The organism is Streptomyces sp. NPDC030820, from assembly GCF_055572075.1.
In genome coordinates this window covers 1-54775 of the sequence record NZ_JBVIEB010000019.1, presented here as the reverse complement: position 1 = coordinate 54775, position 54775 = coordinate 1, and the positions used below count along the sequence as shown (strand labels likewise).

Sequence of the window (54775 nt, the reverse complement as noted above, 5' to 3'; positions counted from 1 at the left end):
GTGGCGGCGGTACGACCCCGGCCTCGACGGGCACCCGCTGCCACACCTCCGAGCTGAGCGCCTCGGTCGGCCGCAACGACCCGGGCGCCGGTCAGGAGAACTTCCCGGTCGTCCTCACCAACAGGTCCGGCCGGACCTGCACCGTGCGCGGCTATCCGGGCGCGGCGTTCGTGAGCGGCTCCGGCAGCCAGCTCGGCCCGGATCCCAAGCGTGAGTCGGGCTCCCCGACGACCGTCACCCTGAAGCCCGGGCAGAGCGCCTGGGCCGGGCTGACCTTCTCCAACCCCGGCATCAGCGGCGCCGAGACGGCCACCCCGGCCGCGCTGCTGGTGACGCCGCCGGACGAGCGGGACTCGCTGAAGGTCGCGTGGACGGGTGGAGCGGTGCCCGTCTCCGGGAACTCCTCCACCGTCTTCCTGTCGGTGTTCAGCCCCGGCACGGCTCCCTGACCGGCCCGGACACCCCCGAGAACCCCGCTGCCCCACTCCTCGGGCAGCGGGGTTCATCATGCCCACGCCACAACTGTCACAGGACGGCAACAGGCGCCGAAGGCCGCGATCTTTCCCCCGGCTCCCGTCATCGAACCCGTCGACCAACACCGGCGAGCAGGCCCCGCACGGGCCGTGACAAGGAAATCGGGGACAAGATGAGCGGTATCTCACGCAGGCGGGTGCTGACGGCGGGCGCGGCCGCGGGCGCCCTGGGCACGCTGGCCGCGTGCTCCCACGGCACCGGCCTCCGGGTCGACGGCCCGGCGGACGGCAAGGGCCCCGCCCAGGCCCGTCCGGTGAAGCCGATCGGCGACGGCTCCACGGCCGACACCGGGGCCCAGCCGCACCAGCCGAAGCCCGAGCGGCTGAAGCCGAGCCAGAAGCCCCCGCAGTTCGTGGTGTTCTCCTGGGACGGCGCGGGCGAGCTGAGCAACCAGCTGTTCTCCCGGTTCCGCAAGGTCGCCGCCGACCACGGCGCCAAGATGACGTTCTTCCTCAGTGGCATCTACACGCTGCCCGAGTCCAAGAAGCACCTGTACCGTCCGCCGCAGCACCCGGTCGGCGCCTCCGCCATCGGCTACCTCGCCGACCGGCACATCCACGCCACCCTCCAGCAGGTCCGCGCGGCCTGGCTGGAGGGCCACGAGATCGGCACCCACTTCAACGGGCACTTCTGCGGCGCGACCGGCGTGCGCAACTGGTCCCCCGCCGAGTGGCGCAGCGAGATAGACCAGGCGGTCGACTTCGTGACCAAGTGGAAGACCAACACCGGCTTCACCGACCTGGAGCCGCTCCCCTTCGACTACCGCAAGGAGCTGATCGGCGGCCGTACCCCGTGCCTGGAGGGCCAGTCCAACCTGCTGCCCACGGCGGCCGCGCTGGGCTGGAAGTACGACGCCAGCTCCCCCGGCGGGCTCCAGATCTGGCCGGGCAAGGTGCAGGGCGGGAAGATCTGGGACTTCCCGCTGCAGTCCATACCGTTCCCCGGGCACAACTTCCAGGTGCTGTCGATGGACTACAACATGATGTTCAACCAGTCCGGCGGCAATCCGAACGGCGACCGCGCGCAGTACGACGCCTGGCGCACCCAGGCCCGCGACGCCTATGTCGCCGGTTTCCAGCGGGCGTACACGACCAACCGTGCCCCCTTCTTCATCGGCAACCACTTCGAACGCTGGAACGGCGGCATCTACATGGACGCCGTCGAGGAGGCCATCGGGAAGATGGCCGCGTACGGCGACGACGTGCGCTTCGTGTCGTTCAAGCAGCTCGTGGCCTGGCTGGAGGCGCAGGACCCGGCGGTGCTGCGCAAGCTGCGCACACTGGTGCCGGGGCAGGCCCCGGCGGGCGGCTGGGAGGAGTTCCTGGGCGCGGCGGGCAGCCGCAGTTCGTAACCGCCCGCGGTTGCAGGGCGCGGATCAGCTGCGCCCCGGGGCTGGGCACGATCCCGCCGCCACCGCCGCACCGCCCCTGGGTCAGCGGCGGTGGCGCCCGCCGCCGTAGCCCCCGCCGTCCCCGTATCCCCCGCTGCCCCAGCCGCAGTAGTACGGGTACGCGGAGCAGGGGTCGAGCGTGGCGGACGGTGTGGGTGGCGGACTCGGCTTCGTGGCCGTGGGGGCCGGGGCCGCGGTGCTCCTTCTCGGTGCGGGCGCGGGCGCCGGGGCCGTCGGACGTGGGGTGGCGGCCGGCGACGGGGTGGTGTGACTGTCCCAGTCGACGTTCTGCATCTGCAGCTCGGGCTCGGCGGTGTCGACGGACCACCGCTGGTCGGCGCCGGGGACACGGTTCTTGAGGACGAGAGCGCCGGAGCCGTCGGTGGCGGCCGGGGTGAGGGCCAGGTCCTGGTTCCAGCGCGGTATCAGGGCGCCCTGGAGGGTGAAGTCGTAGCGGATGTTCCGGGCGGCCTTGCCGGTGGCCGAGCAGGGGGCGAGGCGGACCGAGTAACCGAGGTGGGAGTCCAGGCACAGGCCGGGCGCGGAGGAGTTGCGCAGCAGTCCGTCGGTCTCGTAGGTCCACTGCTGGCTCGGGATCGCTGAGCAGGGGGCGAGTTCGGTCTCGGCGTCCTCGACGGCCTTCTTGCCGACGACGCCGACGCACAGTCCTGAGGCGAGGTTGTGCAGCCGGCCGTGCAGGGTGCCGTCGCCGGCCGTGTGTGAACCGGCCCGGGACGCACCGGGATTCGCGGCGTCCTTGCCCGGCGCCGGGGAGGACGCGTCCTTGCCGTCCGGGGCCGCTCCGTCACCCGACCCGAGCACCGACCACAGCACCAGGGGCAGTACGACCAGCCCGCTGACGGTGACGGCGGCGAGGGCGAGATTCCGCCGCCGGGCACGTTGAGCACGGGCGGCACGATGAGCCGACCGGCGGGAGGGGACGGTGTCTCCGGGGGCGCCCGGGTCGCCGGCGGCGGAGCGTCGGCGGGAGCGGGCGGAGGCGCCGGCGCCGAAGTCGGCCGAAGCACCCCGACGCGCGGACTCACCGGAACCGCCCCGACCCACGGACTCGGCGGAACCAGCCCGATACGGCGGCTCGGTGGGCAGGAAGGGCTCGCCGGACGAGGGCACGACGGTCTCGGGCTGCGGGGCCGGTGCGGCCGGCTCCTCGGCCTGGCTCGCGCGGGAGTTCAGGTAGGCGTGGGCGCCCCAGCCGAGGACTGCTTCGGCGAGGGCGAGGCCGAGTCCCGTGTTGAACGCGACGAGTTGGTCGGCGGTGCGGCTGCAGTGGCCGCACCGGCCCAGGTGCTCGCGCAGATCGGGGTCGATGTCGACGCCGCCGCGCCGGAAGGTCACGTCGAGCATGCGCAGATAGCGCCGGCACTCGTTCTCGGGGGCGAGTTCGCGGTGGACCTGGAGACACTCCTCGCGCAGCCGTTCCCGGGCCCGGCGGAGCTCGGCGCGGGTGTCCTCCTCGTCCAGGCCGAGCAGCGCCGCCGGCACGGCGAGCGGTTCGGCCTCGACCTCGGTGTGCCACAGCACGGCACGGGAGGCCTGGGGCACCCGCTGGAACGCACGGGACAGCAGCCGCCGGCCGGGCGGCGGCAGCAGCCGTGCGGCAGCACGCTCACCGGTGGCGCCGGACCGCAGCGCCGGGTGGAGGAGTTCCTGGCGGCCGTCGGTGTCCCACTCGGCCGCGATCCGCCGCACGGCGACCAGCACATGGGGCCGCCAGGCGGCGGTCGGGCCGGACTGCCGCAGCGATTCCCCGAACAGCCGGGTGAAGGCGGCGGTGGTGAGCATGCCGGCGGCACGCGCCCCGTCCGTGCACAACCGCGCGTAGGCGAAAGCCGCTTCCCAGTGCCGGTCGAGGAGTTCACCGACGGGATGGAGCGCGGGCGTCCCTCCCGTCCACTTCTTCAGCTCGGCACTCAGTTGCTCGTCCGACCGGCCTGCCTCATTCACGACTGCATTCCTCCAGACGTGATACGGAAATTAGTCCATACCAAGCAGTATGGGAAGGCGGTGGGGCTGCTCGAACGTCCACCTGAGGAGGCTCTTTTGAAGCGTGGGGGGTGTACGGAGAGCGGCCTGGCGCATACAGCGGGAAATGCGATGAGCCTGCGCACCGACAGCGCACACACTTTTGCACAGCCGCGCAGGTGCGAACAAGGGATCTCTCGATTATCGACAATGACCGTTGACAGTCTCGTTATTGACGCAGATTCAAGGTAATCCCTTTCTTCGCCTATTACCGCCGTTCGCCCGCCCGGTAGGCGCCGGGCGGCACTCCGTAGCGTTCCCGGAAAACCCGGCTGAAATGGAAGGGACTGCTGAATCCGGAGGCCGCCGCCACCCGTTCCACCGTGAGGTCGGTGGCCTCCAGCAGCCGGGCCGCGTGCCGCAGCCGGGCCTCGCGCAGCGCCCGCATCGGGGACCGCCCGGTGCGGAGGGTGAACAGGTGGGCGAAACGGGACGGGGACAGCGCGACGCCCTCGGCGAGCGAGCGGACGGTGTGCGGGGCACCGGGGTCGGCCGCGATCAGCTCCTCGGCGCGGCGCACCCGGGCGTCGGTGTCCGCTGCGAGCAGCGGCGTCCGGGCACCGCCGGCGGCGAGCAGGACGACCTCCTCCAGCGCGCACAGGGCCAGTTCCCGCGCCAGGCTGCCGTGCGCCACGGCCACCGGGTCCGGCTCGCGCGCGGTGCCCTCGGCCGGTCCGCGGGCATCGGCGAGCATCCGGCCGAACGCAGCCTCGATCCGGCCGTGCAGGGCGCCGGGCACGGACGTCACGGCGTACAGGCCGTCGGCAACGGCGTACGGGGCGAGCCAGGTCGTCCAGGACGGACGGGCCTGGCAGTGCGTCCACCAGAACCGCCAGCTCCCGGCACCGGGCGCGACGGCGTAGTGGTGGCCGGTGCCAGGAGCGAGTACCACGAGATCCCCGGCGCCGGCGCGGGCCCGGGCGGCGCCCTGGCGGAGCAGACCGCAGCCGCCGAGGGTAAAGGTGAACAGCCAGCTCTCCGAGCCCCGAGGCCGGTTGACGCCGTAGCCCGGCCGCTGCTCGTAGCGGCCGGTCACCACGAGTCCGGGCGGCGGGGACGGGTCGGCGGCGGCAGCCGTCACGGGCAGGTCCTCAGCACGCACGGGCATCCTCCCGTCGGACGCGTCGGCCTAGCGTGACAGGTGAGTGACCAGCGGACCATTGGACTCACAGGAGCGGGCCCATGACAGCCACGGACAACGGCGCCATCCTGCCTCAGGCGCTGCGGCAGCGGTTCGAGGAGGACGGGTTCACCGTCGTACGGGGGCTGTTCGGGCGGGACGAGACCGAGCGGCTGTGCGCCGCGTTCACCGCGCTGCACGCGGCCGGTCCGGTGCCGGGCCGCTTCGAGCCGCGCCCGGCGGACCCCGACCCGCTGCGCCGGTGCCCCCGGGTGATGCAGCCGCACGAATTCCTAGCGCCGGCACGGCGGTTCCTGGTGGACGCCCGGCTGCGGGTCGTGCTGGAGGTGCTGTTCGGCGAGGAGGTGCTGGCCGCGCAGAGCATGTTCTACTTCAAGCCGCCGGGTGCGCGCGGGCAGGCGCTGCACCAGGACAACTTCTATCTGCGGGTCGAGCCGGGGACGTGTGTGGCGGCCTGGGTGGCCTGCGAGCCGATCGGCCGGGAGAACGGCGGCCTCGAAGTCGTTCCGGGCACCCACCGGATGGACCTGTTCTGCCCCGAACTCGCCGACGAGCAGGTGTCGTTCGCCCGCGAGTACGTCCCGCCGCCGCCCGGTCTCGTCCCGGTTCCTGTCGATCTGGCTCCGGGTGACGTGCTGTTCTTCAACGGCAGCCTGGTGCACGGCTCCGGGCCCAATCGCACGGCCGACCGGTTCCGGCGCTCGTTCATCGGGCATTACGTGGGCCGCTCGACGGAACGGATCGGGGCGTACTACCGGACACTCACGATGTCCGGCGAGCGGGTGCCGTTGCCGGCGAGCGAGGGTGCGGGTCCGTGTGGCACGGAGTTCACACCACACGGACCTCACTGAGCCGCCAGAACCTCAGTGGCCGCTGATCGCACGCGGCGTGTAGGGCTGCTCCAGCTCCTCGATCTCCTTCTCGGTCAGCTCCAGTTCCACGGCGGCCACCGCGTCCTCGATGTGGTGCGGCTTGGCGGCGCCGACGATCGGGGCCGCCACCGTGTCCTGGTGCAGAAGCCAGGCGAGGGCCACCTGGGCGCGGGGCACGCCGCGGTCGTTCGCGATCCGGGTGACGGCCTCGACGATCGAGCGGTCGCTCTCCAGGTACAGGCGGCCGCCGAAGTTGTCGTTCGCGCTGCGCTCGGTGACCGTGCCCCAGTCGCGGGTGAGCCGGCCCCGGGCGAGCGGGCTCCATGGCAGCACGCCGACGCCCTGGTCGGCGCAGAGGGGCAGCATCTCCCGCTCCTCCTCGCGGTAGAGCAGGTTGTAGTGGTTCTGCATGGACACGAACTTCGTCCAGCCGTGCCGTTCCGCCGTGTACTGCAGCTTGGAGAACTCCCAGGCGTACATCGAACTCGCCCCGATGTAACGGACCTTGCCCGACTTGACCACGTCGTGCAGCGCCTCCATCGTCTCCTCGACGGGGGTCGCGTGGTCGTAGCGATGGATCTGGTAGAGGTCGACGTAGTCGGTGCCGAGCCGGCGCAGGCTGTGGTCGATCTCCGTCATGATGTTCTTGCGGGACAGTCCGGCGCCGTTGGGGCCCGGCCGCATCCGGCCGTGCACCTTGGTGGCCAGCACGATCTCGTCGCGGTTCGCGAAGTCGCGCAGGGCCTTGCCGACGATCTCCTCGCTGGTGCCGTCGGAGTAGACGTTCGCGGTGTCGAAGAAGTTGACGCCCGCCTCCAGCGCCTGCCGGATCAACGGGCGGGACGCCTCCTCGTCGAGGGTCCACTCGTGGACGCCGCGGTCGGGCAGGCCGTAGGTCATGCAGCCCAGACAGATCCGCGAGACGTCCAGGCCCGTCGAACCGAGCTTCACGTACTGCATCGTTGCTGCTCCTGCCTTCGGGACGATGGTCACCCACGAGCCTACGGCGTGACCCGGCACCGGCTTGACGACCGAAGCGCGCGGGCGATTTGATCCTGCCACGCGCCGCGCCGCCCGGCGTGGGCAGGATGGAGCGGACTTGCCCCCCAAGGGTGTTCTCCGCGCCGCGGGCTCCCGAAGGACCGCAGGCGCCTTGGCAGCGGCCCTGATCGTCACCCTGCCGGCGCTGGCCGGCTGCGGTTCCGGCGGTCCCGGCGCCTCGGGCGGCTCCGGCGGCAAGGAACGGCGCAGCTCGCCGAAGCCCGCCGCGGTACGGCTGCCGCCGCGCCACGGCGGGTTCGACTACCAGATCGGCGGCGCCTATCCCCCGCCGAAGGGCGTACGGATCGTCAGCCGCGACCGCTCCGACTCCCCCGCGCCCGGCCTGTACAACGTCTGCTACGTCAACGCGTTCCAGGCCCAGCCCGAAGAGCGCTCCTCCTGGCCGGCCGACCTGCTGCTGCGCGATGCGCGCGGCAAGGCCGTCATCGACGAGGACTGGAACGAGGTCCTGCTCGACCTCCGCACCCCGGCCAAGCGGGAGCGGGTGGCAGGTCGGGTGAACCAGTGGATCGACGGCTGCGCGAAGAAGGGCTTCGACGCGGTCGAGCCGGACAACTACGACAGCTACACCCGCTCCCACCGCCTGCTCACCGCGGCCGACGCGACCGCCTTCATGATCCTGCTGTCCCGGCACGCGCACGCCCGGCACCTGGCCGTCGCGCAGAAGAACACCGCCGAGCTGGCCGGTGTGCGGGAGCGGGCCGGGCTGGACTTCGCGGTCACGGAGGAGTGCGGGCAGTACGACGAGTGCGGGGTGTTCGCGAAGGCGTTCGACGACCGGGTGGTGGACATCGAGTACACCGACGCCGGTCTGCGGGCGGCCGTCGCCCACTGGGGTGACCGGCTGAGCATCGTGCGGCGGGACCGGGACGTGTCCACTCCGGGGAGCAAGGGGTACGTGCGCGAGACAGGGTGAGGCCCGTCCGGGGTGCCGCGTTGTCGTCCCCGGTTCGAGCAACCAGGGAGCCGCAGACGGAGGATTCCGTTGCTGCCCCCAGGTGACCCGTCCGGCGTGGGAGCGGAACGATCGTCGTACTGTCGGCTCATCCTCGGCGCAGACGACCGGCATCCGGCCGGTCTCGGCCGCTCCGGAGGAATCGCGGTGCCGACTCGTCCCACCAATTTGAGAATCCTGGCCGGAGCCGCGCTGCTGCCGCTGGCCCTGGTCACCCCCGCCTGCGCACAGTCCCGGTCCGCCGCCGCGCCCGCGCCCGCGCCCGAGGCCCCGGCGACCCTGTGCTCGGCGGCCGGCACGCTGCGCGGCGCGCACGGTGAGCAGGCCGAGGTCAGCCTGTGCGCGGACACCGGCGCCCCGAGGTTCAACATCACGGCCTCCGCCAGCTGCCGGATCGCCGGCGTCCGGGTCCGCTACGCCTGCCGCACCGAGGGCACCTGGAAGGCCACCCGGTCCGGCAAGACCCTCGGCACCGGAATGCTGCCCGGCTCGGGCCTGTACCCGGGTCCGGGCACCTATGACATCAGCGCCACCGTGCGCGTGCGGTCGGCGCCCGCGGGGGTGGATCTGAAGGGCACGGTGCAGACCACCATGTCATTGACCGCGCCCAAGGCGAAGACGACGCACTCCGTCACCGTCGACAAGACCGTGCTGCGCCGCAACGCCACGACCACCGTGACGTACACGATCCACCGGGACGCCGACGAGGGCGACGGCAATGCGCGGCTGGGGATGATCGGCCAGGAGGGCACCGGTCTGCGGATCAGCACGGCCGACAAGCGCTGCGTCAATCCGCTGGTGGGGCGGTATCCGTCGAAGACCCGGCTGGCACACTCCCTGGACTGCACGGTGACCGAGCTGCAGCCCGGCCACCCGGAGACGCTGCAGGTCCGCTTCACGGTCGGGGACAAGTGCTCCACGGTGGTGTCGAAACTCGGCTACTGGGTGCCGAAGGGGCAGGACATGTTCACCGGGAACATGCTGGCGGGGCCGACGCTGACCTGCCGCTAGAGCAGATCCAGCGCCCGTTCCCAGGCGAGGTCAGGCCGGCTGCCGTCCGGCCGGACCTCGCCGGTGTACGGCTCGCCGAAGCGGACACCCATCCCGCGCAGCCGTGCCAGGCTGTCCCGGTAGGCGGGATGGGCGGCCAGTGCGTCGGCGACACAGGGCAGCACGGCGATCGGTATGCCCAGGCCCGCGGCCTCGCACAGGGTGCCGAGCGCGAGGGTGTCGGCGATGCCGGCCGCCCACTTGTTGACGGTGTTGAAGGTGGCGGGTGCCACCACGACGGCGTCCGGCGGCGGGAAGGGCCGGGGGTCGGCCGGCGTGCGCCAGGCCGATCTGACGGGCCGGCCCGTCTGGGCCTCCACGGCCGCGCTGTCGAAGAAGCCGCCCATGGCGACCGGTGTGGCGATGACGCCGACCTCCCAGTCCCGTTCCTGGGCGGCGCTGATCAGCTTGCTGACGCCGGCGGCGATCCCGGCCGCGCAGACGACGACGTAGAGGAAGGGCTTCTCGGCCTGTTCGGTCATCCGGGAACCCTACTGAACGAGCGCGCTGGACAAGGGCGCTACCGAAGCGGGAAGGACCGCCCCCGCTCGGTCTCGGGGCGCGGGCCGTGGATGCGGCGCTCCTTCTCCTCGATCGGTACGTCGTTGATGCTGGCCTCCCGCCGGGTCATCAGGCCGTGCTCGTCGAACTCCCACAGTTCGTTGCCGTAGGAGCGCCACCACTGGCCGTCGGCGTCCCGGCACTCGTACTGGAAGCGGACGGCGATGCGGTTGCCGTCGAAGGCCCACAGGTCCTTGCGCAGCGCGTAGTCGAGCTCGCGCTGCCACTTGGCGGTGAGGAACGCGACGATCCCGGCGCGGCCGGTGACGAAGGTGTCGCGGTTGCGCCAGACCGAGTCCTCGGAGTAGGCGAGCGCCACCTTGTGCGGGTCGCGGGTGTTCCAGGCGTCCTCAGCGGCCTGGACCTTCTGCGCGGCGGTCTCGCGGGTGAACGGCGGCAGCGGCGGACGGTCGGCCATGGTCTCCTCCTGGGCTCGGCAACACGGAGAACGAGCGTTCTCCAGGTGGCTGCTACGGTAGGAGAACGGTCGTTCTCCAGTCAAGGAGGGCGTGAGGTCAAGGGCATCGAGGAGTCATGGTGTCGCCGATGGACAGCGCGGCCGCCCGGGACAGGGCGCTCGACGCCGCCGAGGAACTGTTCTACGCCCGGGGTGTGCAGTCCGTGGGCATGGACGAACTGCGTGGCGCGTCGGGCCTCTCGCTCAAGCGTCTCTATCAGCTGTTCCCCACCAAGGAGCAGCTCGTCGCGGCGTATCTGGCACGGCGGGACGAGCGCTGGCGCGGACGCCTCGCCGAGCACGTGGCACGCCAGCGGGACCCGCGGGAGCGGATCCCGGCCGTGTTCGACTGGCTGGAGGGGTGGTTCGGCGAGGGCGGCTTCCGCGGCTGCGCCTGGATCAACGCCTACGGCGAGCTGGGCGCCACCTCCGCGCTGGTCGCCGAGCAGGTGCGGGCCCACAAGGAGGCGTTCCGGGACTACCTGGCCTCGCTCGTGGCGGACGCCGGACTGCCCGCCGCGCTCACCGGACCCCTCTTCCTGCTTGCCGAGGGAGCGATGGTGACGGCCGGCATCACCGGGACCACCGGGCCGGCGGCCGAGGCCCGCGCGGCGGCGCGGGCCCTGGTGGCGGCGGCCGGCCCGGACGGGCTCGGCCGGCCCTCCTAGGCCCTGTCGTCGAACTCCCTCCCCCAGCCTTCGGCCGGGCGGACGGCGGGACTTTGACGACTGAGCCTAGGACAGCCTGATCGCGCTCACCGGGCAGGCGCGGGCCGCCTCCCGGACCATCGGGTCGCCCGCGCCGTCCTCACGCCCCGGCACCAGGGTGCTGTAGCCGTCGTCGTCCTGGGTGAAGACGCCCGGTGCCGTCAGCGCGCACTGACCGGCGCCGATACAGAGGTCCTTGTCGATCTCGATGTGCATGTGCAGAGCCTCTTACCAGGTCACGGGGAGTTCCAGCATCCCCTGGATCGTGTCGCCGCCCTTGAAGGGGATCTCCGCGGCCGGAACGGCGAGCCGCAGCCCCGGCAGCCGGGCCAGCAGGCTGCGCAGGGCGATCTCCAGCTCCACGCGGGCCAGGTTCTGGCCCAGGCACTGGTGGATCCCGAAGCCGAACGCCACGTGGTGGCGGGTGGGGCGGTGGAAGTCGAGTGCGTCGGGGTCGTCGTAGAGGGTCGGATCCCGGTTGATCACCGAGGTGGAGAAGAGCACGCCCTCGCCGGCCCGGATGGTGGTGCCGGCGATCTCGATGTCCTCCAGCGCCACCCTCTGCAGCCCGTCCGCGATGGACAGCATCCGCATCAGCTCCTCCACGGCGGCGGGCAGCAGCGCCGGGTCCGCGCGCAACTCCGCCAGCCGGTCGGGGTGCCGGAGCAGGGTGAAGGTGCCGAGGGAGATCATGTTGGCGGTCGTCTCATGGCCGGCGACCAGCAGGATGACGGCCAGCGACACGAGTTCGGCGCGGTCCACGGTGCCGTCGCGCAGCTGGTGGTGGACCAGGTCGTCGAGTATGCCGTCGCCGGGCTCCACCTGCTTCGCCTTGGCATCGATGAGCCCGCCGAGGTACTCCTCCAGGCGTGTGCGGGCCTGCACGGAGTCGGCCGCCCGCGGGCCGCGCAGCAGCCTGCGGGACTGCTCCTCGAAGAACTCGTGGTCGGCGTACGGCACTCCCAGCAACCCGCAGATCACCATCGACGGCACGGGCAGTGCGAAGGCGGGGACCAGATCGGCGGGAGGTCCCTGCGCGATCATCCCATCCAGCAGACCGTCCACGGTCTGCTGGATCCACGGCCGCAGCTCGGTCGCGCGTTTGACGGTGAAGGACGGGATCATCATCCGCCGCTGGCGCTGGTGCTCGGGATCGTCCATCCCGAGCAGGGCCACCCGGCGGTCCCGGATGCCCGCGAAGCGCTCTGTGGGGATGGGGAAGCCGGGACGGCGGCGGTCGCTGGACAGGCGGGGGTCGGCGAGCAGGGCGCGGGCGGTGGCGTGGGCGGTGACCGCCCAGACCTCGCGGCCGTCGAACAGGGTGACGCGGGACAGGGCTCGCCCGTCGCGCAGCGGCTCGTATCCGGTGGGCGGGTGGTAGGGGCAGGTGCGGTCCTGCGGGAAGGCGACGGGGTCGGCCGGGTTCGCCGGGCCGGTCGGGTCCGTCAGTTCCGTCATGGAAGACCTCGCAGACGAAGTAGTGCGTCGTGCCGATCTTCATTAGATGCCCTGGGCATCTATGGGTCGACTGCAAGTTCGGCCAGTTCGGCGATGTGGGTGATCTGGCCGAAGAACGGGGGTCACGGGGACGCAAACCGGCCGGAGCCCGTCCACTTTTCACGGTAGCCGACGGCTCTCGCCGGAGGGCGCGAAGGCGCGCGCGACGGCCGGGCGGCTCTCGTCCACGTGACGCCCGTACGACGAGGCCGTCCCGGGCGGTCAGGCGCAGGTCGAACCGGGCGGCACAGGCACGGCCGGCCGATCGGTGCGGCCGTGCCCGTGCCGGATGACGCCCGAGCCCGAGCGCGTCCTCGCCCGTCGGCCAGATCCGCCGGACTCGGGTGTCCGCCGGACGGGCGGTCGGGACGCACGTCACTGCGCCGTGGACGCTGCCCTGCTGCGCAATTGCCCGGAGCTCATCACCCGGTCGGCGCAAGTGGTCCGCGGTACGGATGATTCGCGGGGCCGCCGGTGTTGAATGCCGGTGGCAGAGAGCTGCTGGACCGACGAAGGGGACGGATCCCATGCCTCTTGAGGGCGAGTACGAACCCAGCCCGACGCAGTGGGTGCGTGAGCAGGTCGAGCTGTACGAGAGCTCCGGCGGGACGAAGGGCACGACGCTGCTGGACACCGGGCTGCCGGTCGTCCTGTTGACCAGCCGGGGCGCGAAGAGCGGAAAGATCCGCAAGACGCCGTTGATGCGGGTGGAGCACGAGGGCACGTACGCGGTGGTCGCCTCGCAGGGCGGCGCGCCCAAGCACCCGGTGTGGTACTTCAACATCACCTCCGATCCGCGTGTCGAGCTGCAGGACGGGCCGGTCAGGCGGGACATGAGGGCCCGTGAGGTCACCGGCGAGGAAAAGGCCCGGTGGTGGGAGCGGGCCGTCGCCGCGTACCCGCCGTACGCCGACTACCAGAAGAAGACGGCGCGGGAGATCCCGGTCTTCGTGCTGGAACCCCTCGACAAGGGCTGACGAGAGCTGATTCGCGCCGGGGACCGGTGGGATTCGGAAAACTCTGTGCCGGGGAGGTGTGAACCCGTCGCGGGGCGGGCACTCGTGCGTCAGGCCCCGCCGCGTTCCCCCGTCGCGGCGGGGCTCTCTCGTGCCTCGCCGGCCGGCCGGTCGGTCACGTCGAGGAAGATCTGGCCGGCTTCGGGGAACGTCCGGGCCAGCGACCGCTTGATGCGTACGGCGACCTCCTCCACCCGCTCGCTGTCCAGACCCGGCACCAGGTCGATGCGCGCGGCCACCAGGGTGGAGTCCAGGCCCGTCTTCATCGTGAACAGCGCCTCGACGCTGTCGATCTCCGGCTGGGCCCGCAGCAGCGAGCGGATCCTGCCGCTCAGCTCCGGGTCGGCGGCCTCCCCGATGAGCCGGTCGCGGGCGTCACGCCCGAGCCGGTAGGCGACGTACACCAGCAGGACGCCGATCGCCAGCGAGGCGGACGCCTCCCAGGCGACCTGCCCGGTCACCATGTGCAGGCCCATCCCGGCGAGGGCGAGCGTCACGCCCAGCACCGCCGTGCCGTCCTCGGCGACCACCGTACGCAGCGCCGGGTCGGCCGGAGAGCCGAGGCCCTCGCCCTGCCGGCGCACCTGGTGCAGGGCCCGCAGCAGTGAGACGCCCTCGGCGACGAGGGCCACGCCCAGCACGATCAGGCCCGCCACATAGCCGCTGAACTTCTCCTGTGTGCCCTGACGCAGGGCCTCGAAGCCCTGGAAGAAGGAGAAACAGCCGCCCATGACGAAGATGCCGACCGCGGCGAGGAGGGACCAGAAGAAGCGTTCCTTGCCGTAGCCGAAGGGGTGCTGTGCGTCCGCGGGGCGGCGGCTGCGGCGCAGCGCGGCCAGCAGGAACACCTCGTTGAAGCTGTCGGCGACGGAGTGCGCGGCCTCGGACAGCAGCGCGGGCGAGCCGGCGAGGACACCGCCGACGGCCTTGGCGACGGCGATCACCAGGTTGGCGGCGAGCGCCACCAGGACGGTGACCTTGGTCTGCCGGTCGGTCTTCGAGCCCGTGCCGGGCGCGCGGTCCTCGGCCGTGCGTGCGGCCCGCTCCCCCTCGCAAGATGTCCCGCTCACCTAACGCCGACTGCCCCCGAGCGGGCGGATCACACCGTGCGGGCGGCGGAAAACGGGGAACGCGTTGCCCGAGGGGCCCGGCGAGGAGGAGACATGGAAGGCGACGGCGACGGCAACCGCGCCTACGGACACAAGACGTTCACCCGGTCCAGGAGCCACTTCACGGACCGGATCACCGCCGACGGCCGGGACGGCTGGCCGGTCGAGGCGGGCCGTTACCGGCTGGTGGTCTCGCGCGCCTGTCCGTGGGCGAGCCGGGCGGTGATCGCGCGCCGGCTGCTGGGCCTGGAGGACGCGCTGTCGATGGCGGTCGCCGATCCCGTCCAGGACGACCGCAGCTGGCGGTTCACCCTGGATCCGGACGGCCGGGACCCGGTGCTCGGCATCCGGTTCCTGAGCGAGGCCTACGACCGGCGCGAGACCGGTTACCCGGGCGGGGTCAGCGTGCCCGCGGTCGTGGACGTCCCCAGCGGACGACTGGTCACCAACGACTACCAGCGGCTCACCCTGGACCTGGCCACGGAGTGGACGGCCCTGCACCGGGCCGGCGCGCCCGACCTGTACCCGGCCGGCCGGCGCGAGGAGATCGACCAGGTGATGGCCGCGGTGTACGAGGACGTGAACAACGGCGTGTACCGGGCCGGGTTCGCCACGCATCAGAAGGAGTACGAGGAGGCGTGCGCGGGCGTCTTCCGGCGGCTGGAACTGCTCGCCGAGCGGCTGGCCGGACAGCGGTATCTGGTCGGCGACACCCTCACGGAAGCGGACATCCGGCTGTTCACGACGCTGGTCCGGTTCGACGCCGTCTACCACGGCCACTTCAAGTGCAACCGCTGGAAGCTGATGGAGAGCCCGGTGCTGTGGGCGTACGCCCGGGATCTGTTCCAGACGCCCGGGTTCGGCGACACGGTCGACTTCGACCACATCAAGCGGCACTACTACCAGGTGCACACCGGCATCAATCCGACCGGCATCGTGCCGCTCGGTCCCGATCTCGGCGGCTGGCTGACTCCGCACCACCGCCAGGAGCTGGGCGGACGGCCGTTCGGGGACGGTACGCCCCCGGGCCCGGTACCGCCCGGCGAACGGGTGGCCCCCGGGGGACGGCCCGCATGAGGGCCGTCCGACGAGGAAGAAGTGACACATGGCCAAGACAAAGAAGAAAAAGCTTCCCCTCGTGTACCAGCCGATCGGTTTCATGCTCAGCTGGGCGGGCGGCGCGCTGGCCGGTGTCGCCTTCCGGAAGGCGTGGACGGCGCTCCGGCACGAGGAGGACGCGCCGGACGCGTTGGACGAGGACCGGGGGTGGGGGGAGATCCTGCTGGCGTCGGCGGTGCAGGGGGCGATCTTCGCCGTGGTGCGCAGTGCGGTGAATCGTACGGGCGCGAAGGCGATCGCCCGGTCCACAGGAGTTTGGCCTGTGGCCTCCAAGGAGGGGGGACGGAGCTGAGCACCGCGCCCCCTACGGGGCGCTGAGCCACTGCCCGTCGCGCATCAACTCCCTGCCCTTCAGCTCGTTCTCCTCGCGCCACGCCTGCACACGCTGCGGGACGACCCTGAAGTAGAGATAGCGGGTGGCGAGTTGGCGGGGGTCGAAGCCGGTCTTGCCGGCGAAGACCTCGGCGTCCTCCTCGGGGAGGTCCTCCGGGGTCCACGACTGGACGGTGCCCTCGATCATGACGACGTCCCGCGTCGGGCCGAGGCCGAGGCGGACGCGGCCGGTCGCGACGAGGTTGCGGCCGGTGGGGCTCTCGGCCGGGGTGGCGATCAGCACGGTGGCGCCGTCCCAGACGAAGGACAGCGGCACGAGATAGGGGGCGGCGCCGTCGGGGCCGGCGGTGGCGACCCACACGTCGACGTCGTTCTCCAGCCGGTGGAGGGTGTCCTTCTTGCGCTCTGCGGCGGTGCGGGCGGGCGGTGGGGTCATGACGTACGGCCTCCTCGGGATCCGGATCCCGTCCAGTGTGGCCGTCAGCCCCGGCTCCCCGCACGAATGTGATCGAGGCGTGTCCGCGCGGCCGTCAGCAGCAGTTCGAGGGCGGCCGGGTAGGAGCTGGAGCGCATGGTGGCGACGAGATGGGCGGCGGTGGCCGCGATGTGCGGGTGGGTGTCGGCGGGCAACCGGCCGTAGGTGCTGCGCCACACGTCCGCCTCGGCCTCACGCGCGGCCTTCGGCAGGGCGGTGCCCGCGGAGTCCAGGGCGCCGAAGGCGAGGGCCTGGTCGACGAACGCGTGGTAGATCCGCACCGCCTCCGGGTCCGGGAAACCCGCCCGGCGCAGTACGCCGAGGATGCTCTCCACGGCCTGGATCTCCTGGGCGCGCCCGGTGACGCGGTGGGCGCTGAGCATCGCCGCCCGGGGGTGTGCGAGCGCCCCGGCGTGCATGCGCAGGCCCAGATCGCGCAGGTCGGCCGCCCAGTCGCCGGTCGGCCGCCAGGTCCGCAGGGTACGCCCGATCAGCTCGTCGGCGATGGCCAGCATCAGGTCGTCGGTGTGCCGGAAGTACCGGTAGAGGGAGCTGGGGTCGGCGCCGAGGGCCCGGCCGAGGCGGCGCACGGAGAGCGCGTCGGCGCCGTGCTCCTCGATCAGCCGGAGGGCGGTCTCCACGATCAGCTTTTCGGAGAGCACCACGCCCTGTTTGGTGGGGCGGCGGCGCTGCCGGGCGGCGGCCGGGACGACACGGTCGGTCATGGGGCCTCCCTGGGGTGTGTGCCCGGCACCTTATGACAACACCGTTGACCTGTTAAGTGCCCCGGCAGTTTCATTTCCGGTCACCGGGGCCGTCCGGGGCCCCGCGGTGCGAGCGGAGAACCGGCCATGAGCGACAGACCCTTCGGAGTGGATCCCCCCGCGCGGCCCGAGCTGCGCAGGTCCCTGAGCGTGGTGGACGGTGTCGCCGTCGCCGCCTCCAGTACGGCCGCCACGACCAGCATCGGTATCGGGCTCGGGGTGATCGCGGGGGTGGTCGGCCCGCATCTGCCGGCCATCATGCTGCTGGCGTTCCTGCCCGTCCTCGGTATCGCCGGGGCCTACTCGCGGCTGAACCGGGTGGAGCCCAACGCGGGCAACGGCTATGTGTGGGTGGGCCGTTCGCTCAGTCCCTGGCTCGGTTTCATGGTGGGCTGGGTGAACGTCGTGGCGAGCGTGGCGTTCCTCGCCTATACGACGGCGGTGACCGGTTCGGCGCTGCTGCAGCTCGCCGGTGAGGCCGGGCTGCACCGGATCGGATCCCTCGGTCTGGATCCGGGCTCGACCGCGCAGACGACGGCGGTGGGGATCGTCGTCCTGGTCGCCGTCACCCTGACCGCCGTGACCGGTGTCCGCACGGCGGCCCGGCTGCAGACCGGGCTGCTGGTCTTCGAGTATCTGGTCCTGCTGGGCTTCTGCGGCTACGGCGTCGTCACCGGGCCGCACTCCTTCAGCCTCTCCTGGTTCGACCCGTTCGCGATCCCCTCGGCGACCGTGCTGGCGCAGGGCCTGCTGCTCTCGGTGTTCTGCTACTGGGGGTTCGAGGCGGCCTTCACCGTCAACGAGGAGGTACGGGACCCCGGGGACGCCTCCCGGGCCGGGATCATCACCCTGGTGACGATGCTCGGGCTGTTCCTGCTGGGTTCGGTCGCCTTCCAACGGGTGCTCTCGCAGAGCGAGTTGGCCGGTCATGGCGCGCAGGGGCTCGCTTACTACGGGGACCGGCTGGCCGACCAGCCGCTGGCCGCGCTGCCGCTCGTCGCCCTGATGTTCTCGGCGGTGGCCTCGCTGCAGGCGGGGGTCATCCCGACGGCGCGCGGGATGTTCGCGATGAGCCGGGACCGGACCCTCGGTCCGGTGTGGTCCAAGGTCAGTGTCCGGTACGGGACTCCGGCGGCCGGGACACTGCTGATCGGGGCGCTGGCCGTCGCGGTGGCCGCGGGCGCGCTGGTGATCCCGCGGCTCGCCGACATGATCGACGCGATCGTGAACGCCGTCGGTATCGTCGTCGCCCTGTCCTACGCGCTCACCGCGCTCGCGGCCGCCGTACGCTTCCGCTCTTTGCTGCGGGAGGACAGGCGGCAGGGCGTGCGGGCGGTGCTGCTGCCCGCACTCAGCGCGCTGGCCCTGCTGGGCCTCGGCGGCTATCTCGGCTGGTCCTTCTACAGCTCCGCCGACCATCTCGAACTGCGCGCGGACAACGGCTGGTTCCTGCTGCTGATGCCGGTCGCGATGATCGTGTCCGGGTTCGCGGCGGCCGCCTGGGCCAAGTGGGTGCGCAGATCGCCGTACTTCCGCACCGGGGCGGGCACCGACGCCGACGCGCCCGAGCTGCTCACCACCTCCAACTGACCTGTCAGGAAAGGCATCATGCACGCTGATCTCCTCTTCACCGGCGGCCCCGTCCGCACGCCGGGCGGCCGCACGGCAACCGCTGTGGCCGTCACCGGGGAACGGATCACCGCCGTCGGGCACGACGAGCTGCGGGACCTCGCCGGGCCGCACACCGAAGTGGTCGACCTCGCCGGGCGGCTGCTGCTCCCCGGCTTCCAGGACGCGCATGTCCATCCGGTGCCGGCGGGTCTGGAGCTGGCCCAGTGCGACCTGTCGGGCCGGGCGACGGCCGAGGAGACCGTGGCCGCCGTACGGGCGTACGCCGAGGCCCATCCGGAGCGGGAGTGGATCCTGGGCGGCGGCTGGTCGATGGAGGCGTTCGCGGGCGGTACGCCGACGAAGGAGCTGCTGGACGCGGTGGTACCGGACCGGCCGGTGTATCTGCCCAACCGGGACCATCACGGTGCCTGGGTCAACAGCCGGGCGCTGGAGCTGGCCGGGGTCGACCGGGACACGCCCGACCCGGCCGACGGGCGGATCGAGCGGGACGCCGCCGGGGAGCCGAGCGGCACGCTCCAGGAGGGTGCGATGCAGCTGGTCGGCCGGCTCACCCCGCCCGCCACACCGGCCGACCGGCGCGCGGCGCTGCTGCACGCCCAACGGCATCTGCACGCGCTCGGCATCACCGCCTGGCAGGACGCGCTGGTCGGCGACTTCCTCGGCATGGACGACCCGGCCGAGGCGTATCACGCGGCGGCGCGGGACGGCTCGCTCACCGCGCGGGTGCGGGGGGCGCTGTGGTGGGACCGGGAACGAGGGGCCGAACAGATCCCGGAACTCGTGGAGAAACGGGCCGCGTTGAGTCACGGCCGGTTCCGGGCGGGCTCGGTGAAGCTGATGCTGGACGGGGTCGCCGAGAACGGCACGGCCGCGCTGCTCGACCCCTATCTGGACCGGTGCGGGTGCGCGACCGGCAACCGCGGCAAGAGCTTCATCGACCCGGGGCAACTGCCGAAGTACGTCACCGAGTTGGACGCTCTCGGCTTCCAGTGCCACTTCCATGCGCTGGGCGACCGGGCCGTACGCGATGCGCTGGACGCGATCGAGGCGGCCCGGGCCGCGAACGGGCCGAGCGACACCCGGCCGCATCTCGCACACCTCCAGGTCGTGCACCCGGACGACGTGCCCCGGTTCGCCCGGCTCGGCGCCACCGCGAACATCCAGCCGCTGTGGGCCGCGCACGAGCCCCAGATGGACGAGCTGACGATCCCCTTCCTCGGGCCCGAACGGGCCGCCTGGCAGTACCCGTTCGGCGCGCTGCTGCGCTCGGGGGCGCGGCTCGCGGCGGGCAGCGACTGGCCGGTGAGCAGCCCCGATCCGCTCCAGGGCATCCATGTGGCGGTCAACCGGGTCGAGCCGGGCGGCAGCGGGCCGGTGTTCCTGCCTCAGGAGCGACTCGGCCTCGCGGACGCGCTGACGGCGTACACGGCCGGGTCCGCCTATGTGAACCAGCTGGACGACACCGGCCGGGTGGCCGTCGGCGCGCTCGCCGATCTGGTGGTGCTGGACCGCGATCCGTTCGCCGGGCCGCCGGAGGCGATCGCGGAGACGACCGTGGCGCTCACCTATGTGGGCGGGGAGCGGGTGTACGCGGCCGGGTGACTCCGTCGGGGGTGCGGACGTAGGCGGTCGGGGTGCTTCGACGCCGGGCCGGAAGGTTCAGCGGGTCTGCTGGAATGTCCGGCGGTACGCCTGCGGGGACACCCCGATCGCGGCGTGCAGGTGCTGGCGCAGCGAGGCGCCGGTGGCGAAGCCGACCTCGGCGGCGATCCGGTCCACCGGCAGGTCGCTGGACTCCAGCAGCTGCCGGGCGCGGGCGACCCGCTGCTGGATCAGCCAGCGGCCCGGGCTGAGGCCGACCTCGTCGTTGAAGCGGCGGGCGAAGGTGCGCAGGCTCATCCGGGCGTGGCCGGCGAGGTCGGCCAGGGTGAGCGGCTCGTCCAGGCGCTCCAGGGCCCAGGCGCGGGTCGCGGCCGTGCTCGCCGCGCCACTGACGGGGACCGGCTGCTCGATGTACTGGGCCTGCCCGCCGTCCCGGAACGGCGGGACGACACAGCGGCGGGCGACGGAGTTGGCCAGCTCGCTGCCGTGGTCGGTGCGGACGATGTGCAGGCAGATGTCGACGCCGGAGGCGGCTCCGGCGGAGGTGAGGATGCGGCCGTCGTCGACGAAGAGGACGTCCGGGTCGAGGTCGACCTTCGGGAAGCGGCGGCGGAACAGGTCGGCCACCTGCCAGTGCGTGGTCGCCCGCCGGCCGTCGAGCAGGCCTGCCTCGGCGAGCACGAACGCGGCCGTGCAGATCGAGACGATCCGGGCGTCCGGGCGGATGCGGGCGAGGGCGGCGGCGACCTCGTCCGGCAGTTCGGTGGGGATGTACGCGGGCGGCATCGAGGTGACCACCACGGTGTCCGCCGTCCGGAGGATCTCCGGGCCGTGTGCAACACCGATCGTGAAGTCGGCGTTGGTGCGCACCGGGCGTCCGTCGACCGTGCAGGTCAGCACCTCGTAGTGACCGTCGGCGGCGCCGAGGATACGGCTGGGGATGCCCAGCTCGAAGGGGTAGACGCCATCGAGGGCGAGGACGACCACCCGCTCCGGGCGCCGGGCGAGCAGCTGCATGTCGGGCATGGCACGATCCTATCGAAGCTTGGCAATCATGCCATTTCCCGGGGCGGGCGGCTCCCGGCAGGCTGGGTGACCATGAACGATGCGAACACGATGCGAGCCATCAGCCAGGACGTCCTCGGCGGTCCCGAGGTCCTGAAGGAAGTACAGGTGCAGCGGCCGCAGCCGGGCCCCAACCAGGTGCTGGTCAGGGTCCGGGCGGCCGGGGTCAACCCGACCGACTGGAAGCACCGGGCGACCGGCGGCTTCCTGGGCCGGCCGCCGTTCGTCCTCGGCTGGGACGTCTCCGGCGAGGTCGCCGAGACCGGGATCGGCGTGGCCGCCTTCGCGCCCGGCGACGAGGTCTTCGGCATGCTGCCCTACCCGTACGGCCACGGCTCGCACGCCGAGTATGTGATCGCCCCGGCCCGTGCCCTGACGCACAAACCGGCCTCGATCGACCACACCCAGGCGGGCGCCCTGCCGCTGGTGTCCCTCACCGCCTGGCAGGCGCTGACCGAGCACGCGGACGTACGGGCGGGACAGCGGGTGCTGATCCACGCGGCGGCCGGCGGCGTCGGGCATGTGGCGGTGCAGATCGCCAAGGCGCGCGGTGCGTATGTGATCGGCACGGCCAGCGCGGGCAAGCACGACTTCCTGCGGGAGATCGGCGTGGACGAGCCGGTCGACTACCGGACGACGGATGTCACCGAGGCGGTACGGGACGTCGACGTGGTCCTGGACACGCTCGGCGGGGACACCTCCGTCGAGTCGCTGAAGGTGCTGCGGCCGGGCGGTGTCGTGGTGTCGATCCTGCCGGTGGGGTCGCGGGAGTTCTACGACGAGGCCGAGCGGCTCGGGGTACGGGCGGTGCGCATGCTGGTGGACGCCGACCGGACCGGGATGGAGACGATCGCGGAGCTGGTGGAGTCCGGAAAGCTGAAGGCGACGATCGCCGGGACGTTCCCGCTGGCCGAGGCGGCGAAGGCGCATGAAGTGGGCGACACCGGACGGACGGCGGGGAAGCTGGTCCTTCTGGTCGACTGAGCGGCAACACCGGGCGGACCGACCAGCGTTATCGGGCGACACGCTTCAAACTCGAAGACATATGTCAACCGAACATGCTCAAATTCCTTCCATCGAGGGTAACTTGACGATCGGGAGACCGTCGTACGGGCGCGGGTGGGAGGTGATGCCGTCGTGCGAGACGAGCCTGCACCACTCACCCGTCACCTCCGTGTGTACGAACACCGGGAGCACACGGTGCTGGAGTTGCGGGGCGAGATCGACCTGCTCTCGGCGACGGAGGTCGGCCCTGCTCTGGACCGGGTCACCGGCCGGCCCGGGGCACGGGTCGTCATCGACCTGCGGTCGGTGGAGTTCTTCGACTGCTCGGGGCTGCGGCTGCTGTACCGCGCCCGCGCCCGGGTGCTGGGCGGCGGCGGACAGGTGCACCTGGTGTGCACCCATCCGCTGACCCTGCGCGTCTTCCGGGTCACCGGTCTGTCCCGGCTGCTGCCGCCACACCCGACCGTGGACGCGGCCCTGGCTACGACTGCTCGAACAGGGCGCTGACCGATTCACCGTTGTGGATGCGCCGTACCGCCTCGGCGAGGGCCGGGGCGATCGAGAGCACGCGCAGCTTGTCGGTGTGCTCCTCCTCCGGGGGGAGCGGCACCGTGTTGGTGCAGACGATCTCCAGCACGTCCGGCTGATCGCTCAGCCGCTTCAGCGCGCCCGCCGCGAACAGCCCGTGCGTGCACGCCACCCGGATCGCCCGCGCACCCAACTCCCGCAGCCGGGCCAGGAGTTCCACCACGGTACTGCCCTTGGCGATCTCGTCGTCCAGCACGATGACGTCCCGGCCGGTGACATCCCCGATGACGGAGCTGATGCTCACCCGGTCGTCCGCGAACCGCTGTTTGGCGCCGGCCGCCACCGGAGCCCCGATCAGCCGGGCGAAGGCGGCGGCCTCCTTGGCGTTGCCGAGGTCCGGCGAGACGACCGTGGTGCGGGTCAGGTCGTACTGCCGGAAGTGCGCGGCGAGTTCGCGCAGCGCGTTCAGATGGTCGACCGGCACCGAGAAGAAGCCGTGCACCTGCGGGGAGTGCAGGGTCATGGCGAGCACCCGGCCCGCGCCGGCCGCCACGAGCAGATCGGCGACCAGCCGGCCGCCGATCGAGATGCGCGGCGCGTCCTTCTTGTCGGAGCGGGCGTAGGAGTAGTGCGGCATGACGACGGTGATCCGGGCCGCGGAGGCGCCCCGGGCGGCGTCGCACATCAGCAGCAGCTCCACCAGGTGCTCCTGCACCGGCCGGACCAGCGGCTGGATCAGGAAGACGTCCCGCTCCCGGCAGTTGGCCTGGAGCTGCACGCCCAGACAGTCGTTGGCGAACCGGCTGATCCGGGTGGGGCTGAGCGGCACGCCGAGGTGCGCGCAGACCTCGCGGGCCAGGTCGGGATGGGCACTGCCGCTGAAGACGGCGATGTCTCGCATGATCCGCTCCTCGCCCGATCACTGCAGGACCGGGATCATGCTACCGACCGGGGCCGCAGCGGCAGAGGGTCTGGGCGGTGGCCGTCCGCGCGTCGCCGAAGGGGGTCGTCCCGCCGTAGGCCGAGGCCGGCACCAAGGTGCAGGCGGACCGCACCCAGGTGGTGATCTGCGATCCCGGCAACTTGTCGAGCGTGATGGAATTCCCGGGGTCGAAGGAGCCGTAGAAGAACGCCTCCCAGCTCTCCGTCATGCTGCGGACGGCGCTCGCATAGAACGTGTGGTACTGGCTGTGGTCGATCCCCCAGCCGTGGAGAACGGCGGCGAGCGCGGTGAGGAGCAGCAGCGCCGGGCGCGCGTACGCGGGCTCGTCCGCCGGGGATCGCCAGGGTGCGCGGCGGGCGGCCCCGGTGGGCGCCGTTGCGTCGAGGACGTTCGTGGCCATGCGCAGCAGTCTTCGTCAACCGTGCGCCTCGACCATGCCGTGGCGGCGCCCTTCAAGGAAACTCTCGTCTCGCCGAGGGCGTTCTTCAGTCGATCAGCCGCCGAGCACAGCCGGCAGGGCCAGTGCCCCGAGCGCCGTGGCGCCGACCAGCAGCCAGGCCACGTAGTCACCGACATGGCCGGACTGCAGCCGGCGCAGTGGCCGGGCCCAGTCGGGCGCGGCGGTCCAGTGCGGGCGGGTCACCGCGAGGCCGGCGAGGCCCACGGCCAGCGCGGTGGAGGCCAGGCTCAGCAGGATGCCGTGCGCCGTCCACTGCGCCGAGGCCGGGGCGCCGCCCGATCCGGCCTCGTTGACGGAACGGGCCACCACATCGCCGAATCCGGGGACCGCTCCGACGGCGAGGGCGGCGGCGAGGAGCACGGCGGGGACCGTCGTCATGGTGTCCGGGATCCGGCTCAGCCGTCCGGTCGTCTCGGGCTCCTCCTCGGATCCGCTGGTCTCCAGGTCGGTGCCGGCTTCCTCGGGGCGCGTCCCGAGGCCGAGGAACACCCGTGCGGTGACGCGCAGGACGGCGCCGGCGGTGATCGCCGAGGCGGCCACGTACACCACGGTGAGCGGCCCGCCGACCGCCTCCTCGGTGACCGCCTTGCCGAGCCCCGTACCGAACGGGAACAGGCCCGCGAGGCCGAGGGCGCCCACGGCGAACATCACCGCGGTCGCCGGCAGTTCGCGGGCCCGGCCGTACAGCGTGTGCTCGTCGACGCAGCCGTACCGGTCGAGGAGGACGCCCGCGCAGGCGAACAGCGCGGCCTTCACTCCGGCGTGCCCGAGGATGTAGAGGGCGACCCCGTCGTCGCCCTGCGGGGTGAGGACGCCGAGGCCGACGAGGAACAGGCCCGTGTGGGCGATGGTGGAGTAGGCCAGGAGCCGCTTGATGTGCCGCTGGTACCAGCACATGACGGCACCGGTCGCGGCGGTGAGCACGCCGAGGGTCACCAGGGCCCGGGTCAGGTCGGCGGCGGGGATGCCGCCGGGGCCGGCGAAGACGGTGCCGTACACCCGCCAGACGCCGTAGGCGCCGAGTTCGACCATGACCCCCGACAGCAGCATGCAGACCGGGGTGGGGGCGACGGCGTGCGCGTCCGGCAGCCAGAAGTGGAAGGGCACGGCGGCCGCCTTCACCAGCAGCCCGGTCAGCACGAGCACGAAGGAGGCGAGGACCAGCGCGTCCGCTCCCCCGTGCCCCGCCGCCGCGTCGAGACCGCGCCCGATCTTCACCATGGCCAGCTCGCCGGTGCGGGCGTACAGCAGGGCGATGCCCATCAACATGGCGTAGGCGCCGAGCGAGTTGACGACACCGAAGGTCAGCGCTCCCTGTACGGCCTTCGGGTCGTCGATGCGGTAGCCGGTGAGCGCGTACGCGGTGACGCTCATCAGCTCGAAGAAGACGAACGCGTTGAACAGGTCGCCGGCGATGGCGAACCCGCACATGGCGCCCTGGAAGACCAGCATGAGCGCGGTGAAGGCACCGGGGTGGCCGCGCGGCGGTTCGTCGAAATAGCGCCAGGAGTAGGCGAGCGCGGCCAGCGTCAGCAGGGAGACCAGCGCGGCCATGCCGAGCGAGGGCCCGTCGCCGACCACGGCGATGCCGACGCTCTCGCCGTCGACGGGCAGCCATGCGCCGACCCACTCGACCATCGGCGGCGAGGAGTTCAGCAGCAGCACCAGCGCGAGGGCGGCCGTACCGCCGGAGACCACGAAGCCGGTGACCTCGGCGGCGACCCGGGGCAGATGGCGGCCGACGGCCACCAGCACGGCGGCGCCGAGCAGCGGGATCGCGACGAGCAGCGGGAGCAGATGGTGCATCAGCCGCGCAGCTCCCGCAGTTCGTCGGGGTCGACCGTGCCGTGCCGTTTGGCGATCTGCAGGACGAGGGCGAGCAGCAGCGCGGTGGCGGTGGCGCCGACGACGATGTCGGTGAGGGTGAGCGCCTGTACGACCGGATCCACCACCGGCCGGGAGCCGGGCTTGATGTCGGAGAAGACGGGTGCGGTGGCGCCGTCCCGGTAACCGACCGCCAGCAGCAGCACATAGGTGGAGGACTGGCAGACCGCGAGACAGCCGACGGCGTGGATGAGATTGCGGCTGGTGGCGAGGCCGTAGCAGCCGGTCAGGAAGACGTAGGCGGCGACCAGATAGGGAAGGACGTGCATCACGGTGGTCAACTCCCTTGCTCCTCCTCGATCTCGACGGCCTGCTCGAGGAAGTTCGCGAGCAGCACGATGATCGCGCTCGCCACCTCCATGCCGATGGCCGCGTTCAGCAGGGGGACGGTGCCGCCGGAGGACAGGGTGTTGAAGGTGCCGTACGGCAGCAGTGTGTTGGCCAGGAACGCGGTGCCGGCCAGGACACCGGCGACGCCCAGCACGAGGTAGGAGGAGACGGCGAGCGAGTCGGAGGCCTCGAAGACGGCGAGCGGGCGGATGCGTTCCAGCGCGTGGTAGTCGGCGCCGAGGTACAGCAGGTGCAGGGCGGTCGCGGCGACGACTCCGCCCTGGAAGCCGCCGCCGGGGCTGAGCTGGCCGTGGGCGATGACGTAGAGGCCGGTGACCAGAGCGACGGGCAGCACGATCAGCGCGTAGCGGCGGACCGGCCGGGCCACCTCGGCGGGTTGCGGCTGTGCCCGGTGCTCGTCGCGGGCCTGGCGCAGCAGTACCACGCAGCCGAGGACGGCGGCGAACAGGATGCTCATCTCGCCGAGCGTGTCGTAGGCGCGCTGGTCGAAGTTGACGGAGGCGATCGTGTTGGCGGTGTGCCGGGTGAGGGAGGCGTGTACGGCCCGGGTGCCGTACGGATGGCTCCGGCCGCCGAAGCCGGGCAGGTCGAGGCAGGCGGCGACGAGCAGGGCGGCCAGGCCGGCGCCGCCGAGGGCCAGCAGGGCGAGTCGCAGCCGGTTCACTTCGCACCACCGTCCTCGGAGCGGCCCCGGCGTCTGACCTTGCGGACGCTCAGCATGATCAGCAGCGGGGTGAGCGCGGAGCCGACGGCCAGCTGGGACAGGCCGACGTCCGGGGCCTGGAGCACGGTGAACAAGGCGGCCAGCACGGACCCGAGCACGGACAGCACCAGCGCCTGGCGTGCGGGGTCGCGCTGGACGACGGCGGCGGTGGCGGAGACGGCCATCAGCAGCAGCGCGACGACGATCAGGGCATCACCCATGCCGCACCTCCGCTCGGGCCGGCCGACGGTTCGTCAGTCGCCGCGCACCCCGTCGACCGGCGCGCAGCCCCCCCGGAGCGCCACCCACTCCGGCGACCGCCCCGCACAGCAGCCACCACGCGCTCCTTCGCGCGCTCCCTCAACCGCCCTGCACCCACCGCAGGCGCAGGGCATCCCCGTGGACGGGGTGCGTGTGGCGCGGTCGCCCGGGCGCCGGGCGGGCTTGTGTCAGCCACCGCGCACCCCCCGGAACCCACCCGACAGCGCGCGTGAGGCGATCACGTTGCCGGTGATCAGGAGGGCGCCGATGACCAGGAGCTTCACCATGGCGCGGCCCGGGCCGGTGGCGGCGCAGACGGCGGCCACGACCACCGCGCTCAGTGCGGCGGCGGTCCAGGTCAGCCCCCAGGCGCTCGGCCGCTCCCCTTCCAGGTCGTCGGAGAGCAGGCGGGCGAAGACGAGCGTGCCGACCGGGCCGAGCAGGGCGAGCAGCAGGGCGAGGTCGACGTAGGCCGGGCGGCCGTAGCCCTGGGAGAGCAGCAGCAGGGCCGGGCACAGGGCCGAGGTGGTCATGTTCTGCGCGATGACCCGGCGGGCCGGCGGGCCGGTGGTGACGCCCCACAGCGCGGCCGCCCCTCCCCCGCCCAGTTCGACGGTCGCCGCGAGGACCCAGCCGTTCACCGCCAGGTCACCGCCCGCCGGCCGGCCCGTGCCAGCAGTGCCCCGACGGCCGCCGAGCTGCCGCCGACGACCCACTCCAGGGGGTAGACGGGTGTGATGAGCACCAGCCACAGCAGTATCAGCGCCCCCCACCAGGCGAGGAGTTCACCGAGGGCGAGGAGGACCGTGCGGGGGGCCGTACGCCGGGTCATCGACCCACCTCCTCGGTCCGCTCTGCACACGTGCGCGGTGAAGTGTCCGGTGTGCCGCTCAGGGCATCCAAGCACCGCCGGGCCCGTACGGGGATGGCGGCACGCGGGTCCGCAGCCGGAGTGCCCCGGGAGCGTGAACGCAAACGTCGCCCGTCACCCGGCACGCCGGGGCCCGTTGCCGCGTAACCGCCCTACCGCGCGGGAGAGTTCACTGCCGGAGACGCCATGCCGCATGACGGATCGTCAACCGCAGGTCTGGACCAGGGTATTGACGCCTTCTTTTCTCACTCCTTAAATCAAGAGGCAACTCCATCCCCCACACCGAACGGAGAGCCATGGCCCCCCGATCCATGCTCCGCAGATGTCTCCTCGCTGCGCTGTCCGCCGCGCTGGTCGGTTCCGCCGCCGTCGGTCCGGCGCGGGCCCAGGCCGCCGCGCCGGCGGCGGCGACCGTCACCGCCTTCTCCGACAACTTCGACGGGCCCGCGGGCTCCGCGGTCGACTCCTCGAAGTGGAATCTGGAGACCGGCGACAACGTCAACAACCATGAGCGGGAGTACTACACGTCCGGCACGCACAACGCTGCTCTGGACGGGCAGGGCCACCTGGTGATCACGGCCCGCAAGGAGAACCCGGCCGGCTACCAGTGCTGGTACGGCACGTGCCAGTACACCTCGGCCCGGCTGAACACGGCCGGGAAGTTCAACGCCCGGTACGGGCACGTCGAGGCGCGGATGAAGATCCCCCGCGGGCAGGGCATGTGGCCGGCGTTCTGGATGCTCGGCACGCCCGTGAACTGGCCGGACTCGGGCGAGATCGACGTGATGGAGAACGTCGGCTTCGAACCCTCCACCGTGCACGGCACCATCCACGGTCCCGGCTACTCAGGCTCCGGCGGTATCGGCGCGGCATATAGTCTGCCGACAGGACAGGCCTTCGCGGACGCCTTTCACACCTTCGCCGTCGACTGGTCGCCCGGCTCGATCACCTGGTCCGTGGACGGGAACGTCTACGAGCGGCGCACGCCCGCCGACCTGGGCGGAAAGACCTGGGTGTTCGACAACAAGCCGTTCTTCCTGATCCTGAACCTGGCCGTCGGCGGCTACTGGCCCGGTGACCCGGACTCGACCACCCAGTTCCCGCAGCAGCTGGTGGTGGACTCGGTGTCGGTGACGACGAGCGACAGCGCGGCCGGGGTGCCGATCCGCGGTCTGGCGGGCAAGTGCGTGGACGTGGCCGGCGCGAACTCGGCGAACGGCACACCGGTGCAGCTCTACGACTGCAACGGCACGGCCGCGCAACAGTGGACGGTCGGCTCGGACGGCACGATCCGGGCGCTCGGCAAGTGCCTGGACGTGACGGGCAACGGCACCGCGGACGGCTCGACCGTCCAGCTGTGGGACTGCACCGGCGGCCCGAACCAGAAGTGGACCGTCACGGCGGCGCACGACATCGTCAACCCTCAGGCGAACAAATGCCTCGACGTGACCGGGAACAACTCGGCCAACGGCACACGCCTGCAGATCTGGACGTGCACGGGCGGAGCCAACCAGAAGTGGACGGTCGGCTGAGCCGTCGCCTCAGTGCAGCGTCCAGGTGTACTTTCCGCCGCCCACCCATCGGACCGTGTCCGGGTCGTCCAGGTCGTGGATGGGGATGCCGTAGGAGGCGGCGGTCTCCAGCACGTCGGTGACGGTCCTGGCCTCACCGACCACCTGACCGTCGATCTCGATGATCCTGAAGGGCGGCTCGCCCGGCCTGCCCGGGCACACCCCGTGCACCAGAACCCGCGGATGGGCGATGTGGGGAACACCTTGTTCGGTCATGCAATTCAGCGTAGAACGCGAGGCGGCCCGACGGCTCATCCACTGACGCCGTCCAGAAGATCGAGAACAGCCGCCTCGACCGCCCCCTGGGTGGCCGGGCGCCCGAAGTCCCCGTGTTCCCCCAGCCGGGTGAGCACGGGGGCGACGGTCACGCCGCGTTCGAACAGCTCGAAGACGGCCGGGTCGATGTAGGAGGACCGGCACACCGCCGGGGTGTTGCCCAGGTAGTGGCTGACCTCGCGGACGGCAAGGGTGATCTGCCGGCGCCGGGCGGTCCGGGTCGCCCGGCCGCTCTCGGCGGTCACGGCGACCGCCACGGCGGCGAGCACGGTGGCGTGCCAGGTGCGGAAGTCCTTGGCGGTGACATCGGTGCCGGACAGCCGGCGCAGCGCCTCGTTGAGGTCGTCGCTGTGCAGGTCGTGCCAGAAACCGCGCTCGTAGTAGGCGAGGAAGTGGTCGCCGCCGCGAGGGCGCCGCAGCAGCGCCCGCGCGACGGTGCGGACCTGCTCGTCGACGAGGGCGCGGACCGTCTCCACGCCGCCCTTGGCCGGATAGCTGAAGGTGATCTCGCCCCGGCCGCAGCTGACGTGCTCACGGAGCATGGTCGTCAGGCCGTACGTCTCGCTGAAACGGGTGTGCCGGTCGCTGCCGATGCGGAAGAAGCCGAGGTCCAGCAGGCGGACCGCGCAGGCGGTGACCCGGGGCGGGCTCAGCCCGCGCCCCCTGAGGTCGACGGCGACCTTGCCGCGCAGCTCGGGCAGGGCCCGCGCGACCTGCCGTACGTGCTCGTGCTTGGCCTTCTCCTGTTCGGCCCGGAACTGCTCGTGGTACAGGTACTGGCGTCGCCCGGCGTCGTCCGTGCCGACGGCCTGGAGGTGGCCGCCCGGCCAGGGGGACAGATCCACACGTCATGCCAGGCGGGCGGGATGGACAGGGCCCGGATCCGGGCGAGCTCCTCGGGATCGGTGAGGGGCCGGCCGGCGGTGTCTGCGTAGCGGAAGCCCCGGCCGCAGCGGACACGCCGGTAGCCGGGCCCGTCGCGGGAACTGGTCCGCAGGCGCATGGTCTCAGGGTCGGCGCCAGTCGTCGCCGGTCAGGTGGGAACCGGCCTGCGGGCCCATCCGGAGCATGCCGCCGTCGACGCTCCAGGAGGCGCCGGTCACGTACGAGGCGTCCGGGCTCGCCAGGAAGGCGATGACGGCGGCGACCTCCCGGGCGTCGCCGGGCCGCCCGAGCGGCACGCCGGGCCGCCGCTCGGTGTGCACGTCGGTGTCCTCCTGGCCGGTCATCGGCGTGGCGATCTCGCCCGGCGCGACCGCGTTCACGGTGATGCCGTACTCGGCGAGCTCCAGCGCCATGACCTGCGTGAGCAGCCCGAGCCCGCCCTTGGCCGCGCAGTACGGTGCCGCGCCGACCCGGGGCTGGTGTTCGTGGACGGACGTGACGTTGACGATCCGGCCGCCGTCGCCCTGCCGGATCATGTGCCGGGCCGCGTGCTGCCCGCACAGGAACGGGCCGACGAGGTCGACGTCCAGGACCCGGCGTACGTCCGCGAGGGTCAGGTCGAGGAAGGGGGTCATGATGCCCGTACCGGCGTTGTTGACCAGGACGTCAAGACGGCCCAGTTCGGCGCACAGCTCGTCGACGGTGTCGGCGGCCTGGGGCAGCCGGGTGAGGTCCAGCCGGGCGACGGCGGCGCGGCGGCCCTTGCCGCGGACCTCCTGCGCCGTGCCTTCGGCGCCCTTCTCGTCGGTGTGCCACGTGATGCCGACATCCAGGCCCGCCTCGGCCAGGCGTACGGCGGTGGCTCGGCCGATTCCGGAGTCCGCGCCGGTGACGATCGCTGCGCGGGGCATGGGCGGCCTCCTCAGCTTGCGTGGGCATCGCAGTACCCGTGGGTGGTGTGGGCAAACGGGTTCCGGCTGCGTAGTGGGACGCCGTGGCGGTCTGCCGGGTGCGTTGTGGTTGCTCGCGCGGTTCCCCGCGCCCCTGAGCGGCATCCGTCGCACCCTGGGTTGCATGGAACCCGTGGCCGCCCTCGACCGGATCGCGTTTCTGCTGGAGCGGGCCTTGGCTCCCACCTATCGGGTGAAGGCCTTTCGGACTGCCTCCCGGACGCTGGCCGCGCTGCCCGCGGACGAGGTTTCCGAGCGGGCGGCGGCCGGGACCCTGGAGGCGCTCAAGGGGGTCGGACCCAAGACCGCGCAGGTGGTGCGGGAGGCGTTGGCCGGGGAGGTGCCCGGTTATCTGCGGAAGCTGGAGGAGGAGGCCGGGGTGTCGGTCGGGGCGGAGGGTGCCGGGGCGGAGTTGCGGGCGCTGGTCCGCGGGGACTGTCACACGCATTCGGACTGGTCCGACGGAGGGAGCCCGATCGAGGAGATGGGGCGGGCGGCGGCCGGGCTCGGGCACGAGTGGACCGCTCTCACCGACCACTCCCCCCGGCTGACGGTGGCCCGCGGGCTGTCGCCGGAGCGGTTGCGTGAGCAGCTGGCGGTGGTGGCGGAGCTGAACGCGCGCTGGGCGCCGTTCCGGCTGCTCACCGGCATCGAGTGCGACATCCTCGAGGACGGCTCGCTGGACCAGGAGCCGGAGCTGCTGGAGCGGCTGGACGTGGTCGTGGTGTCGGTGCACTCCAAGCTGCGGATGGACGCCCGGTCGATGACCCGCCGGATGGTGGCCGCCGTGCGCAGTCCGCATGCCGATGTGCTCGGGCACTGCACGGGGCGGCTGGTGACGGGACGGGGGCGGCCGGAGTCGGAGTTCGACGCGGACGCGGTGTTCGCCGCCTGTGCCGAGTCCGGTACGGCCGTGGAGATCAACAGCCGGCCCGAGCGGCTCGACCCGCCCCGCCGGCTGCTGCGCAGGGCCGTGGACGCGGGGGTGCTGTTCTCCGTCGACACCGATGCGCACGCGCCCGGCCAGCTCGACTGGCAGATCCTCGGGTGCGCCCGGGCCGAGGAGTGCGGGGTGCCCGCCGAGCGGGTGGTGACCACCTGGTCCGCCGACGAGCTGCTGGCCTGGACCCGGGAGGGCCGGGTCCCGGCACGCGCGGCGGGTTCCTGACACCCGACCTGTTCGAACGGCTGGACGGGCGCCCGCCGGCCCGAGCATCATGGGAGTGGTGCAGGTCACATGGGTGGCTGGAACGCCAGAGGGTGGTTGCCCGTTAAATCAGCCGTGGGTACGGATGGGACAGTGTCCCCGGGCCTCACCTTCTGCCCACAGGGACGATCGTTCGGCTGAAGCCCTGTGGAGCCTTTCGCCGAGAGGCGACCGCCATCCGTGCCCACCACCGGACCGCCCCGGTCGTGAATCCCCCGTCACGGCCGGGGCTCTTGCCTGCCGGCGTCCTCACCCGGCGAACACGGCGACGGGGCCGGTGGCCGGCCCGTGGTCGACGTAGTGCAGTCGGGTGCCGTCGACCGGGCTGTCGTAGTACGGCATGCGGTGCCTCCTCGGGCGGTGCGGACCAGGTGCGACGCTGCTCGGTCGCGCTGACGTCCCCGATGCTCCCGGGCACCCGGGCACGGGTCGATTACCTGCCAGGTCATGGCCGGGTGTGCGCGCGCCCGGGCCCGGGTACCCGGCCGATCCCCCGGAGCGTGGGCGGAGAGGAGCCGAAGGTGAGCAGCGCAGCGGGCATCAGGGTCGTCGTCACCGGCGCCACCGGCAATGTCGGCACGAGTGTGGTGCGGTTGCTCTCGGCGGACCCGGGGATCAAGTCGGTGCGCGGACTGGCCCGGCGTACGCCCGCGTGGTCGCCGCCGAAGACCGAGTGGTCCGCGGTCGACATCGGCTCCGAACAGGCGAACCTCGCCGAGCGGTTCGAGGGCGCCGACGCGGTGGTCCATCTGGCCTGGGCGTTCCAGCCGACCCACGATCCGGCGGTCACCTGGCGGACCAATGTGCTCGGCGGCATCCGGGTGTTCGAGGCGGTCGCCGCGGCGCGGGTGCCGGTGCTGGTGCACGCCTCGTCGGTGGGCGCGTACTCGCCCGGCCCGAAGGACCGCGCGGTGGACGAGTCCTGGCCGACACACGGCTGGCCGGACGCCGCCTACTGCCGGGAGAAGGCCTATCTGGAGCGCACGCTGGACGTGTTCGAGCGGGACCATCCCGAGGTGCGGGTGGTGCGGATGCGGCCGGCGTTCCTGTTCAAGTGGCAGTCGGCGAGCGAGCAGCGGCGGATCTTCGGCGGCCGGTTCCTGCCCGGTCCGCTGGCCCGGCCGGAGCTGCTGCCGTTCCTGCCGGACATCCCGGGGCTCAGGGTGCAGGCCCTGCACACGGACGACGCCGCCGAGGCCTACCGGCTCGCCGTGCACCCGGACGGCGCGCGCGGAGCCTTCAATCTCGCCGCGGACCCGCCGCTCGACGCCGGCGTGCTCGGCGAGCTGCTGGGCAGCCGCCCGGTACGGCTGCCGCGTACGGCGGCCCGGTCGGCGATCGCCGCGGCCTGGGGACTGCATCTGCTGCCGGCCTCACCGCACCTGTTCGACGCAGTGCTCCGGCTGCCGCTGATGGACTGCGGCCGGGCCCGCACCGAGCTGGGCTGGCAGCCGCGGCGCACGGCGACCGAGGTGCTGCGGGAGTTCCTCGACGGCCTGCAGAAGGGCGCGGGGATGGACACCGAGCCGATGCGCGGGCGCAAGGTGGGCTGACCCGCCGCGCGCCCGGCCGAGGGGAGAACGCCATGGCCGCACAACGAGAGCCGGAGCCGGACCGCGACACGGGCCCGGTCCCCAGGGACATGCCCGACCAGCAGGCGGGCGCCGGCGAGGACCCGTGGGAGGTCCCACCGGCCAAGCCGCGCGAGCACGAGGTGACTGCGGCGGACGACGCGCCGGACGCGGACGAACCGCCGGCCTGAACAGTCCGCGGCGCTGTCGTTCGCGCCCCTCACGGGGCGCTGTAGCGCTTCCCGAGCACCGCCGCCGCGGGCGACGGTCGGTCAGCGCGGGGCCCGCTGTCGCAGCGCGGCTCGCCATGCCGGCAGGCGGTCCTCGGCGACCGGTTCGGGGCGGCGGCCGCCGCCGGCGAAGAACTCGGCCAGTGGCAGGATCGCCGCGCCGACGGTGACCGCGTCCGGGCCGAGCCGGCCGAGGTCGATGGTGACCTTGTCGGCCGGATGACGCAGCGCGTACGTCGTCGCGTGCCGCCGTACGGCCGGCAGGAAGCGGGCGCCCAGCTGGAGTCCGGCCCAGCCGCCGATGAGGATCCGCTCGGGCTGGAAGAGGTTGATCAGGTCGGACAGGCCGGCCCCGAGGTACTCGGCGGTCTCCTCCAGTACGGCCAGCGCGACCGCGTCGGGCTCCGCGCCCTCGGCCGGATACGCGGCGGCGAGCATCGCGGTGAGCGCGGTCTCCTCGTCGGTGTCCTCCGGCGGCCGTCCGCCCTCCTCGCGCCAGCGAGCCAGCAGCGACTCGGCGCCCGCGTAGGCCTCCAGGCAGCCGGGCGCACCACAGCGGCAGCGGCGTCCGCGCACCCGCACGGTCAGGTGACCCCACTCCACCGCCCGCCCGTGCTCCACCTCGGGTGTGACCAGGCAGGCGCCGACGCCGGAGCCGAAGAGGACGACCACGGCGTTGCGGGCGCCCCGTCCCGCGCCGAACCACATCTCCGCCTGGCCCAGCGTCTTGGCGCCGTTGTCTATGAAGTACGGAATATCGTCCGGGAGTCGGGAGGCCGAGCGGAGCAACCGCTCCAGCGGGACGGCGTCCCAGCCGATGGTCTGCCCGTGGACGACGGCGCCCTGCTCCGGGGGGTGCTCGACGATGCCGGGGACACCGACTCCGACGCCGAGCAGCCGCTCGGGTACGGCCTGTTCGGCGCCCAGGACCTCGGCGATGCCGTCGCGGATGTGGCCGGCGATCACCTCCACGTCGTAGCCCCGCGGGGCCAGCCGGTGTTCGGTGCGAGCGAGTTCGGTCAGGGCCAGGTCGAACAGCTCGACGCGGACCCGGGTCTCGCCGACGTCGACGCCGATCATCTGTCCGCTGTCCGGGGCGACACGCAGCAGGGTGCGGGGCCGGCCGCCGTCGGAGTCGACGCTGCCGGCCTCCTCGACCAGACCGTCCGCGATCAGATCGGCCACCACGTTGCTGACCGAGCCGGAGCTCAGGCCGGTGGCCGGGCCCAGCTCGAAACGGCTGAGGGGGCCGTCGAAGTACAGCTTCTGCAGCACCGCCGTACGGTTGCCCCGCCTCAGGTCGCGCACCGTGCGCCCGTTACGCCCCGCCATGCCGCTCCCTTCAAAAACCCTGCCCGACCTGCAACATACCCCTTCGGACAGGCGGAAGGCGAGATTCTCCCAACCCTTAGTTCACGATCTGAGCTAAGCGGATCCCTGCGGTGCTGGACCAAGAATGCACCGTTCTCCCCTGCGTGCAGGAAGTCGGCTTCGGGTGCGTCGCAGCGGAAGTACACCAGCGGGGGCGGGAGTTCGGTACCTGCCGCGCGGGCCGCTGCGAAGTCGGCGACGGCGCCGCGGAAGGGGGCGAGTCCGGTGCCGGGCCGCCGACCCGTCGGAAGCGCTGCCCGAGCGGGCGGCACCGGGAGAGGACGTACCGCGGCCGCCGTTTCCACCGGGGTGCCGCGGTGGCTCGCGTCGAGCACCACCGCCTCCATGTCCCGGGCGAGCAGCACCCCGGCGCGCACATGGCTCTCGACGTAGTCGTTGTGGCGGTCCGGCTCGGCCGCGCTGTCCGGGTAGCAGAAGGTGGCCCGGTCCAGTACCGCTGCGGCGAGCCGTCGTACACGCCACCGAAGATCCGGCTCTCCCAGCGGTGACGCGCTCCAGCGCCCGTCGGGCGCGCGGCGGCAGCCGCTGCCGGAAATCCATTGGCTCGCCCTCCCCTTGGCTACTTAGGCTAGCCACGAACCTAGACCTATTAGGTTCACGGACCACCAGGTTCACAGCGACGAATCCGGAAGGACTCCCCCATGAGATCGCTCACCGAGCAGGACATCCGCAACTCATTTGTCAACTGCTCCAAGGGGGAGGCCAAGCGGTTGACGGTGCCACGGGATCTCGGTGAACGCCCATGGGACGACCTGGACTTCCTCGGCTGGCGCGATCCGGGCGCGCCCGACCGCAGCTATCTGGTCACCGAACGGGACGACCGGCTCGTCGGCGTCGCCCTGCGCTTCCAGGCCTCGCAGCGCGGGTTTCTGCACCGCAGCATGTGCTCGGTGTGTCTGACCACACATCCCGGCGGCGGGGTGACGCTGATGGCGGCGCGCAAGGCGGGGGCGGCGGGCCGCGAGGGCAACTCGGTCGGCCTGTACATGTGCACCGACCTGGCGTGCTCGCTGTATGTGCGGGGCAAGAAGGTGCCGGAGTCCGGCGGCCGGTTCGAGGAGACCCTGACGATGGAGGAGCAGATCGCCCGTACGACGGGCAATCTGTCCGCGTTCATCGACAAGCTGTACGTCTGACGAGGCCGAAAGGCTGTGTGCCCGGCCCGGTGACGCCGCTGGTGCTCGCTCAGGGCGTCGCAGGTGCCCACTCCGGGTCGCGGCCGAGGAAGCCGAGCAGGGCAGGGCCGCCGCCTCGTCCTGGGTGCCGGCGGACGCGAGGGCGGCGGCGAAGACGCCGTATCCGTGCGGCCGCGGGACCGGCTCGTCGACGGGCGGCCGCGGGACCGCTGCCGGCGCCGGTGCGAGTGGCCGGATCTGACCGGTGGCGACGGCGATGCCCCAGGCGTGCACGGCGGCGTGCACGGCGGCGTCCAGCGCGCCGCACCGGCAGGGGCAGCAGGCTCGGCGACGGCGTCCAGGACCTTGTCCAGCTCGGCCACCGGATCGCCGTGCGGGGCGTCGGCCGGCACCGCGGCGACCACCTCGCGCAGATGGGTGTGCCCCTGCCGGAGCACCTCGACGCCCTCGGGCTTCCCGGTGCGCCAGTTCTCCCCCATGCCGACCCCTTCCGTTGCCTCTCGACGGCCTCTCGACGGCCTCTCGACGGCCTCGTCGTGGCGACGAACCCTTGCGGACAGGATCGGTCCGCAATCGCGGGACGTTCGACCTACCCGAGGAACGGGAACAGGCCAAGGGATGCACGACGTACGGAAGTGGACCACGGGACTGCGGCGCCTGGTGGAGCGACGCCGGGAGCCGGTGGTCGTCCAGACGCTGCGGTCGGCGACGGCTGCGACGATCGCCTACGTCATCGCCCTCCGGCTGAGCCCCGAGCCGGCCCCGCTGACCGCGCCGCTGACCGCGCTGCTGGTCGTCCAGGTGACCTTCTACGCCACCCTCACCAACGGCATCCGCCGGGTGAACTCGGTGGTGGCCGGGGTACTGGTCGCGATCGCCTTCAGCGTGCTGGTGGGGCTGACCTGGTGGAGCCTCGCCCTGCTGATCGTGGCCTCGCTGGCCGTCGGGCACCTGGTGCGGGTCGACGAGTACGTGGCCGAGGTGGCGATCAGCGCCATGCTGGTCCTCGGGGTCACCACCGTCGGGTTCACCGCCTGGGCGCGCATCGTGGAGACGCTGATCGGCGCGGTCGTCGGCACGGCCTGCAATCTTCTGCTCCCGCCCCCGGTGTGGGTGGACGAGGCGGGCCGCTCGATCGAGGACCAGGCGCGCCGGGTACGGCAGCTGATGCTGCGGATGGGTGAGGAGGCGGCCGGCCGGATCTCCTGGGAGCGGGCGGCCGAGCGGCTGCACGAGGCGCGGCTGCTGGACCAGCACATCACCCGGGTGGACGCCTCGCTCCGGCAGGCGGAGGACAGCCTGCGGCTCAATCCGCGGGTCAAGGAGGGGCTGCTGCACCGGGTGGTGCTGCGCACCGGTCTGGACACGCTGGAGATCTGCACGGTGGTCCTGCGGGTGCTGGCGCGTACCTTCACGGACCTGGCCAAGGCCCGGGGGGCCGAGGAGCTGTTCCCGGCCCGGGTCGGGGCGACCGTGGAACAGCTGCTGTCGGAGATCGCCGACGCGGTGGTCAGTTTCGCGGTGCTGGTCACCACGCATCTGAGCGAGAACGCCGAGTCGGCGGAGGCCCGGCTGTCCGCCGAGCTGCACACGGCGGCCGGCACCCGGGACCGGCTGGCCGAGCTGCTCCAGGAGGAGATCGGCAAGGACCCGGCGAACTGGCAGTTGTACGGGGCCGTGCTGACCGAGACGACCCGGATCATCGACGAGCTGAACACCGAGCACCGCACCCGGCGCCTGTTCGAGGAGCTGGACCGGGTCTCCAGCAGGCAGCGGACGAAGCTGCCCCGGATGACCCGGCTGCGCGAACGGCTCGGGGTGCAGGAGGAGCTGTGGCGGAACCGTGCGGGGTTCGGTGAGCGTTTTTGGTGAGGAGGGTGCCGGTCAGGGCTCCTCGGCGCGCAAGGTGCCGGGGCGGCCGGCACACATGCGAGGACTGCCGGGCGACCGGCACGGATGCGAGGGGGCGACGGGATGGCCGGTTCCGGGGTGCGGATCGACGGGAACACACTGCGGTTGCCGGGTGAGGTGGCGGTGCGGTTCATCCGCACGCTGCGGCTGCCGGAGACGGGCACGCATCCGCTGCCGCCCGGCCTGGGCGAGTTCCCGATCCGGCGCGTCTCGGACTACCCGGACACGGTCCCGGCCGAGTGGCGGGCGCGCGGTGGCGTGATGTTGCCGGTGTATCTGCGCGAGGCGATGTGGCTGAGCTTTTCCGGCACGAGGGAGCCGGCGGCGCTCCAGGTCGGGGTCGGCAAGGTGTGCGCGGTGTCCGGCCGGCCCTGGAGCGACCGGCTCGCCCGGGATCCGCAGAACTACGTGGTGCTGCCCCGCCAGCCCTGGCTGGACGGCATCAACTCCGGCAAGGGCACCGTCCGCCAGTTCGTCGCCGTGCCGCTGGGTCTGGGGGCGACGGTGGAGGGGCAGGTCACCGGCGAGGAGGTGTGGGGCGGGGTGCAGCTCCAGTCGTTCCCGCTGCGCGAGCCGCTCCTGACCGAGTGGCGGCGCCGCGAGCGGGAGCGGGAGGAGGCGCGGCGCAGGGCCCTGGCGGCCGGGCCGACAGCTGGATACGGCGCGGCGATGCCGATGATGGCGTCCGCGCCCGGAGCGATGCCGCCCTACGCGGCCCCGGGTGGGGCGCCCCGGAGCGCCGCCATGGGTCTCGGCGTCGGCGGCTCGATGCGCCAGGAGGTCTACCGGGACGACCGTCCGCTGACCGACTGGTCCGAGGAGCCCGCCGGGCGTGTGTTCGTGCACCTGGTCACGCCGCCGGAGTGGCGGCGCATCACCGGCGAGGCGCCCCCGCCGTCGCCGGTCGACCGGGCGGCGTACACCCGGGCGGGCCTGCCCTGGTACGACTACTACGACGCCGATGCCGAGGATCTGGCCCCGACGGACGCCCTGGGGGCGGTCAAGCCGGTCGGTGAGTGGCTCGGGGACGACCTGGACCCGTGGCAGGCGCCGTCCGCCGGCCAGGTGAACCCGCTGAAGGACGCGCCGGGCAAGCCGGTGGAGGACGGGGAGTGGTAAATCGCGTTGCATAAAGTGCAACACCCGTTGCCGTACTTGCCCTTTACCGTCGGCGGAGGCCAAGGTGGCGGTCACGACCGGGCGACCGACGTACCTGAGGTGCCGCATGGACACGGACGACGGGCCGGCGAACGGCCGCTGGAGCCGGCGCCGGTTCGTCGGTGCGGTGGCGGGGACGGCGGCCGTGGTGGCGGTGCCGTCCCCGGCGGCCCCGCCGGCCGGCACCCCGGTCGCGGCGGACGGGCCCAGGGCCGCCGCACCACACCGCAAGTCCTCCGGTCCGCGTCCGCTGTACCTGGGCACCTACACCTCGGTCGACGGCGGCGGCACCGGCATCGGACTGGCCTCCTACGACCCGGCGACGGGCCGGATCACCGGCTCCGGCACGCTCACCGGCGTTCCCGACCCGTCGTACCTCGCCATGCATCCGGACGGCCGCACGCTGTACGCGGTGGACGAGCGCCAGGACGGCGGTGTGACGGCCGTACGCCTCGCCGACGGGCGGGTCCTCGGCACCCGCGGCGCGGGCGGCGCGGGCCCGTGTCATCTGTCGGTGCATCCCTGCGGACGCTGGTTGCTGAGTGCCGACTACGGTTCGGGCAGTGTCGCCGTGCATCCCATCGACGCCTCGGGCGCCCTCGGCGAGCGCACCGCCGTCGTCACGCACACCGCCCCGTCACCCGGCCCGGGTCAACAGGGGCCGCACGCACACCAGTTCCTCACCAGCCCGGACGGCGGCCATGTCCTCGCGGTGGACCTCGGCACCGACACGGTCTACAGCTACCGCCTGGACCAGGCGGAGGGCACGCTGACGGAGGTGGCGCGGGCGCACACCCGGCCCGGGGCGGGACCACGCCATCTGACCTTCCAGCCGGGCGGCCGGTACGCCTATCTGGCCAACGAGGTGGACGACACGGTCACCGTCTGTGGCTACGACCCGGCCTCCGGCCGGCTGACCATCGGCGAGCCGCAGTCCACGGGCTCGGACGGCGGTACCAACTACCCGGCGCAGTTCGTCGTGACGGCGAACGGCAGGTACGCGTTCCTGGCCAACCGGGGCCACAACAGCCTCGCGCGGTACGCGATCGAGGCCGACGGCGCCCGGCTGCGGCTGCTCGGCACGGTGCCGGTGGGTGGGGACTTCCCGCGGCAGATCGCTCTCTCGCCGGACGGCGGGCTGCTGTTCGCGGCGAACCAGCGCTCGGGAACGGTCACCGTCTTCCACGTCGACGCCGACAGCGGTGAACTCCGGTCGGCCGGGGAGCCGTTCGCCTCACCCGTCGCCGTCTGCGCGCTGCCGCTGTAGCGCGCGGGGACAGGTTGCGGTGGCGGCCTGAGCCAGCAGGGCGTGCATGCGTTCGGTGAGCTGGGCGATGTCGTCGGCGGGCGTGTGGAAGGGCAGCCGTACGTCTCCGTGGGCGCGGGTGCGCTCGATGCGCAGGGTCAGTCCGTGCCGGTCCACGGCGAGGGGCAGCACCCGGGTCGCGGCGTGCAGGGCCTCCGGCCGCACCAGGCGGGTCAGCCGCTCGACGGCGTCCGGGTGGGCGTCGGCGAGGTGGGTCAGGAGCCGGGCCTCGGCCTCGGCGAGCGGGTCGGGCCGGGCGGCGGCGTACTCGTCCAGGTCGACCACCACGGCCCCGGAGGACCGCCGCAGTACCACCCGCGTGGGCCGGAACAGCAGGGTGCCGCGGTCCGGGGCGAGCCAGCCGGCGAGGTGGAGCCGGGCCCGGATCCGGCCCCGCATCGGTACGGGGGCCACGTCGGCGAACTCCATTACGGCGGAGGGTTCCTGGCGCGGTGCGCAGATGACCGCGGTCAGCAGGGCGCTGTCCTCGGGCACCGCCAGCCGCACGGCGCCGTCGTCGGTCACGGTGTGCGCGCCGACGTACTCCTCGCGGGCGCCGTCCGCGGTCACCGCGCACGACCAGGCGACGGCCGGCACCGACCGTGCCCGCTCCGCCGCGCCGGGTGCGGCCGTCCAGTCCTGCGTGTCACCCATCCTCGACCTCCTTAGGTAAGCCTTGCCTAACCTATCGGAGATCGGGATGCACGCCAACCACACCGCACCGGCGGAAAGGATCAGGCGGGGGGCGGGCGGTGGTGGACGCCGGTCAGGCGATGACGCCCAACAGCGCCCGCGCACACAGGTCGCGTACCTGCTCGCGGGTCAACTCGCCGTCGCGCAGCCACTCCAGGCACACGGCGGTGGTGAAGGCGAGCCAGCCGCGCACGGCCAGGCGGACCTGCGGGGCGCTCTCGAAGACGGGCCCGAACTCGGGGTCGGCGGCGAGCGCGGCGAGGATCTGCTGCTCCTGGGCGGCCAGCGCCCGCTGGTAGACCCGGCGTACGGCCTGGTCGCCGGCCGCGTCGGCGCGATGGAAGGCACGGAAGCCGTGGGCGTGGGCCTGGACGTAACCGAGGTAGGTGTCGAGCCCGGCGGTGAGCTGCTCGCGCACCGGCACACCGGGCACGGCCGCCGTCATGCGCAGCATCCGCTCGCTCTCCCGCTCGACGACCGCCGCGAAGAAGTCCCGCTTGGTCGGGAAGTAGTGGTACAGCAGCCCGCGGGAGACCCCGGCGATCTCGGCGACCTGCTCGATCCACACGTCGTCGTAGGGGCTCTCCGAGAACAGCTTCGCGCCGACCGACAGCAACTGCTCACGGCGTTCCTCGGTGCTGAGTCTGCGCCGGGCGCGCTCCCCCTGGTTCGCGGGCATGACGTCACTCTACTTGACGCGGGTTCAACAAGCGGATCAGACTGAAACCGGTTATTGAACCCACGTACAACACGCGCGTCGCAGCTGGATCAAGGGAGATCGGCGTCATGGCGGAGACGAGGGACACAGGGCTGCCGAAGGGTTTCCGGAGCGCCGAACTGGGCTGGCCCGAGCTGCACCGCATCCCGCATCCGCCGCGCCGGGTGCCGCTGCTCGGCGATGTGCTCGGCGTCGACCGGCGCAAGCCGGTGCAGGACTCCATGCGCTTCGCGCGCGACCTGGGGCCGATCTTCCGGCGACGGGCCTTCGGCAAGGAGTTCGTGTTCGTGTGGGGGGCCCGCCCGGCCGCGGACCTGGCCGACGAGTCCCGGTTCGCCAAACACGTCGGTCTCGGCGTGGCCAATCTGCGCCCGATCGCCGGGGACGGCCTGTTCACCGCCTACAACCACGAGCCCAACTGGCAGCTCGCGCACGACGTCCTGGCGCCCGGCTTCAGCCGGGAGGCCATGGCGGCCTACCACGGGATGATGCTGTCGGTCGCGGGGCGCCTGACCGAGCACTGGGACCGGGAGGCTGCGGCCGGACGCACGGTGGACGTGCCCGGGGACATGACCAAGCTGACCCTGGAGACGATCGCACGGACCGGCTTCGGGCACGACTTCGGCTCCTTCGAGCGGGACCGCCCGCATCCCTTCGTCACCGCGATGGTCGGCACGCTCACCTACGCCCAGCGCCTGAACAGCGTGCCCGGGCCGCTGGCGCCGCTGCTGCTGCGCACCGCCGCCCGGCGCAACGCGGCCGACATGGCGTATCTGAACAGTACGGTCGACGACCTGGTCGCGGAGCGGCGCCGGTCGGGCCGCGGGGACGGCGACCTGCTGGACCGGATGCTGGAGACAGCGCATCCGGAGACCGGCGAACGGCTGTCGGCGGAGAACGTCCGCAAGCAGGTGATCACCTTCCTGGTCGCGGGCCACGAGACCACCTCCGGCGCGCTCTCCTTCGCCCTGTACTACCTCGCCCGGCACCCAGAGATCGCCGCCCGGGCCCGCGCCGAGGTGGACCGCGTCTGGGGGGACACCGCACAGCCCGGCTACGACCAGGTGGCCAAGCTGCGCTATGTCCGCCGGGTGCTGGACGAGTCCCTGCGTCTGTGGCCGACCGCCCCGGCCTTCGCCCGGGAGGCCCGGCAGGACACCGTGCTCGCCGACGACCATCCGATGCTGCGGGGCGCGTGGGCACTGGTGCTGACGCCGATGCTGCATCGCGACCCGGAGGTCTGGGGCGAGGACGCCGAGCGCTTCGACCCGGACCGTTTCGACGCGAAGTCCGTCCGGGGCCGGCCCCCGCACACCTTCAAGCCGTTCGGCACCGGGGCACGGGCCTGCATCGGCCGCCAGTTCGCCCTGCACGAGGCGACGCTGGTCCTCGGCCTCCTGCTGCGCCGCTACGACCTGCGGCCCGACCCCGCCTACCGGCTGACCGTGACCGAACGCCTGACGGTGATGCCGGAGGGGTTGCGGCTGGGCCTGGAGCGCCGACGGGTTCGCGTGCCCGCACCGGAACCCGTCACGGAGACAGGACCGGAGTCCGTGCCGCAGGCGTGCCCGGTGCACGAGGTGAGCGCGCCGGGGAGCGCCGCGGGGCCGAGCGCCACCCATGCGACGCACACGCTCACCCAGGACACACCGGTCACCGGCCCGACGGACAGCTGTCCGATGCACCAGTCGACACACTGACCCCGGAAGGCACCCCGCGCTCTTCGCTCGCCTCGGGTGCCGCACGCCAGCAACGGGGGGACAGGTCACCGACCATTCGCCTCCGACTCGGCCCCCCGCCCGGTTCACCACCGCGGTTCACCGGCCCGGGCACTCCGAGCCCATCCACCCGACAACGCCCAACTCGACCCCGCCCACGGCACCGCCGAAATCACTAGCCCGACCTGCGGCTGTCCCGGGCACTAGCCGGCACACCGACCCCGCAGAACACACCGGGCCCCATCAGACAACGCCCAATTCGCCCCCGCCCACGGCACCGCGAGGTCACCAGCCCGACCTGCCGCTGTCCCGCGCGCCAGCAGACACACGGACCCCAGACCGCACACGGGGTCCATCCACCCGACACCGCCCAACTCGGCCCCCGCCCCGCGCGACGCCGCAGTCCCCAGTCCGGACCCGCACCGGGTCTTGCCCGGTCGGCGTCCCGGATCAGCCGGCCGCTGTCCAGTGCGCGGGACGCGTCACCGCAACCGGCAGTCTGGTGCCGGTGCTGCCGCGGGCCGCGTTGAGTTGGGGCTGGGTGAGGAAGAACGCGCCGGTGAGGTCCGCGTCGGTCAGGTCGGCGTCGCGCAGATCGGCGCCGATCATGTCCGCGTCGCGCAGATCGGCGCCGGTGAGGTCGGCGGCGATGAGATAGGCGCCGCGCAGGCTCGCCCCGCGCAGGTCGGCGCCCCGGAGCCGGGCCCCGATGAGATCCGCGCCCCGCCGGTCCTTCCCCTTGCCCTTGCCCTTCTTGCCACCCTTCCCGCCGACGGCACCGGCGCGGGCCAGCTCGCTGGTCCGCAGCAGCAGCACATTGACCTGCTGCCGGTGCGCGGCCACGTCCAGCGCGGCCAGTTCCCCGGGGGTCTGCCGGGTGAGCCGTTCGGTCTCCGCCAACGCCCGCCGCAGCTCCGGGTGGACCGGACGGGCGGCGGGAAGGCCGAGCGCCTCGGTCAGGTACCACAGCAGCTCGTGCAACTGCCGCACGACCGGGAACACGTCGAACATCTGCCGTGCGTGCTCCTTGGACCCCGTCCGCCAGTCCTGGCCGCCGAAGGTGACCTGGGAGACCTTCTGTCCGGCGCCGAAGCAGTCGTAGACCGTGCAGCCGGTGAAACCCTTCTTCCGCAGGCCGGCGTGGATGCCGCAGCGGTGGTCGCCCTGGAGGTTCGGGCACGGCTTGCCGGCGGGCTTGTTCAGCGCGAAGTCGGCGGACGCGGCGAAGGGCAGCGCGACACAGCACAGCCCGAAGCACTGTGCGCAGTCGCCCCGCAGGTCGGAGGGGTCGGCTATCTGTTCCGGCATGCCCTCCAGCCTACTGACCTGCACAGCCGTCCTCCGCGGTGCCGGACGGGTTCAGCGGCCGAACACCTCGAAGGCCACCGCCGGTGTGCCGTCGAAGCGCTCGGCGACGGTGGTGGTCTGCGTGGACAGGAATTCACGGACGTACGTCTCGGGGTCCTGGTCGGTCAACGCCTCGATGTAGGTGCGGTGTTCGAGCAGCGAGCGCACCGCCCGTTCCAGGCCGGGCCTTGCGTCCACCGCGTGGGTGGGCCGGCTGGAGCCTGCGATGGCGACCCAGCGGACGCCGTTCCACGGTTCGAGTCCCTGCTCGGTGAGTTCCGGGAAGATCCAGCGGTTCCCGGCGTCGGCGGCCGCGTCCAGGGTGGCGCGGCCCACGGCCACGTGGTCGGGGGTGTTCCAGGCGACCTCGCCCCAGGTGTCCCGGTGGTTGAGGGTGATGACCAGTTCGTGGCGGTGGCGGCGGATCGCGGCGGCGATGTCGCGGCGCAGCGCGAGCCCGTACTCGATCACCCCGTCCGGGTGGTCGAGGAACTCGACCGAGGTGACACCCACGACAGCCGCACCGGCCCGCTGCTCGCGCTCGCGCAGCGGGCCGCACGCGGCGGGGTCGAGGGTGTCGATGCCCGCCTCGCCGCGCGTCGCGAGGACATAGGCGACCTCACGGCCGGCGTCGGTCCAGGCGGCGACCGCCGCCGAGCACCCGTACTAATCGTCTGCCCACGTCTGCCATCTGGCGGGTGCGGGGCCCGTTGCGGTTCCTCCGCAGTCCCCGCGCGCCTTCGGGGGGCGCTTCACACCGTGTCTCTCGCCATCGCCAGCAGTCGGTCCAGGACGCGCGGCGCTCCCGTGCGCAGCCCGTCGTGCTCGAACTCGTCCGTGACCCAGGTGCGCAGGCCGCGGATGGCGCGGGCGGTCTGCAGGGAGTGGGCGGTGTCGACGTACATGTCGTCGTGGTAGACGGCCGCCACGACCGGGACCTCGTTGGCGGCGAGGCGGGCCGGGTCGTAGAGGGGCTGCCAGTCGGTGCGGGCGGCGAGCAGATCGGCCGTCTCGCGCAGCGGGCGCAGGGCCGGGTCCGCCTCGAACATCCAGGGGTGGACCGTCTCGCCGGTGAACAGGACCGGGGTGTCGCCGGCGAGCGACTTGGCCGCGTCGAACTGCGGGAATTCGGCGCGGATCCGTTCGGCGGCCCAGGCGGTGGGGCGGGCGTCCTGGCCGTAGATCGTCTCGTGGACGAGCGCGTAGAGGGGGTGGCAGGCGTACGACAGCAGGGACTGGGCCTGTTCCTGGAAGGCGTCGGACAGTTCCAGGCCGAACGGTGTGCGGACGAAGGCGTCCTCCAGGAGGTGGTGCAGCCGGTGGCTGCCGTCGCTCGTGCCGAGCATCAGGCCGAGGGACTGGAAGGCCTCGACCGTGAAGCGGTAGCCGTTCGGGAGGGTCACGTCGTGGGTGAGGAGGTGGTCGGCGATGCGGCGGGCCCGCTCGACGTCCTGGGGGTAGCGGGCGTAGTGCGCGCTGACCTTGCGTTCGATGCGCGGGTAGGCCGCGCGGTAGACGTCGTCGGCGTGGGCGTGCAGGGAGGGCAGGCCCCCGGTGATGACGGCGGTGTCCAGGCCCTCGGGGGCGAGGGAGAGGTACGACACCGTGCAGAAGCCGCCGAAGCTCTGGCCGAGCACGGTCCACGGGGCGCCGCCGGTGACCTCGGCGCGGATGGCCTCGCAGTCCCGGACGATGGCGTCGGCGCGGAAACGGGTGAGGTAGTCGGCCTGTTCGGCGGGTCCGCCGCGCAGCGGGAGCGTCTGCCGGGTGGCCGGGGTGGAGCTGCCGGTGCCGCGCTGGTCGAGCAGCAGGACGCGGTAGTCCTTCAGGGCCCGGTCGAGCCAGGCCTGACGTCCGACGAAACGATTCGCCCCGAAGCCGGGGCCACCCTGGAGATACAGCAGCCACGGCAGCTCCTGCCCGGCCTTGTCGCTCGCGACCGCCTCACGGGCGTACAGCTCGATCGTCTCGCCGTCCGGGGCGGCGTGGTCGAGGGGCACGGTGAAGCGGCGGTCGGTGAGGATCACGCCGGGCTGGCGGTAGCTGAGGCTCAACGGGTCTCCCGGGGCGGACGGTACGGACGGGTCCCAGTTCAGCACATGACCGGGCCCGCACGGAGCCCGGGGATCATGGATTCCTACTGAACTTCCGGTCAGCGCCCGGCTCAGCGTGCCGCGAGGCTGGAACGGCGCACCACCAGCTCCGGCTGGAGCACCACCCGGCGGTGCTCATGGGTGCGCGTGCCCTCGCCCTGTTCGGTCTCCTCCAGCAGCAGCTCGGCGGCGAGGGCGCCCATGGTGACGGCGGGCTGCCGTACGGAGGTCAGCGGTACGGCGGCGGCCGCCGCGAACTCGATGTCGTCGTAGCCGACGATGGCCAGGTCGTCGGGGACGGTGACGCCTGCGGCGTACAGGGCCTGCAGGACGCCGAGGGCGAGCAGGTCGTTGGCGCAGAAGACGGCGGTGGGGCGGTCGGCGAGGCCCAGCAGGCGGGCACCGGCGTCGCGGCCGGCGGCCACGTCGAGGCGTTCGGTGGGCAGCTCGCGCAGCGCCTCGGGGCCGAGCCCGGCCTCCGCGAGAGCGTTCAGGGCGCCGGTACGGCGGTCGCGGACCTGGTTGAGGCCGGGGGGTCCGCTGACGTAGGCGATGGAGCGGTGGCCCGCGTCCACCAGGTGGCGGACGGCGAGCGCGCCGCCGGCCACGTCGTCCACGGACACCGAACACTCGGTGGCGCCCTCGGCGACCCGGTCGACCAGCACGAACGGGATGCCGTGCCGCCGGAAGGTCTCGATGTTCCGGCCGGTGGCGTCGGCCGGGGTGAGCAGCACGCCCCGCACCCGCTGCTCGGCGAAGAGCGCCAGATAATCGGCCTCCTCGGCGGCGTTCTGGGCGCTGTTGCACACCATCACGCCGAGCCCGGCCTCGCGGGCCGCCCGCTCGGCGCCCCGCGCCACGTCCACGAAGAACGGGTTGCCCATGTCGAGCACGAGCAGGCCCATGATCCGGCTGCGGCCCGCGCGCAGCTGCCGCGCGGACTCGCTGCGGACATAGCCGAGCCGGTCGATCGCGGACAGCACCCGCGCCCGGGTCTCACTGGCGACGGTGTCCGGGCGGTTGATGACGTTCGACACCGTGCCGACCGACACTCCGGCGACGCGGGCGACGTCCTTGATACCCACCGACTGGGTCATCGGGCGAGGACCTCCAGGGAGACTGACTAGGGGCGGCGGGACGACCTTCACATTACCGTCATGCCGGCAGCGCGAAGTCGGCCACGTACAGGGGCGAGGGCGTCGTACCGGTGGACTTCTCCTGGTACATGAAGGACAGGACGTTGTCCGACCGGATCCGCGTCTCGTCGATCACCACCTCGCCGAAGGCGTTCAGGTCACCGCCGTCGTACAGCAGTGTCCAGTCGGTGTACCCGGAGGCCTGGGACGCGGCGGCGATCCGGCCGAACGGAAGGACCGCGTAGGCGTTGTCGTAGCGGTCCAGGACGAGCTTGGTGCGCTGGCTGGAGTTCAGCGGAACCGGGATCTCCGTCTTCTGCCAGGCACCGGAAGCGTTCTTGCGGAGGTGGAAGGCACGCCCGTGGGCGACGCGGTCGGCGACGTAGTCCGTGGTGCACTGCCCGAAGCGGCCGGGCACGTAACTGATGACGGCGTGCGGCCGGCCGGCCGAGTCGACGGCCTGGCTCTCCTGGTTCATCAGGGAGTGGTCGGGGGCGAGAGGGTCCACCACCAGCCCCGGGCCGGTGACGGCGACCTGGTCCGGGCCGCCGGTGGTGCCCACGACCACGTCGGCGTCGTTGCGCCAGGTCCGCCCGCGGTCGGTGGAGACGACATAGCCGGTGTCGTGGTTGGTCAGGCCGCCGCCGCTGCACATCACGGAGGCGTTCTGCTCCCGCCAGGTGAAGAAGGAGTGCAGCCGGCCGTGGACGTCGTAGTCGAGGCCGTGCAGGTACATGCTGCGGGCGGTGCTGGTGCCGTGCGCACTGGAGTAGGTGCCCGTCGAACTGCTCCAGTCCCCCAGCGCCGTCCACATCGAACCGTCGTACTCGGCGAGGGCGTTGCGGCCGTCGCCGGAGATCCCGGCACGGTAGCCGAGCTGGAGCCTGCCCTCGGGGGTGGAGACGAACTGCGGATAGGTGAACCGCGGGGTGAGCGCGAGTCCGTCGAGCGTGGTGCGTACGGGCCCGAGGGCGGCCGGGGTCCAGGGCGGTTCGCCGTCGAGGAGCCCGGCGGCGGACTTCACGTAGAAGAAGCCGTCGCTGTGCGCGTCCATGACGATGTGCAGCCGGCCGTCGGTCCGCGAGACGCCCATCGAGATCACGTTGTGGGAGTCGTCGCTCTTGAGCCGGTGGTCCAGGGTCGCCCTCGTCCAGTCCCCCGCGCCCGGGGTGCGGCGGGCGACGGTCGCGCTGCGGTCGGCGGAGTACCAGGCCGCGTACTGCCGGCCCCGGTGGGTGAACAGGCCGTTCTTCTGGAAGGAGTTGTTGTTGACGAGGCCGTCGTACGACACGAAGTACAGGGCCCGGGCATCGAGGAGGGTACGGCCGAGCCGGGTGATCCCGGGGGCCGCGAGCCCGCTTCCGGCAGCGGTCATGACAGGTGGAACACCTCCGTGAGCGGCTTCATGGCCTCGTCGGGCCGGACGCCGTCCGACGACTCGAAGAACGGCGCCATCTCGGCCTGCCAGCGCGCGTTGACCTCGGTCGCCTCCATGCCGGCCCGGGCGGCGGCGAAGTCCTCGGTCTCCAGATAGCCGACGAGCAGGCCGTCCTCGCGCAGGAACAGCGAGTAGTTGTGCCAGCCGGTCGTCTTCAGGGCGTCGAGCAACTCCGGCCACACGGCCGCGTGCCGCTCACGGTACTCGCCGAGACGGTCCGCCCTGACCTTCAGCAGGAAACACACGCGCTGCATCAACTACCCCTGATTCACTAGAAGTTGAACTGGTCGATGTTCTTGGCGTCGAACACGGTCGGCTTGCCCAGCGTGATCACGCCGTCCTTGCCGATGGTGTACGTCGTACCGCCGGCCTTGAAGGTCTCCCCCTCCTTGCCGGTGATCTGTCCCGAGGCCAGCGCGACGGCGGTGCGGGCGGCCAGGTCGCCGAGCTTGGCCGGGTCCCACAGCTCGAAGGCGTCCACGGTGCCGTTCTTGACGTACTTGCGCATGTCGTTCGGGGTGCCGAGGCCGGTCAGCTTGACCTTGCCCTTGTACTTCGAGCCCGACAGGTACTGGGCGGCGGCCTTGATGCCGACGGTGGTCGGGGAGATGATCCCCTTCAGGTCCGGGTACTGCTGGAGCAGGCCCTGGGTCTGCTGGAAGGACTGCTGGGCGTCGTCGTTGCCGTACGCGATCTTGACCAGCTTGATGTTCTTGTACTTCGGGTCCTTCAGCTCGTCCTTCATGTACCCGATCCAGGTGTTCTGGTTCGTGGCGGTCTGGGCGGCGGACAGGACGGCGATCTCGCCCTTGTACCCGATCTGCTGCGCGAGCAGCTGCACCTCGGTACGGCCGAGGTCCTCGGCGGACGCCTGCGAGACGAAGGCGTTGCGGCAGCCGGGGGTGGTGTCGGAGTCGTAGGTGACGACCTTGATGCCGTTGCTCATGGCCTGCTTGAGGGCGGTGCACAGGGCACCCGGGTCCTGGGCGGAGACCGCCATCGCGTTCACCTGCTGCTGGGTGAGCGTGTTGACGTAACTGACCTGCCCGGAGGTGTCCGTGGCGCTGGAGGGGCCCACCTCCTTGTACTTCGAGCCGAGTTCGGCGAGCGCCTTCTCGCCGCCCTTGTCGGCGGTGGTGAAGTAGGGGTTGTTGACCTGCTTGGGCAGGAAGCCGACGGTCAGGCCCTTCTTGCTGGCGGCGTTCGGGTCGGCCTTGCCGCCGGAGGCGGCGGAGGCGTTGTCGGCCTTGACGTCCTTCTTGGTGGTGCCGCCGCAGGCGGTGAGCGCCAGGGCGAGGGACGTACCGACGGCGAGGGCGGCGCAGGTGCGGCGGAGCGAGGGCTTGCGCATAGCGAGCGGTCCTTTAAAGGAGGAGTGGTGTGGCGCCCCGACAGGGGCGTGGGGCTGTGTTTGACGTGCGGCTACCGGCGCGACGGGGTTCCCCCGGGTTCGAGCGAAGCCGAGAACTTGGGGGAGCGACCAGCCACGACGGGGCCCGCAGCCGACGCACGGCCTAACCGGCGGAACCGGCCTCCCGGGCCATCGAGATCTGCCGGGCGACCCGAGGGCCCAACACGGAGACGACGAGCAGCACACCGGTGACGACGATCTGCGACTGCGCGGAGACGTTCAGCAGACTCATCACGTTCTGCAGCGCACCGAGCAGGAACACACCGGCGATGGCGCCGCCCAGCGTCCCCTTGCCCCCGTCGAAGTCGATGCCGCCGAGCAGCACGGCGGCCACGACGGAGAGTTCGAGGCCGGTGGCGTTGTCGTACCGCGCGCTGGCGTAGTGCAGCGCCCAGAACACACCCGTGAGCGCCGACATGAACCCGGTGGCCACGAAGAGCAGCAGCTTCGTCCGCTTCACCCGGATCCCGGCGAACCGCGCGGCCTCCTCACTCGCGCCGATCGCGAACAGCGACCGGCCGAACGGGGTGACGTGCAGGACGACCACGGCGATGGCGAGCAGCACCAGGAAGGGCAGGAACGCCTGGGGCAGGAAGGAGTTCCCGACCCGGCCGGCCGCGAAGTCCAGGTACTGGGAAGGGAAGTCGGTCGCCGCGTCGGAGCCGAGCACGATCTGGGCGATGCCCCGGTAGGCGGCGAGGGTGCCGATGGTGACGGCGAGGGAGGGCAGCCCGAGACGGGTCACGAGGAGCCCGTTGACCAGCCCGCACACCACGCCCAGCAGCAGGCACAGCGGAATGATCGTCTCGATGGCCATGCCCCCGTTCCACAGCCTGCCCATCACCGCGCCGGACAGGCCGGCCGTCGAAGCGACGGACAGATCGATCTCCCCGGAGACGACGAGGAGGGTCATCGGCAGGGCGATCAGGGCGATCGGCAGGGTGTTGCCGATCAGGAAGGACAGGTTCAGGGCGTTGCCGAAGCCGTCGACCGTGCCGAACGAGACCAGCAGGAGGACCACCAGGAGCGCGCCGACGACCGTGTCCCAGCGAACGGCGCGGGTCAGCGAATCAGGCACCGGTGTTCTCCTTCGCCATGGGGGTGTTCCTCCGGTCCGACTTCTTCTTCAGGGCGGCGGCCACGCGCAGCGCGACGATCCGGTCGACGGCGATGGCGAGCAGCAGCAGGACGCCGTTGATGGCGAGCACCCAGACGGAGCTGACGCCGAGAGCGGGCAGCACGCTGTTGATCGAGGTGAGCAGCAGGGCGCCGAGAGCGGCTCCGTACACGCTTCCCGAGCCGCCGGTGAAGACGACGCCACCGACCACGACGGCGCTGACGACGGTGAGTTCGTAGCCGGTTCCGGTGCCGGAGTCGACGTTTCCGAATCGGGCCAGATACATCGCGCCCGCGAGTCCGGTGAGGCCACCGCAGAAGGTGTAGGCGGCCAGGATCCGCTTGCGGACCGGGATACCGGCCAGGCGCGCGGCCTCGGGGTTGGAGCCGAGGGCGTACAACTCCCGCCCGCTGCCGAAGTGTTTGAGGTAGTACGCCGTCGCCACCAGCACCACCAGCGCGATCAAGGCCAGCCACGGCAGGGCCGAGACGCCCCCGGAGCCGAAGTCCACGAAGCCGCCCGGGAGGTCGGCCGCGGTGATCTGGCGGGAGCCGACCCAGATGGAGTCGACGCCGCGGATGACGTACAGCGTGCCCAGGGTGACGACGAGGGCGGGCACCTGGCCGAGGCTGACCAGCATGCCGTTGAGCAGGCCGAAACCGACTCCCAGCAGGACGGCGAGGAGGATCGCGACGACGGCGTTGCCGCCGCCGTGCAGACAGGTGCCGGCGGCGAAGGCGCTGATGCCGAGGGTCGAGCCGACCGACAGATCGACGTTCCTCGTGATCACCACCAGGGACTGGCCGGTGGCGACCAGCACCAGAATGGTCGCGTTGAGCAGCAGGTCCTTGATGCCCTGCTCGGACAGGAACTCGCTGTTGCCCGCCTGGGTGACGGCGATCATCACCAGGAAGACGGCGAGGATGGCGAGTTCGCGCATCTTGAAGACGCGGTCGACCAGCCGGGTGCCGGCGGAGTGGGGCACCTCGACGGCGGGGGACTGATCCTGGGCGGTCACCGTCATGCGGCCCTACCTTCTTGAGTGCGTCCCGCGAGTTCGCGACTCTGGGACTGCGCGGGTGGGGCAGGGATGGTTTTCATGCTGGCTGCCCTTGATGGCT

The 54775-nt window shown here is 72.2% G+C and carries 55 protein-coding genes and 2 pseudogenes (1 of these 57 cut by a window edge); 23 read left to right on the top strand and 34 right to left on the bottom strand.

What is annotated here, in order from left to right; translation table 11 throughout:
- Positions 1-449, top strand: the 3' portion of a protein-coding gene (locus tag ACZ418_RS37355) for a DUF4232 domain-containing protein (protein ID WP_468371859.1). It extends 244 nt beyond the left edge of the window; 449 of the gene's 693 nt are visible here — the last part of the coding sequence; the start codon falls outside the window, past its left edge; its stop codon occupies positions 447-449.
- Positions 450-646: 197 nt separating this feature from the next.
- Positions 647-1885, top strand: coding sequence for a polysaccharide deacetylase family protein (locus ACZ418_RS37350; RefSeq protein ID WP_468371857.1), 1239 nt, complete (start codon positions 647-649; stop codon positions 1883-1885).
- 81 nt (positions 1886-1966) lie between these two features.
- Here ACZ418_RS37350 and ACZ418_RS37345 read toward each other — a convergent pair whose 3' ends face one another.
- Both ACZ418_RS37345 and ACZ418_RS37340 read right to left on the bottom strand, forming a co-directional pair.
- Positions 1967-3889, bottom strand: a complete 1923-nt coding sequence (locus tag ACZ418_RS37345; protein WP_468371855.1) for an RICIN domain-containing protein — start codon at positions 3887-3889, stop codon at positions 1967-1969.
- Between the two features lie 286 nt (positions 3890-4175).
- On the bottom strand, positions 4176-5075 hold the full coding sequence (locus ACZ418_RS37340) for a helix-turn-helix domain-containing protein (protein ID WP_468371853.1): 900 nt from the start codon (positions 5073-5075) through the stop codon (positions 4176-4178).
- Positions 5076-5149: 74 nt separating this feature from the next.
- Between ACZ418_RS37340 and ACZ418_RS37335 the strand changes: the two genes are divergently transcribed.
- Entirely contained in the window at positions 5150-5959 is an 810-nt protein-coding gene (locus ACZ418_RS37335; protein ID WP_468371850.1) for a phytanoyl-CoA dioxygenase family protein, read from the top strand.
- Positions 5960-5971: 12 nt separating this feature from the next.
- On the opposite strand, the gene ACZ418_RS37330 is transcribed toward ACZ418_RS37335, so the two are convergent.
- Complete coding sequence (locus ACZ418_RS37330; RefSeq protein WP_468371848.1) at positions 5972-6940, bottom strand: aldo/keto reductase; 969 nt, start codon at positions 6938-6940, stop codon at positions 5972-5974.
- Positions 6941-7133: 193 nt separating this feature from the next.
- On the opposite strand from ACZ418_RS37330, the gene ACZ418_RS37325 reads away from it, so the two are divergent.
- Together ACZ418_RS37325 and ACZ418_RS37320 are read left to right on the top strand one after the other, a co-directional pair.
- Positions 7134-7958 carry an endo alpha-1,4 polygalactosaminidase gene (locus ACZ418_RS37325; protein ID WP_468371845.1) on the top strand — a complete coding sequence of 275 codons (825 nt, stop codon included), beginning with the start codon at positions 7134-7136 and terminating at the stop codon, positions 7956-7958.
- 186 nt (positions 7959-8144) lie between these two features.
- Positions 8145-9008, top strand: a complete 864-nt coding sequence (locus ACZ418_RS37320; RefSeq protein ID WP_468371842.1) for a hypothetical protein — start codon at positions 8145-8147, stop codon at positions 9006-9008.
- Here ACZ418_RS37320 and ACZ418_RS37315 read toward each other — a convergent pair.
- Both ACZ418_RS37315 and ACZ418_RS37310 read right to left on the bottom strand, forming a co-directional pair.
- Positions 9005-9529, bottom strand: a complete 525-nt coding sequence (locus tag ACZ418_RS37315; protein WP_468371839.1) for a flavoprotein — start codon at positions 9527-9529, stop codon at positions 9005-9007. The genes ACZ418_RS37320 and ACZ418_RS37315 overlap by 4 nt on opposite strands.
- Before the next feature lie 38 nt (positions 9530-9567).
- Positions 9568-10026: a nuclear transport factor 2 family protein gene (locus ACZ418_RS37310; protein WP_468371837.1), complete on the bottom strand. Its 459-nt coding sequence runs from the start codon at positions 10024-10026 to the stop codon at positions 9568-9570.
- Between the two features lie 128 nt (positions 10027-10154).
- Here ACZ418_RS37310 and ACZ418_RS37305 point away from each other — a divergent pair, with 128 nt between their 5' ends.
- Entirely contained in the window at positions 10155-10733 is a 579-nt protein-coding gene (locus tag ACZ418_RS37305) for a TetR/AcrR family transcriptional regulator (protein ID WP_468372026.1), read from the top strand.
- Positions 10734-10799: 66 nt separating this feature from the next.
- On the opposite strand, the gene ACZ418_RS37300 is transcribed toward ACZ418_RS37305, so the two are convergent.
- Both ACZ418_RS37300 and ACZ418_RS37295 read right to left on the bottom strand, forming a co-directional pair.
- On the bottom strand, positions 10800-10988 hold the full coding sequence (locus ACZ418_RS37300; RefSeq protein WP_468371834.1) for a ferredoxin: 189 nt from the start codon (positions 10986-10988) through the stop codon (positions 10800-10802).
- Positions 10989-11000: 12 nt separating this feature from the next.
- Complete coding sequence (locus ACZ418_RS37295; protein ID WP_468371832.1) at positions 11001-12230, bottom strand: cytochrome P450; 1230 nt, start codon at positions 12228-12230, stop codon at positions 11001-11003.
- A gap of 566 nt (positions 12231-12796) precedes the next feature.
- Here ACZ418_RS37295 and ACZ418_RS37290 point away from each other — a divergent pair.
- Positions 12797-13246, top strand: a complete 450-nt coding sequence (locus ACZ418_RS37290) for a nitroreductase family deazaflavin-dependent oxidoreductase (protein WP_468371831.1) — start codon at positions 12797-12799, stop codon at positions 13244-13246.
- A gap of 89 nt (positions 13247-13335) precedes the next feature.
- Here ACZ418_RS37290 and ACZ418_RS37285 read toward each other — a convergent pair whose 3' ends face one another.
- The gene (locus ACZ418_RS37285) at positions 13336-14355 is read right to left on the bottom strand and encodes a cation diffusion facilitator family transporter (protein ID WP_468371829.1); all 1020 of its coding nucleotides are present in this window, start codon (positions 14353-14355) and stop codon (positions 13336-13338) included.
- A 93-nt stretch (positions 14356-14448) separates the two neighbouring features.
- On the opposite strand from ACZ418_RS37285, the gene ACZ418_RS37280 reads away from it, so the two are divergent.
- Together ACZ418_RS37280 and ACZ418_RS37275 are read left to right on the top strand one after the other, a co-directional pair.
- Entirely contained in the window at positions 14449-15471 is a 1023-nt protein-coding gene (locus ACZ418_RS37280; RefSeq protein ID WP_468371825.1) for a glutathione S-transferase family protein, read from the top strand.
- 28 nt (positions 15472-15499) lie between these two features.
- Positions 15500-15805 (top strand): DUF4235 domain-containing protein, encoded by a 306-nt coding sequence (locus ACZ418_RS37275; RefSeq protein ID WP_468371823.1) that lies wholly within the window; start codon positions 15500-15502, stop codon positions 15803-15805.
- A gap of 12 nt (positions 15806-15817) precedes the next feature.
- On the opposite strand, the gene ACZ418_RS37270 is transcribed toward ACZ418_RS37275, so the two are convergent.
- Entirely contained in the window at positions 15818-16282 is a 465-nt protein-coding gene (locus tag ACZ418_RS37270) for a pyridoxamine 5'-phosphate oxidase family protein (protein WP_468371820.1), read from the bottom strand.
- 44 nt (positions 16283-16326) lie between these two features.
- On the bottom strand, positions 16327-17046 hold the full coding sequence (locus ACZ418_RS37265; RefSeq protein ID WP_468371818.1) for a TetR/AcrR family transcriptional regulator: 720 nt from the start codon (positions 17044-17046) through the stop codon (positions 16327-16329).
- Between the two features lie 126 nt (positions 17047-17172).
- Between ACZ418_RS37265 and ACZ418_RS37260 the strand changes: the two genes are divergently transcribed.
- On the top strand, positions 17173-18675 hold the full coding sequence (locus ACZ418_RS37260; RefSeq protein WP_468371816.1) for an APC family permease: 1503 nt from the start codon (positions 17173-17175) through the stop codon (positions 18673-18675).
- A gap of 18 nt (positions 18676-18693) precedes the next feature.
- Positions 18694-20319: an amidohydrolase gene (locus ACZ418_RS37255; protein ID WP_468371813.1), complete on the top strand. Its 1626-nt coding sequence runs from the start codon at positions 18694-18696 to the stop codon at positions 20317-20319.
- Between the two features lie 57 nt (positions 20320-20376).
- On the opposite strand, the gene ACZ418_RS37250 is transcribed toward ACZ418_RS37255, so the two are convergent.
- Positions 20377-21345: a GlxA family transcriptional regulator gene (locus ACZ418_RS37250; protein ID WP_468371810.1), complete on the bottom strand. Its 969-nt coding sequence runs from the start codon at positions 21343-21345 to the stop codon at positions 20377-20379.
- A gap of 72 nt (positions 21346-21417) precedes the next feature.
- On the opposite strand from ACZ418_RS37250, the gene ACZ418_RS37245 reads away from it, so the two are divergent.
- Together ACZ418_RS37245 and ACZ418_RS37240 are read left to right on the top strand one after the other, a co-directional pair.
- On the top strand, positions 21418-22368 hold the full coding sequence (locus ACZ418_RS37245; RefSeq protein WP_468371808.1) for an NADP-dependent oxidoreductase: 951 nt from the start codon (positions 21418-21420) through the stop codon (positions 22366-22368).
- Positions 22369-22521: 153 nt separating this feature from the next.
- Entirely contained in the window at positions 22522-22896 is a 375-nt protein-coding gene (locus ACZ418_RS37240; RefSeq protein ID WP_468371805.1) for an anti-sigma factor antagonist, read from the top strand.
- Here ACZ418_RS37240 and ACZ418_RS37235 read toward each other — a convergent pair.
- From ACZ418_RS37235 to ACZ418_RS37200, 8 genes are all read right to left on the bottom strand, one after another.
- Entirely contained in the window at positions 22871-23818 is a 948-nt protein-coding gene (locus ACZ418_RS37235) for a ribose-phosphate diphosphokinase (protein WP_468371802.1), read from the bottom strand. The genes ACZ418_RS37240 and ACZ418_RS37235 overlap by 26 nt on opposite strands.
- A 40-nt stretch (positions 23819-23858) precedes the next feature.
- On the bottom strand, positions 23859-24260 hold the full coding sequence (locus ACZ418_RS37230) for a hypothetical protein (protein ID WP_468371800.1): 402 nt from the start codon (positions 24258-24260) through the stop codon (positions 23859-23861).
- Between the two features lie 93 nt (positions 24261-24353).
- Positions 24354-26126, bottom strand: coding sequence for a complex I subunit 5 family protein (locus tag ACZ418_RS37225; protein WP_468371797.1), 1773 nt, complete (start codon positions 26124-26126; stop codon positions 24354-24356).
- Positions 26126-26473 (bottom strand): sodium:proton antiporter, encoded by a 348-nt coding sequence (locus tag ACZ418_RS37220; RefSeq protein ID WP_365325138.1) that lies wholly within the window; start codon positions 26471-26473, stop codon positions 26126-26128. The genes ACZ418_RS37225 and ACZ418_RS37220 overlap by 1 nt, the downstream gene beginning before the upstream one ends.
- Positions 26474-26481: 8 nt before the next feature.
- Positions 26482-27219 carry an MnhB domain-containing protein gene (locus ACZ418_RS37215; protein ID WP_468371795.1) on the bottom strand — a complete coding sequence of 246 codons (738 nt, stop codon included), beginning with the start codon at positions 27217-27219 and terminating at the stop codon, positions 26482-26484.
- Positions 27216-27479, bottom strand: coding sequence for a Na(+)/H(+) antiporter subunit B (locus ACZ418_RS37210; protein WP_468371792.1), 264 nt, complete (start codon positions 27477-27479; stop codon positions 27216-27218). The genes ACZ418_RS37215 and ACZ418_RS37210 overlap by 4 nt, the downstream gene beginning before the upstream one ends.
- Positions 27480-27707: 228 nt before the next feature.
- Positions 27708-28160 carry an MrpF/PhaF family protein gene (locus ACZ418_RS37205; RefSeq protein WP_468371790.1) on the bottom strand — a complete coding sequence of 151 codons (453 nt, stop codon included), beginning with the start codon at positions 28158-28160 and terminating at the stop codon, positions 27708-27710.
- Positions 28157-28351, bottom strand: a complete 195-nt coding sequence (locus tag ACZ418_RS37200; protein WP_450986741.1) for a hypothetical protein — start codon at positions 28349-28351, stop codon at positions 28157-28159. The genes ACZ418_RS37205 and ACZ418_RS37200 overlap by 4 nt, the downstream gene beginning before the upstream one ends.
- A 335-nt stretch (positions 28352-28686) precedes the next feature.
- Here ACZ418_RS37200 and ACZ418_RS37195 point away from each other — a divergent pair, with 335 nt between their 5' ends.
- Complete coding sequence (locus ACZ418_RS37195) at positions 28687-29922, top strand: ricin-type beta-trefoil lectin domain protein (RefSeq protein ID WP_468371787.1); 1236 nt, start codon at positions 28687-28689, stop codon at positions 29920-29922.
- A gap of 9 nt (positions 29923-29931) precedes the next feature.
- Here the strand turns inward: ACZ418_RS37195 and ACZ418_RS37190 are convergent, their stop codons facing one another.
- From ACZ418_RS37190 to ACZ418_RS37180, 3 genes and pseudogenes are all read right to left on the bottom strand, one after another.
- Entirely contained in the window at positions 29932-30177 is a 246-nt protein-coding gene (locus tag ACZ418_RS37190) for a hypothetical protein (protein WP_468371784.1), read from the bottom strand.
- A 35-nt stretch (positions 30178-30212) separates the two neighbouring features.
- A pseudogene (locus ACZ418_RS37185) lies at positions 30213-31240 on the bottom strand (DNA topoisomerase IB).
- A 4-nt stretch (positions 31241-31244) separates the two neighbouring features.
- The gene (locus ACZ418_RS37180; RefSeq protein WP_468371781.1) at positions 31245-32033 is read right to left on the bottom strand and encodes an SDR family oxidoreductase; all 789 of its coding nucleotides are present in this window, start codon (positions 32031-32033) and stop codon (positions 31245-31247) included.
- Between the two features lie 163 nt (positions 32034-32196).
- On the opposite strand from ACZ418_RS37180, the gene ACZ418_RS37175 reads away from it, so the two are divergent.
- The 3 genes from ACZ418_RS37175 (at position 32197) to ACZ418_RS37165 (ending at position 35041) form a co-directional block, all read left to right on the top strand.
- The gene (locus ACZ418_RS37175; protein ID WP_468371779.1) at positions 32197-33240 is read left to right on the top strand and encodes a PHP domain-containing protein; all 1044 of its coding nucleotides are present in this window, start codon (positions 32197-32199) and stop codon (positions 33238-33240) included.
- Positions 33241-33800: 560 nt separating this feature from the next.
- Positions 33801-34832 (top strand): SDR family oxidoreductase, encoded by a 1032-nt coding sequence (locus ACZ418_RS37170; protein ID WP_468371776.1) that lies wholly within the window; start codon positions 33801-33803, stop codon positions 34830-34832.
- Between the two features lie 32 nt (positions 34833-34864).
- Positions 34865-35041 (top strand): hypothetical protein, encoded by a 177-nt coding sequence (locus ACZ418_RS37165; protein WP_468371773.1) that lies wholly within the window; start codon positions 34865-34867, stop codon positions 35039-35041.
- Between the two features lie 81 nt (positions 35042-35122).
- Here the strand turns inward: ACZ418_RS37165 and ACZ418_RS37160 are convergent, their stop codons facing one another.
- Entirely contained in the window at positions 35123-36412 is a 1290-nt protein-coding gene (locus tag ACZ418_RS37160) for an ROK family protein (protein WP_468371770.1), read from the bottom strand.
- A 356-nt stretch (positions 36413-36768) separates the two neighbouring features.
- On the opposite strand from ACZ418_RS37160, the gene ACZ418_RS37155 reads away from it, so the two are divergent.
- The 5 genes from ACZ418_RS37155 (at position 36769) to ACZ418_RS37135 (ending at position 41944) form a co-directional block, all read left to right on the top strand.
- Positions 36769-36960: a hypothetical protein gene (locus ACZ418_RS37155; protein WP_468371767.1), complete on the top strand. Its 192-nt coding sequence runs from the start codon at positions 36769-36771 to the stop codon at positions 36958-36960.
- 153 nt (positions 36961-37113) lie between these two features.
- The gene (locus tag ACZ418_RS37150) at positions 37114-37608 is read left to right on the top strand and encodes an FBP domain-containing protein (RefSeq protein ID WP_468371764.1); all 495 of its coding nucleotides are present in this window, start codon (positions 37114-37116) and stop codon (positions 37606-37608) included.
- Positions 37609-38226: 618 nt separating this feature from the next.
- Positions 38227-39480: an FUSC family protein gene (locus tag ACZ418_RS37145; RefSeq protein WP_468371761.1), complete on the top strand. Its 1254-nt coding sequence runs from the start codon at positions 38227-38229 to the stop codon at positions 39478-39480.
- Positions 39481-39582: 102 nt separating this feature from the next.
- A complete protein-coding gene (locus tag ACZ418_RS37140; protein WP_468371759.1) occupies positions 39583-40638 on the top strand; it encodes a hypothetical protein in 1056 nt (351 codons plus the stop codon).
- Positions 40639-40744: 106 nt separating this feature from the next.
- Positions 40745-41944 (top strand): lactonase family protein, encoded by a 1200-nt coding sequence (locus ACZ418_RS37135; RefSeq protein ID WP_468371757.1) that lies wholly within the window; start codon positions 40745-40747, stop codon positions 41942-41944.
- Here ACZ418_RS37135 and ACZ418_RS37130 read toward each other — a convergent pair.
- Entirely contained in the window at positions 41912-42637 is a 726-nt protein-coding gene (locus ACZ418_RS37130; RefSeq protein ID WP_468371754.1) for a DUF2470 domain-containing protein, read from the bottom strand. The two genes, ACZ418_RS37135 and ACZ418_RS37130, sit on opposite strands and share 33 nt — an antisense overlap.
- A gap of 112 nt (positions 42638-42749) precedes the next feature.
- A complete protein-coding gene (locus ACZ418_RS37125) occupies positions 42750-43355 on the bottom strand; it encodes a TetR/AcrR family transcriptional regulator (RefSeq protein ID WP_468371751.1) in 606 nt (201 codons plus the stop codon).
- Positions 43356-43462: 107 nt separating this feature from the next.
- On the opposite strand from ACZ418_RS37125, the gene ACZ418_RS37120 reads away from it, so the two are divergent.
- Positions 43463-45094 carry a cytochrome P450 gene (locus ACZ418_RS37120; protein ID WP_468371748.1) on the top strand — a complete coding sequence of 544 codons (1632 nt, stop codon included), beginning with the start codon at positions 43463-43465 and terminating at the stop codon, positions 45092-45094.
- Positions 45095-45562: 468 nt separating this feature from the next.
- Here ACZ418_RS37120 and ACZ418_RS37115 read toward each other — a convergent pair whose 3' ends face one another.
- The 9 genes and pseudogenes from ACZ418_RS37115 to ACZ418_RS37075 form a co-directional block, all read right to left on the bottom strand.
- Positions 45563-46420 carry a pentapeptide repeat-containing protein gene (locus ACZ418_RS37115; RefSeq protein WP_468371745.1) on the bottom strand — a complete coding sequence of 286 codons (858 nt, stop codon included), beginning with the start codon at positions 46418-46420 and terminating at the stop codon, positions 45563-45565.
- A 51-nt stretch (positions 46421-46471) separates the two neighbouring features.
- Positions 46472-47125 (bottom strand): annotated as a pseudogene (locus ACZ418_RS37110) (PIG-L deacetylase family protein); the annotation flags it as partial.
- Between the two features lie 86 nt (positions 47126-47211).
- Positions 47212-48513, bottom strand: coding sequence for an alpha/beta fold hydrolase (locus tag ACZ418_RS37105; protein ID WP_468371742.1), 1302 nt, complete (start codon positions 48511-48513; stop codon positions 47212-47214).
- 110 nt (positions 48514-48623) lie between these two features.
- Entirely contained in the window at positions 48624-49649 is a 1026-nt protein-coding gene (locus ACZ418_RS37100) for a LacI family DNA-binding transcriptional regulator (protein WP_468371740.1), read from the bottom strand.
- Between the two features lie 58 nt (positions 49650-49707).
- Positions 49708-51063: a BNR repeat-containing protein gene (locus tag ACZ418_RS37095; protein WP_468371737.1), complete on the bottom strand. Its 1356-nt coding sequence runs from the start codon at positions 51061-51063 to the stop codon at positions 49708-49710.
- Complete coding sequence (locus ACZ418_RS37090; RefSeq protein WP_468371735.1) at positions 51060-51380, bottom strand: L-rhamnose mutarotase; 321 nt, start codon at positions 51378-51380, stop codon at positions 51060-51062. The genes ACZ418_RS37095 and ACZ418_RS37090 overlap by 4 nt, the downstream gene beginning before the upstream one ends.
- A gap of 17 nt (positions 51381-51397) precedes the next feature.
- Positions 51398-52477, bottom strand: coding sequence for a rhamnose ABC transporter substrate-binding protein (gene rhaS, locus ACZ418_RS37085; protein ID WP_468371732.1), 1080 nt, complete (start codon positions 52475-52477; stop codon positions 51398-51400).
- A 163-nt stretch (positions 52478-52640) separates the two neighbouring features.
- The gene (locus ACZ418_RS37080) at positions 52641-53615 is read right to left on the bottom strand and encodes an ABC transporter permease (protein ID WP_468371729.1); all 975 of its coding nucleotides are present in this window, start codon (positions 53613-53615) and stop codon (positions 52641-52643) included.
- Positions 53608-54678, bottom strand: a complete 1071-nt coding sequence (locus tag ACZ418_RS37075) for an ABC transporter permease (RefSeq protein WP_468371726.1) — start codon at positions 54676-54678, stop codon at positions 53608-53610. The genes ACZ418_RS37080 and ACZ418_RS37075 overlap by 8 nt, the downstream gene beginning before the upstream one ends.
- Positions 54679-54775: the final 97 nt, after the last annotated feature.

What these genes read in the sequence shown, in the direction of transcription:
- ACZ418_RS37200 (WP_450986741.1), bottom strand. Translation starts at nt 28,351, where the DNA reads ATGACCCGGCGTACGGCCCCCCGCACGGTCCTCCTCGCCCTCGGTGAA.
- ACZ418_RS37340 (WP_468371853.1), bottom strand. Translation starts at nt 5,075, where the DNA reads ATGCCCGTGCGTGCTGAGGACCTGCCCGTGACGGCTGCCGCCGCCGAC.
- ACZ418_RS37335 (WP_468371850.1), top strand. Translation starts at nt 5,150, where the DNA reads ATGACAGCCACGGACAACGGCGCCATCCTGCCTCAGGCGCTGCGGCAG.
- ACZ418_RS37250 (WP_468371810.1), bottom strand. Translation starts at nt 21,345, where the DNA reads ATGCCCGACATGCAGCTGCTCGCCCGGCGCCCGGAGCGGGTGGTCGTC.
- ACZ418_RS37255 (WP_468371813.1), top strand. Translation starts at nt 18,694, where the DNA reads ATGCACGCTGATCTCCTCTTCACCGGCGGCCCCGTCCGCACGCCGGGC.
- ACZ418_RS37150 (WP_468371764.1), top strand. Translation starts at nt 37,114, where the DNA reads ATGAGATCGCTCACCGAGCAGGACATCCGCAACTCATTTGTCAACTGC.
- ACZ418_RS37115 (WP_468371745.1), bottom strand. Translation starts at nt 46,420, where the DNA reads ATGCCGGAACAGATAGCCGACCCCTCCGACCTGCGGGGCGACTGCGCA.
- ACZ418_RS37270 (WP_468371820.1), bottom strand. Translation starts at nt 16,282, where the DNA reads ATGACCCCACCGCCCGCCCGCACCGCCGCAGAGCGCAAGAAGGACACC.
- ACZ418_RS37195 (WP_468371787.1), top strand. Translation starts at nt 28,687, where the DNA reads ATGGCCCCCCGATCCATGCTCCGCAGATGTCTCCTCGCTGCGCTGTCC.
- ACZ418_RS37225 (WP_468371797.1), bottom strand. Translation starts at nt 26,126, where the DNA reads ATGCACCATCTGCTCCCGCTGCTCGTCGCGATCCCGCTGCTCGGCGCC.
- ACZ418_RS37310 (WP_468371837.1), bottom strand. Translation starts at nt 10,026, where the DNA reads ATGGCCGACCGTCCGCCGCTGCCGCCGTTCACCCGCGAGACCGCCGCG.
- ACZ418_RS37125 (WP_468371751.1), bottom strand. Translation starts at nt 43,355, where the DNA reads ATGCCCGCGAACCAGGGGGAGCGCGCCCGGCGCAGACTCAGCACCGAG.
- ACZ418_RS37175 (WP_468371779.1), top strand. Translation starts at nt 32,197, where the DNA reads ATGGAACCCGTGGCCGCCCTCGACCGGATCGCGTTTCTGCTGGAGCGG.
- ACZ418_RS37220 (WP_365325138.1), bottom strand. Translation starts at nt 26,473, where the DNA reads ATGCACGTCCTTCCCTATCTGGTCGCCGCCTACGTCTTCCTGACCGGC.
- ACZ418_RS37330 (WP_468371848.1), bottom strand. Translation starts at nt 6,940, where the DNA reads ATGCAGTACGTGAAGCTCGGTTCGACGGGCCTGGACGTCTCGCGGATC.
- ACZ418_RS37190 (WP_468371784.1), bottom strand. Translation starts at nt 30,177, where the DNA reads ATGACCGAACAAGGTGTTCCCCACATCGCCCATCCGCGGGTTCTGGTG.
- ACZ418_RS37235 (WP_468371802.1), bottom strand. Translation starts at nt 23,818, where the DNA reads ATGCGAGACATCGCCGTCTTCAGCGGCAGTGCCCATCCCGACCTGGCC.
- ACZ418_RS37140 (WP_468371759.1), top strand. Translation starts at nt 39,583, where the DNA reads ATGGCCGGTTCCGGGGTGCGGATCGACGGGAACACACTGCGGTTGCCG.
- ACZ418_RS37290 (WP_468371831.1), top strand. Translation starts at nt 12,797, where the DNA reads ATGCCTCTTGAGGGCGAGTACGAACCCAGCCCGACGCAGTGGGTGCGT.
- ACZ418_RS37265 (WP_468371818.1), bottom strand. Translation starts at nt 17,046, where the DNA reads ATGACCGACCGTGTCGTCCCGGCCGCCGCCCGGCAGCGCCGCCGCCCC.
- ACZ418_RS37165 (WP_468371773.1), top strand. Translation starts at nt 34,865, where the DNA reads ATGGCCGCACAACGAGAGCCGGAGCCGGACCGCGACACGGGCCCGGTC.
- ACZ418_RS37280 (WP_468371825.1), top strand. Translation starts at nt 14,449, where the DNA reads ATGGAAGGCGACGGCGACGGCAACCGCGCCTACGGACACAAGACGTTC.
- ACZ418_RS37145 (WP_468371761.1), top strand. Translation starts at nt 38,227, where the DNA reads ATGCACGACGTACGGAAGTGGACCACGGGACTGCGGCGCCTGGTGGAG.
- ACZ418_RS37295 (WP_468371832.1), bottom strand. Translation starts at nt 12,230, where the DNA reads ATGACGGAACTGACGGACCCGACCGGCCCGGCGAACCCGGCCGACCCC.
- ACZ418_RS37120 (WP_468371748.1), top strand. Translation starts at nt 43,463, where the DNA reads ATGGCGGAGACGAGGGACACAGGGCTGCCGAAGGGTTTCCGGAGCGCC.
- ACZ418_RS37350 (WP_468371857.1), top strand. Translation starts at nt 647, where the DNA reads ATGAGCGGTATCTCACGCAGGCGGGTGCTGACGGCGGGCGCGGCCGCG.
- rhaS (WP_468371732.1), bottom strand. Translation starts at nt 52,477, where the DNA reads ATGCGCAAGCCCTCGCTCCGCCGCACCTGCGCCGCCCTCGCCGTCGGT.
- ACZ418_RS37245 (WP_468371808.1), top strand. Translation starts at nt 21,418, where the DNA reads ATGAACGATGCGAACACGATGCGAGCCATCAGCCAGGACGTCCTCGGC.
- ACZ418_RS37130 (WP_468371754.1), bottom strand. Translation starts at nt 42,637, where the DNA reads ATGGGTGACACGCAGGACTGGACGGCCGCACCCGGCGCGGCGGAGCGG.
- ACZ418_RS37275 (WP_468371823.1), top strand. Translation starts at nt 15,500, where the DNA reads ATGGCCAAGACAAAGAAGAAAAAGCTTCCCCTCGTGTACCAGCCGATC.
- ACZ418_RS37180 (WP_468371781.1), bottom strand. Translation starts at nt 32,033, where the DNA reads ATGCCCCGCGCAGCGATCGTCACCGGCGCGGACTCCGGAATCGGCCGA.
- ACZ418_RS37210 (WP_468371792.1), bottom strand. Translation starts at nt 27,479, where the DNA reads ATGGGTGATGCCCTGATCGTCGTCGCGCTGCTGCTGATGGCCGTCTCC.
- ACZ418_RS37095 (WP_468371737.1), bottom strand. Translation starts at nt 51,063, where the DNA reads ATGACCGCTGCCGGAAGCGGGCTCGCGGCCCCCGGGATCACCCGGCTC.
- ACZ418_RS37260 (WP_468371816.1), top strand. Translation starts at nt 17,173, where the DNA reads ATGAGCGACAGACCCTTCGGAGTGGATCCCCCCGCGCGGCCCGAGCTG.
- ACZ418_RS37300 (WP_468371834.1), bottom strand. Translation starts at nt 10,988, where the DNA reads ATGCACATCGAGATCGACAAGGACCTCTGTATCGGCGCCGGTCAGTGC.
- ACZ418_RS37135 (WP_468371757.1), top strand. Translation starts at nt 40,745, where the DNA reads ATGGACACGGACGACGGGCCGGCGAACGGCCGCTGGAGCCGGCGCCGG.
- ACZ418_RS37090 (WP_468371735.1), bottom strand. Translation starts at nt 51,380, where the DNA reads ATGCAGCGCGTGTGTTTCCTGCTGAAGGTCAGGGCGGACCGTCTCGGC.
- ACZ418_RS37315 (WP_468371839.1), bottom strand. Translation starts at nt 9,529, where the DNA reads ATGACCGAACAGGCCGAGAAGCCCTTCCTCTACGTCGTCGTCTGCGCG.
- ACZ418_RS37305 (WP_468372026.1), top strand. Translation starts at nt 10,155, where the DNA reads ATGGACAGCGCGGCCGCCCGGGACAGGGCGCTCGACGCCGCCGAGGAA.
- ACZ418_RS37160 (WP_468371770.1), bottom strand. Translation starts at nt 36,412, where the DNA reads ATGGCGGGGCGTAACGGGCGCACGGTGCGCGACCTGAGGCGGGGCAAC.
- ACZ418_RS37230 (WP_468371800.1), bottom strand. Translation starts at nt 24,260, where the DNA reads ATGGCCACGAACGTCCTCGACGCAACGGCGCCCACCGGGGCCGCCCGC.
- ACZ418_RS37075 (WP_468371726.1), bottom strand. Translation starts at nt 54,678, where the DNA reads ATGACGGTGACCGCCCAGGATCAGTCCCCCGCCGTCGAGGTGCCCCAC.
- ACZ418_RS37100 (WP_468371740.1), bottom strand. Translation starts at nt 49,649, where the DNA reads ATGACCCAGTCGGTGGGTATCAAGGACGTCGCCCGCGTCGCCGGAGTG.